The organism is Bradyrhizobium macuxiense, assembly GCF_001542415.1.
GTDB classification, from domain to species: Bacteria; Pseudomonadota; Alphaproteobacteria; order Rhizobiales; family Xanthobacteraceae; genus Bradyrhizobium; species Bradyrhizobium macuxiense.
On the sequence record NZ_LNCU01000120.1, the window covers coordinates 37,681 to 93,143 of the forward strand.

58 protein-coding genes and 2 pseudogenes (1 of these 60 running past the window's edge) are annotated in these 55,463 nt (G+C 64.2%); 30 read left to right on the forward strand and 30 right to left on the reverse strand.

Translation table 11 applies throughout. The features are described from left to right. A pseudogene (locus AS156_RS45405) lies at window positions 1–310 on the forward strand (sulfite exporter TauE/SafE family protein); the annotation flags it as partial. Between the two features lie 140 nt (window positions 311–450). Next, window positions 451–1,395, forward strand: a complete 945-nt coding sequence (locus tag AS156_RS36955; protein WP_066514808.1) for an MBL fold metallo-hydrolase — start codon at window positions 451–453, stop codon at window positions 1,393–1,395. Window positions 1,396–1,743: 348 nt separating this feature from the next. On the opposite strand, the gene AS156_RS36960 is transcribed toward AS156_RS36955, so the two are convergent. Continuing rightward, window positions 1,744–3,156: a flavin monoamine oxidase family protein gene (locus AS156_RS36960; RefSeq protein ID WP_066514810.1), complete on the reverse strand. Its 1,413-nt coding sequence runs from the start codon at window positions 3,154–3,156 to the stop codon at window positions 1,744–1,746. A gap of 199 nt (window positions 3,157–3,355) precedes the next feature. Between AS156_RS36960 and AS156_RS36965 the strand changes: the two genes are divergently transcribed. Further along, window positions 3,356–4,243: a YiiX/YebB-like N1pC/P60 family cysteine hydrolase gene (locus AS156_RS36965; RefSeq protein WP_066514814.1), complete on the forward strand. Its 888-nt coding sequence runs from the start codon at window positions 3,356–3,358 to the stop codon at window positions 4,241–4,243. A gap of 4 nt (window positions 4,244–4,247) precedes the next feature. On the opposite strand, the gene AS156_RS43170 is transcribed toward AS156_RS36965, so the two are convergent. Next, entirely contained in the window at window positions 4,248–4,385 is a 138-nt protein-coding gene (locus tag AS156_RS43170) for a hypothetical protein (protein ID WP_160331194.1), read from the reverse strand. 109 nt (window positions 4,386–4,494) lie between these two features. On the opposite strand from AS156_RS43170, the gene nikR reads away from it, so the two are divergent. Then, window positions 4,495–4,932 carry a nickel-responsive transcriptional regulator NikR gene (nikR, locus tag AS156_RS36970; RefSeq protein ID WP_066514815.1) on the forward strand — a complete coding sequence of 146 codons (438 nt, stop codon included), beginning with the start codon at window positions 4,495–4,497 and terminating at the stop codon, window positions 4,930–4,932. A gap of 41 nt (window positions 4,933–4,973) precedes the next feature. Here nikR and AS156_RS36975 read toward each other — a convergent pair whose 3' ends face one another. Continuing rightward, window positions 4,974–5,921 (reverse strand): hydroxymethylglutaryl-CoA lyase, encoded by a 948-nt coding sequence (locus tag AS156_RS36975; RefSeq protein ID WP_066514817.1) that lies wholly within the window; start codon window positions 5,919–5,921, stop codon window positions 4,974–4,976. An 8-nt stretch (window positions 5,922–5,929) separates the two neighbouring features. After that, window positions 5,930–7,099 (reverse strand): CaiB/BaiF CoA transferase family protein, encoded by a 1,170-nt coding sequence (locus tag AS156_RS36980; RefSeq protein ID WP_066514819.1) that lies wholly within the window; start codon window positions 7,097–7,099, stop codon window positions 5,930–5,932. Between the two features lie 109 nt (window positions 7,100–7,208). Here AS156_RS36980 and AS156_RS36985 point away from each other — a divergent pair, with 109 nt between their 5' ends. The 3 genes from AS156_RS36985 to AS156_RS36995 all read left to right on the forward strand — a co-directional run bounded on the left by AS156_RS36985 (window position 7,209) and on the right by AS156_RS36995 (window position 10,600). After that, the gene (locus tag AS156_RS36985) at window positions 7,209–8,135 is read left to right on the forward strand and encodes a LysR family transcriptional regulator (RefSeq protein WP_066514825.1); all 927 of its coding nucleotides are present in this window, start codon (window positions 7,209–7,211) and stop codon (window positions 8,133–8,135) included. A 133-nt stretch (window positions 8,136–8,268) separates the two neighbouring features. Next, window positions 8,269–9,684, forward strand: coding sequence for an MFS transporter (locus AS156_RS36990; RefSeq protein WP_066514828.1), 1,416 nt, complete (start codon window positions 8,269–8,271; stop codon window positions 9,682–9,684). Window positions 9,685–9,847: 163 nt separating this feature from the next. Then, window positions 9,848–10,600 (forward strand): sulfate transporter family protein, encoded by a 753-nt coding sequence (locus AS156_RS36995; RefSeq protein ID WP_066514831.1) that lies wholly within the window; start codon window positions 9,848–9,850, stop codon window positions 10,598–10,600. Between the two features lie 165 nt (window positions 10,601–10,765). Here AS156_RS36995 and nth read toward each other — a convergent pair whose 3' ends face one another. Next, window positions 10,766–11,527: an endonuclease III gene (gene nth / locus AS156_RS37000; RefSeq protein ID WP_066515191.1), complete on the reverse strand. Its 762-nt coding sequence runs from the start codon at window positions 11,525–11,527 to the stop codon at window positions 10,766–10,768. A gap of 22 nt (window positions 11,528–11,549) precedes the next feature. Here nth and AS156_RS37005 point away from each other — a divergent pair, with 22 nt between their 5' ends. After that, window positions 11,550–12,095: a DUF2244 domain-containing protein gene (locus AS156_RS37005; protein WP_066514833.1), complete on the forward strand. Its 546-nt coding sequence runs from the start codon at window positions 11,550–11,552 to the stop codon at window positions 12,093–12,095. Window positions 12,096–12,207: 112 nt separating this feature from the next. Next, on the forward strand, window positions 12,208–13,104 hold the full coding sequence (locus AS156_RS37010; protein WP_066514835.1) for a methylated-DNA--[protein]-cysteine S-methyltransferase: 897 nt from the start codon (window positions 12,208–12,210) through the stop codon (window positions 13,102–13,104). Between the two features lie 256 nt (window positions 13,105–13,360). Here AS156_RS37010 and AS156_RS37015 read toward each other — a convergent pair whose 3' ends face one another. From AS156_RS37015 to dnaK, 8 genes are all read right to left on the reverse strand, one after another. Further along, window positions 13,361–13,984 carry a 2,3-bisphosphoglycerate-dependent phosphoglycerate mutase gene (locus AS156_RS37015; protein WP_066514837.1) on the reverse strand — a complete coding sequence of 208 codons (624 nt, stop codon included), beginning with the start codon at window positions 13,982–13,984 and terminating at the stop codon, window positions 13,361–13,363. 28 nt (window positions 13,985–14,012) lie between these two features. Then, window positions 14,013–14,825 carry a 4-hydroxy-tetrahydrodipicolinate reductase gene (gene dapB, locus AS156_RS37020; RefSeq protein ID WP_066514839.1) on the reverse strand — a complete coding sequence of 271 codons (813 nt, stop codon included), beginning with the start codon at window positions 14,823–14,825 and terminating at the stop codon, window positions 14,013–14,015. 150 nt (window positions 14,826–14,975) lie between these two features. Beyond that, window positions 14,976–15,278, reverse strand: a complete 303-nt coding sequence (locus AS156_RS37025) for a DUF1330 domain-containing protein (protein ID WP_066514841.1) — start codon at window positions 15,276–15,278, stop codon at window positions 14,976–14,978. A 19-nt stretch (window positions 15,279–15,297) separates the two neighbouring features. Next, window positions 15,298–16,008, reverse strand: a complete 711-nt coding sequence (gene pyrF, locus AS156_RS37030) for an orotidine-5'-phosphate decarboxylase (protein WP_066514843.1) — start codon at window positions 16,006–16,008, stop codon at window positions 15,298–15,300. A 6-nt stretch (window positions 16,009–16,014) separates the two neighbouring features. Further along, window positions 16,015–16,593 (reverse strand): NADPH-dependent FMN reductase, encoded by a 579-nt coding sequence (locus tag AS156_RS37035; RefSeq protein WP_066514854.1) that lies wholly within the window; start codon window positions 16,591–16,593, stop codon window positions 16,015–16,017. Between the two features lie 46 nt (window positions 16,594–16,639). Then, on the reverse strand, window positions 16,640–17,242 hold the full coding sequence (locus AS156_RS37040) for a class I SAM-dependent methyltransferase (protein ID WP_066514857.1): 603 nt from the start codon (window positions 17,240–17,242) through the stop codon (window positions 16,640–16,642). A gap of 91 nt (window positions 17,243–17,333) precedes the next feature. Continuing rightward, entirely contained in the window at window positions 17,334–18,473 is a 1,140-nt protein-coding gene (gene dnaJ, locus AS156_RS37045) for a molecular chaperone DnaJ (RefSeq protein WP_066514858.1), read from the reverse strand. A gap of 146 nt (window positions 18,474–18,619) precedes the next feature. Next, complete coding sequence (dnaK, locus tag AS156_RS37050) at window positions 18,620–20,521, reverse strand: molecular chaperone DnaK (protein ID WP_066514859.1); 1,902 nt, start codon at window positions 20,519–20,521, stop codon at window positions 18,620–18,622. 581 nt (window positions 20,522–21,102) lie between these two features. On the opposite strand from dnaK, the gene AS156_RS37055 reads away from it, so the two are divergent. The 4 genes from AS156_RS37055 (at window position 21,103) to AS156_RS37070 (ending at window position 24,226) form a co-directional block, all read left to right on the forward strand. Continuing rightward, on the forward strand, window positions 21,103–22,041 hold the full coding sequence (locus AS156_RS37055; protein ID WP_066514868.1) for a hypothetical protein: 939 nt from the start codon (window positions 21,103–21,105) through the stop codon (window positions 22,039–22,041). Between the two features lie 99 nt (window positions 22,042–22,140). Beyond that, a complete protein-coding gene (pncA, locus tag AS156_RS37060; protein WP_066514870.1) occupies window positions 22,141–22,851 on the forward strand; it encodes a bifunctional nicotinamidase/pyrazinamidase in 711 nt (236 codons plus the stop codon). A 21-nt stretch (window positions 22,852–22,872) separates the two neighbouring features. After that, complete coding sequence (locus AS156_RS37065) at window positions 22,873–23,727, forward strand: AraC family transcriptional regulator (RefSeq protein WP_066514877.1); 855 nt, start codon at window positions 22,873–22,875, stop codon at window positions 23,725–23,727. Between the two features lie 76 nt (window positions 23,728–23,803). Then, window positions 23,804–24,226 (forward strand): VOC family protein, encoded by a 423-nt coding sequence (locus tag AS156_RS37070; RefSeq protein ID WP_066514879.1) that lies wholly within the window; start codon window positions 23,804–23,806, stop codon window positions 24,224–24,226. Between the two features lie 30 nt (window positions 24,227–24,256). Here AS156_RS37070 and grpE read toward each other — a convergent pair whose 3' ends face one another. Next, window positions 24,257–24,862 carry a nucleotide exchange factor GrpE gene (gene grpE, locus AS156_RS37075; RefSeq protein ID WP_066514882.1) on the reverse strand — a complete coding sequence of 202 codons (606 nt, stop codon included), beginning with the start codon at window positions 24,860–24,862 and terminating at the stop codon, window positions 24,257–24,259. Between the two features lie 103 nt (window positions 24,863–24,965). After that, window positions 24,966–26,054 carry a heat-inducible transcriptional repressor HrcA gene (gene hrcA / locus AS156_RS37080; RefSeq protein WP_066514885.1) on the reverse strand — a complete coding sequence of 363 codons (1,089 nt, stop codon included), beginning with the start codon at window positions 26,052–26,054 and terminating at the stop codon, window positions 24,966–24,968. A gap of 299 nt (window positions 26,055–26,353) precedes the next feature. Between hrcA and rph the strand changes: the two genes are divergently transcribed. The 3 genes from rph to hemW are packed head-to-tail and all read left to right on the forward strand — an operon-like array spanning window position 26,354 to window position 28,858. Next, window positions 26,354–27,067, forward strand: a complete 714-nt coding sequence (rph, locus tag AS156_RS37085; protein WP_066514887.1) for a ribonuclease PH — start codon at window positions 26,354–26,356, stop codon at window positions 27,065–27,067. A gap of 11 nt (window positions 27,068–27,078) precedes the next feature. Next, the gene (rdgB, locus tag AS156_RS37090) at window positions 27,079–27,714 is read left to right on the forward strand and encodes an RdgB/HAM1 family non-canonical purine NTP pyrophosphatase (protein ID WP_066514888.1); all 636 of its coding nucleotides are present in this window, start codon (window positions 27,079–27,081) and stop codon (window positions 27,712–27,714) included. After that, entirely contained in the window at window positions 27,701–28,858 is a 1,158-nt protein-coding gene (gene hemW, locus AS156_RS37095) for a radical SAM family heme chaperone HemW (protein WP_066514891.1), read from the forward strand. The genes rdgB and hemW overlap by 14 nt, the downstream gene beginning before the upstream one ends. Window positions 28,859–28,955: 97 nt before the next feature. Here the strand turns inward: hemW and AS156_RS37100 are convergent, their stop codons facing one another. Then, window positions 28,956–30,158, reverse strand: coding sequence for a penicillin-binding protein activator (locus AS156_RS37100; RefSeq protein ID WP_066514897.1), 1,203 nt, complete (start codon window positions 30,156–30,158; stop codon window positions 28,956–28,958). A 217-nt stretch (window positions 30,159–30,375) separates the two neighbouring features. Here AS156_RS37100 and rsmI point away from each other — a divergent pair, with 217 nt between their 5' ends. The 7 genes and pseudogenes from rsmI to AS156_RS37135 all read left to right on the forward strand — a co-directional run bounded on the left by rsmI (window position 30,376) and on the right by AS156_RS37135 (window position 37,815). Next, complete coding sequence (gene rsmI / locus AS156_RS37105; protein ID WP_066514898.1) at window positions 30,376–31,329, forward strand: 16S rRNA (cytidine(1402)-2'-O)-methyltransferase; 954 nt, start codon at window positions 30,376–30,378, stop codon at window positions 31,327–31,329. Beyond that, a complete protein-coding gene (locus AS156_RS37110) occupies window positions 31,316–31,699 on the forward strand; it encodes a YraN family protein (RefSeq protein WP_066514899.1) in 384 nt (127 codons plus the stop codon). Before rsmI ends, AS156_RS37110 begins: the two co-directional genes overlap by 14 nt. A gap of 31 nt (window positions 31,700–31,730) precedes the next feature. Further along, on the forward strand, window positions 31,731–32,678 hold the full coding sequence (gshB, locus tag AS156_RS37115; protein ID WP_066514900.1) for a glutathione synthase: 948 nt from the start codon (window positions 31,731–31,733) through the stop codon (window positions 32,676–32,678). A gap of 35 nt (window positions 32,679–32,713) precedes the next feature. After that, a pseudogene (locus AS156_RS37120) lies at window positions 32,714–33,013 on the forward strand (MBL fold metallo-hydrolase); the annotation flags it as partial. 171 nt (window positions 33,014–33,184) lie between these two features. Next, entirely contained in the window at window positions 33,185–34,723 is a 1,539-nt protein-coding gene (locus tag AS156_RS37125) for a YifB family Mg chelatase-like AAA ATPase (RefSeq protein ID WP_066514905.1), read from the forward strand. A gap of 220 nt (window positions 34,724–34,943) precedes the next feature. Next, on the forward strand, window positions 34,944–35,411 hold the full coding sequence (locus AS156_RS37130) for a hypothetical protein (RefSeq protein WP_066514908.1): 468 nt from the start codon (window positions 34,944–34,946) through the stop codon (window positions 35,409–35,411). A gap of 154 nt (window positions 35,412–35,565) precedes the next feature. Then, on the forward strand, window positions 35,566–37,815 hold the full coding sequence (locus tag AS156_RS37135; protein ID WP_066514915.1) for a PAS domain-containing hybrid sensor histidine kinase/response regulator: 2,250 nt from the start codon (window positions 35,566–35,568) through the stop codon (window positions 37,813–37,815). 179 nt (window positions 37,816–37,994) lie between these two features. On the opposite strand, the gene coaA is transcribed toward AS156_RS37135, so the two are convergent. The 7 genes from coaA to hisB all read right to left on the reverse strand — a co-directional run bounded on the left by coaA (window position 37,995) and on the right by hisB (window position 42,722). Next, window positions 37,995–38,951 (reverse strand): type I pantothenate kinase, encoded by a 957-nt coding sequence (gene coaA / locus AS156_RS37140; RefSeq protein WP_066514916.1) that lies wholly within the window; start codon window positions 38,949–38,951, stop codon window positions 37,995–37,997. 16 nt (window positions 38,952–38,967) lie between these two features. Beyond that, window positions 38,968–39,291 carry a phosphoribosyl-ATP diphosphatase gene (locus AS156_RS37145; RefSeq protein ID WP_066514918.1) on the reverse strand — a complete coding sequence of 108 codons (324 nt, stop codon included), beginning with the start codon at window positions 39,289–39,291 and terminating at the stop codon, window positions 38,968–38,970. 83 nt (window positions 39,292–39,374) lie between these two features. Beyond that, the gene (gene hisF, locus AS156_RS37150; RefSeq protein WP_066514920.1) at window positions 39,375–40,151 is read right to left on the reverse strand and encodes an imidazole glycerol phosphate synthase subunit HisF; all 777 of its coding nucleotides are present in this window, start codon (window positions 40,149–40,151) and stop codon (window positions 39,375–39,377) included. Between the two features lie 9 nt (window positions 40,152–40,160). Next, the gene (hisA, locus tag AS156_RS37155) at window positions 40,161–40,901 is read right to left on the reverse strand and encodes a 1-(5-phosphoribosyl)-5-[(5-phosphoribosylamino)methylideneamino]imidazole-4-carboxamide isomerase (RefSeq protein WP_066515195.1); all 741 of its coding nucleotides are present in this window, start codon (window positions 40,899–40,901) and stop codon (window positions 40,161–40,163) included. Next, on the reverse strand, window positions 40,898–41,548 hold the full coding sequence (hisH, locus tag AS156_RS37160; RefSeq protein WP_066514921.1) for an imidazole glycerol phosphate synthase subunit HisH: 651 nt from the start codon (window positions 41,546–41,548) through the stop codon (window positions 40,898–40,900). The genes hisA and hisH overlap by 4 nt, the downstream gene beginning before the upstream one ends. Further along, a complete protein-coding gene (locus AS156_RS37165) occupies window positions 41,545–42,075 on the reverse strand; it encodes a DUF2628 domain-containing protein (RefSeq protein WP_066514923.1) in 531 nt (176 codons plus the stop codon). The genes hisH and AS156_RS37165 overlap by 4 nt, the downstream gene beginning before the upstream one ends. A gap of 53 nt (window positions 42,076–42,128) precedes the next feature. After that, entirely contained in the window at window positions 42,129–42,722 is a 594-nt protein-coding gene (hisB, locus tag AS156_RS37170; RefSeq protein ID WP_066514926.1) for an imidazoleglycerol-phosphate dehydratase HisB, read from the reverse strand. A gap of 264 nt (window positions 42,723–42,986) precedes the next feature. Here hisB and hslV point away from each other — a divergent pair, with 264 nt between their 5' ends. From hslV to AS156_RS37190, 4 genes are all read left to right on the forward strand, one after another. Next, the gene (gene hslV, locus AS156_RS37175) at window positions 42,987–43,544 is read left to right on the forward strand and encodes an ATP-dependent protease subunit HslV (protein WP_066514929.1); all 558 of its coding nucleotides are present in this window, start codon (window positions 42,987–42,989) and stop codon (window positions 43,542–43,544) included. A 2-nt stretch (window positions 43,545–43,546) separates the two neighbouring features. Next, window positions 43,547–44,032, forward strand: a complete 486-nt coding sequence (locus AS156_RS37180; protein ID WP_066514931.1) for a GNAT family N-acetyltransferase — start codon at window positions 43,547–43,549, stop codon at window positions 44,030–44,032. A 63-nt stretch (window positions 44,033–44,095) separates the two neighbouring features. Then, the gene (gene hslU, locus AS156_RS37185) at window positions 44,096–45,400 is read left to right on the forward strand and encodes an ATP-dependent protease ATPase subunit HslU (RefSeq protein ID WP_066514932.1); all 1,305 of its coding nucleotides are present in this window, start codon (window positions 44,096–44,098) and stop codon (window positions 45,398–45,400) included. 150 nt (window positions 45,401–45,550) lie between these two features. After that, complete coding sequence (locus AS156_RS37190; RefSeq protein ID WP_066514933.1) at window positions 45,551–46,675, forward strand: hypothetical protein; 1,125 nt, start codon at window positions 45,551–45,553, stop codon at window positions 46,673–46,675. A 54-nt stretch (window positions 46,676–46,729) separates the two neighbouring features. On the opposite strand, the gene AS156_RS37195 is transcribed toward AS156_RS37190, so the two are convergent. From AS156_RS37195 to AS156_RS37205, 3 genes are all read right to left on the reverse strand, one after another. Further along, window positions 46,730–47,302, reverse strand: coding sequence for a Smr/MutS family protein (locus AS156_RS37195; RefSeq protein WP_066514935.1), 573 nt, complete (start codon window positions 47,300–47,302; stop codon window positions 46,730–46,732). After that, window positions 47,299–48,786, reverse strand: coding sequence for a murein transglycosylase A (gene mltA / locus AS156_RS37200; RefSeq protein WP_066515200.1), 1,488 nt, complete (start codon window positions 48,784–48,786; stop codon window positions 47,299–47,301). Before mltA ends, AS156_RS37195 begins: the two co-directional genes overlap by 4 nt. 148 nt (window positions 48,787–48,934) lie before the next feature. Next, the gene (locus tag AS156_RS37205) at window positions 48,935–49,636 is read right to left on the reverse strand and encodes a Tim44/TimA family putative adaptor protein (protein WP_066515198.1); all 702 of its coding nucleotides are present in this window, start codon (window positions 49,634–49,636) and stop codon (window positions 48,935–48,937) included. 418 nt (window positions 49,637–50,054) lie between these two features. On the opposite strand from AS156_RS37205, the gene secB reads away from it, so the two are divergent. Next, complete coding sequence (secB, locus tag AS156_RS37210) at window positions 50,055–50,543, forward strand: protein-export chaperone SecB (RefSeq protein WP_066514936.1); 489 nt, start codon at window positions 50,055–50,057, stop codon at window positions 50,541–50,543. Between the two features lie 67 nt (window positions 50,544–50,610). Here secB and dnaQ read toward each other — a convergent pair whose 3' ends face one another. From dnaQ to AS156_RS37230, 4 genes are read right to left on the reverse strand one after another with little or no spacing between them, the layout of a single operon-like run. Next, window positions 50,611–51,330, reverse strand: a complete 720-nt coding sequence (gene dnaQ / locus AS156_RS37215) for a DNA polymerase III subunit epsilon (RefSeq protein ID WP_066514938.1) — start codon at window positions 51,328–51,330, stop codon at window positions 50,611–50,613. Window positions 51,331–51,357: 27 nt separating this feature from the next. Next, a complete protein-coding gene (gene coaE / locus AS156_RS37220) occupies window positions 51,358–51,957 on the reverse strand; it encodes a dephospho-CoA kinase (protein ID WP_066514941.1) in 600 nt (199 codons plus the stop codon). A 41-nt stretch (window positions 51,958–51,998) separates the two neighbouring features. Beyond that, window positions 51,999–52,607, reverse strand: coding sequence for a Maf family protein (locus AS156_RS37225; RefSeq protein WP_066515202.1), 609 nt, complete (start codon window positions 52,605–52,607; stop codon window positions 51,999–52,001). A 10-nt stretch (window positions 52,608–52,617) separates the two neighbouring features. Then, the gene (locus AS156_RS37230) at window positions 52,618–53,454 is read right to left on the reverse strand and encodes a pyruvate, water dikinase regulatory protein (protein ID WP_066515206.1); all 837 of its coding nucleotides are present in this window, start codon (window positions 53,452–53,454) and stop codon (window positions 52,618–52,620) included. 444 nt (window positions 53,455–53,898) lie between these two features. Between AS156_RS37230 and hemJ the strand changes: the two genes are divergently transcribed. After that, window positions 53,899–54,321, forward strand: coding sequence for a protoporphyrinogen oxidase HemJ (gene hemJ, locus AS156_RS37235; RefSeq protein ID WP_066514944.1), 423 nt, complete (start codon window positions 53,899–53,901; stop codon window positions 54,319–54,321). A gap of 252 nt (window positions 54,322–54,573) precedes the next feature. Next, window positions 54,574–55,463, forward strand: the 5' portion of a protein-coding gene (gene rho, locus AS156_RS37240; protein WP_066514947.1) for a transcription termination factor Rho. Its footprint extends 376 nt past the window's final position; the window shows 890 of its 1,266 coding nt (coding positions 1–890); the start codon lies at window positions 54,574–54,576; its stop codon lies beyond the right edge, outside the window.

Consider the following 55,463-nt stretch of genomic DNA (forward strand, 5'->3'; position numbering starts at 1 on the left):
CCCGCCGATCGTCGGCTATTGGCTCGGCCGTCCGATCCCGTCGGTGATCTCTCGCGCCAACATCCTGCTGTTCTTCGGCGCCTCCGACTTCTTCTCGCTGGTCAGCTACTGGTTCACCGGACTGATCACCATCGACTCGGTAAAATTCTCGCTGATCGTCGGCCCGGTCTACGGTATCGGCGTCTGGTTCGGCGCGTCGCTGTTCGGCAAGGCGAGCGAAGCCATATTCCGAACGATCTGCTACGCGCTGATTGCCGCCGCCGTCATCGCCGGACTGCCGGCGCTTGATGGCATTTTGCGCGGCGGCTAGAGCGGTTTCGAGCGAAGTGGCCCCTGTTCGCGTGAAGAAAACGCGTCAAAACAAGAATCTAGAGCTTCGGTTCTGATTCAATCAGAACCGAAAGTGCTCTAGGCTTCGCTCGACCGAATATGAGATTCAGGGAGGAATTCATGATCGACCGCCGCAACGCAATGAAGCTGGCGCTCGGCAGCGCCGCGATGCTCGCCGCACCAGCCGTTCGCGCGCAAGGCGCGAAGCCGCGGACGCGCATCGTATTCCTCGGCACCAAGGGCGGGCCGCGCGTCGGCATCGGCGCCTCCAATCCCGCCAACCTCGTCGTCGTCAACGACACCCCGATCGTGATCGATTGCGGCATGGGCGTCAGCCGCCAGCTCGTGAGCGCCGGCGTGCCGATCCCCTCGGTGAAGTACATCTTCATCAGCCACCACCATTCCGATCACAATCTCGAATACGGCAACCTGTTCTACAACGCCTGGGCCGCCGGTCTCACGACGCCGATCCACTCGTTCGGCCCGAAGGGAATCGAGGAGATGACCAGGGACTATTGGGAGCTGAACAAGTTCGACGTCGAGACACGGATCGCGGACGAGGGCCGTCCCGATCCGCGCAAGCTCCTGATCGCGAAAGACATCACCGAGGATGGCGTGGTGCTGAAGACGCCTGATGTGACCGTCACCGCATTCCGCACGCCGCATCCGCCGATCACGGACAATTTCGCCTACAAGTTCGAGACGCCCGACGGCGTCATCGTGTTCTCGAGCGACACCAATTACAATCCGAAGCTCGCCGACTTCGCCAGGGGCGCCGACGTGCTGGTGCACGAATGCCTCTACATCCCGGCGGTCGATCGCCTGGTGGCCAAAACCAAGAACGGCGCGACGCTCCGGAAGCATCTGCTCGACAGCCACACCTCGACCGAAGACGTCGGCCGCATTGCCGCCGCCGCCAACGTGAAGGTGCTCGCGCTCAGCCACTTCGTCCCCGGCGACGATCCTGATGTCACCGACGACGACTGGACCAGAGACGTGAAGAAGCACTATTCGGGCCGCATCGTGGTGGCGAAGGACCTGATGGAGCTGAAGCTGCCGGTGTGAGGGGGACCGCGGAAATCGTGCAGGCCTGACGCTCTGGATCATGATGCGAATAAATGGAATCGCATCATGATCTTATGTCTTTGTTTGAGCATGATATCCGCGCAAAGCGAGAAAGCGTTCTTGCGTGGACGGTGACTACGTTCGGTGTCGTCCCTGCGAAAGCAGGGACCCATAACCACGAATGGTCGATGTTGATCGATGCTGGAACGACGAATCCCGTTCACAACACACGGAGTATGGGTCCCTGCTTTCGCAGGGACGACAGCTGTTATGCGGGGCACTCAACACCAGATCGCGATAGACCCCGCGGTCGCACGACTTGACCAACCGGTCTCCGCCATTGCGACATCAATCCAGCGGTGCAGCGCGGCGCGCCGGTGCACGGCGGCGGTGCTTAGCGGTCGGCGCCGGCGCTACCGGCGCCGCCTCCTTCAGTGCACCGATCCGCCTCAGCGCGGCATCGGCGGCGCGCTCGCCGCTCTCCCAGGCGCCATCGACGGTGCCCCACAGCGTCTCATGCGTAGCTTCACCTGCGAGATAGAGACAGCCAATCGGCTCGGTCAGGATTCGGCGCGAGAGCTGGCCGCCGGGTGCGGCTGCCGACATCGCGCCGAGGATGAAGGGCTGTGCGTTCCAGCGCGTGGCGCTCGTCTTCTTGACGGCGGCACCGATCTCGCTGCCGTAGAGCTTGGTCAGCCACTCCACCGCGAAGGCCGCCATGGCCTTCTCGCCCTCCCCGGACAAATCTCGGCCGAACGAACCCCCGACATCGATCGTGCACAGCGACGAGCCGCCGATATTGCCGTAGAGCAGCGCGGTCTTGGTCGAGTTGCTCTGCTCGATGATGACGTCATCGCGCGACAAGCCAAGCGGATTGCCGGGAATCTGCAGCGCGATGCGATCGTAGCTGCCGAGGCTGAGCTTTCCGGCGGCGTCCAGCGTACGCTTCGGGATCTCGGGCGCGAACTTGATCGTGCCGCTTGTCAGCACATTGCTCGATACCGTGATGATGGCGGCACGCGCGGTGATCCTGCCCGAGGGCGTCTCGACCACCACGTCGCGATTGCTCCACGAGATGCGCTGCGCCGGCGTCGACAACGCCAGCGGAAGCTGCGCGCCGAGCTTTGCGACCAGCGTGCCGAGCCCCTGCCGGCAGGCGATCGCGGAATTGCGGTCCTGCGCGCGGGCCTTGTCGACGACGGAGACGTCCTTCAGATCCTTGCCGCTGAAACCAGCGCCGAGCAGAAATTCCGCAGTGCCGGCCCAGTCACCAAGGTCCTTCGGCAGCGCCGCGGCGCAAGAGATATCGGCCCTGCGCGAGGCATCATCGATGGCGCGGTTGGTGCGAACCAGCGTCGCCAGAAACTCCTCCGTCTCGCCAGGACGGGCATAACGGCGGCCGATGCGGATCTTCTGGCCTGCGGGCGCGGTGACGATCTCGAGGCCGGCCGCACGCGCGAGCCGGACCATCGGATTTGTCTCGGGATTGTGCATCCAGCGCGCGCCACGATCGAACGGCACGTCGAAGCTCGACACATCGGTCTGGCAACGCCCCCCAATCTGGCCAGCCGCCTCCAGGACAATCACCTTGCGGTTCGCGGCAGCGATGCGCCGCGCCGCCGCGATACCTGCGGCCCCCGCGCCGATCACGATGACGTCGGCCTCGCGCGGCGGCGGCGCAGCGAAGACGCGGCCACCCAGCGCAGGCGCCAGCGCGAGACCTGCAGACGCCGACAGGAAATCGCGGCGGGTCATTGTCATGGCATAGCTTCTGGCATGGTTTCCGGGGACTTGCGGCAAATGGGAACGCTTCGCGAACTGTGCCGCATCTCGCGCATCGCAGCAACCGTCATGGTAAATCAATCATGATTGATCCACGTCGTGCATGAACTAAATTGAAACGGCTTGCGAGCATCATTAAGTCAACGGAAGCGGTCGTAGAACCGCTCGGGGGGATTCCATGGGCTTCATGCTCGATACCGTCGGCAAATGGATCGCGGGGTACCTGCAAAAGGAGATCCCGGGCTACGAACCGTTCACGCCGAGCGACCCGGATCATCTGCGCGGCATCATTCAACCCGGCGATGTTCTGCTGGTCGAAGGCAACAACCGGATTTCCGGCATCATCAAGTACCTCACGCAGTCGACCTGGTCGCATGCGGCGCTTTATGTCGGACCGATCGACGGTGCGTTCGAGCCTGACGGCGAACCGCATGTGCTGATCGAGGCCAATGTCGGCGAAGGCGTCACCTCCTCGCCGCTGTCGAAATATTTCACCTACCACACCCGCCTCTGCCGGCCGGTCGGGCTGTCCTACGAGGATCGCACCACGGTGTGCCGCTACGCGATCAATCGCATCGGCTTCGGCTACGACACCAAGAACATCGTCGACCTCGCGCGCTATTTGTTTCCGCTGCCGATCCCGCAACGCTGGCGGCGGCGCATGATCGCGTTCGGCTCCGGCGATCCGACCAAGATCATCTGCTCGGCGCTGATCGCGCAGGCCTTCGACGCGGTGCGCTATCCGATCCTGCCCAAGATCACGCGTGCCGCGAGCCGCAAGGCGCGCCGCGAGATCCTGCACATCCGCGACTCCTCGCTCTACATGCCGCGCGACTTCGACATCTCACCGTATTTCGAAATCGTCAAACCCACCATCGTGCACGGCTTCGACTACACCGCGCTGCACTGGGCCGACAAGCAGAAGCCGCTCCCGGAGGTAGCGGGCGAATTCAGTGTGTTTCCGGAAGGAAAGTCTCCGCCGCTCGTTCCTGAAGAGATTGACGAAGAGGCACCGCTTCCGGCTGCGGAAGTGACGACCTCCGCCGAGGCTCCGGCAGTCGCGTGAGGCGTCAGAACGTCGCCGCCAGCGTCAACCGCACGGCAAGCGGCTCGGCAGGATGCACATGGCGATCGGCGACACCGTCGATCGGTTCGCCGGGGAGACGCGACAGATAGTAGTATTCGATGCAGCGGAAAATATCCGCCATACAGTCCTGTGCAATGCCCCCGCATGATACCTGCTACAGTCATGCGACGACCGCATCAGTCCAACCAACCCGGCACGCGGCGCTAGCAAGCAGCCAACACGGACAATCCATGCAACGGATCACCATCACCATCGAGGATGATTTGCTCACGGAGATCGACGCTGCCGCCGAGGCGCGCGGCTACCAGAACCGCTCCGAGATCATCCGCGACCTCGCGCGCGCCGGGCTGCAGCAAAGCGCGGAGCAGGCACCCTCAGGGCAATGCGTGGCGGCGCTGGTCTATGTCTACGATCACACCGCCCGCGATCTGTCGAAGCGGCTGGTGCAGAACTTCCACGGCCATCATGATCTGTCGCTGGCGACGCTGCACGTTCATCTCGACGACGACAGCTGCATGGAAGTGACGGCGCTGAAAGGCGCAAGCAACGAGGTGCGGCATTTCGCCGACCACATCATCGCCGAGCGCGGCGTTCGCTACGGCAAGGTGGTGATGATCCCGACGGCGTCTGGGAAGAAGGGACGCAAGCGTGAACATCGCCACGATTGAGCTTCACCTCGCCCCGCTTGCGGAGCGAGGGAGAAGAAAGACTACGCCGCCTTGGCCTTCGTTCCGCACGGCAGGCCGGCGCGGGCGAGGCCGCCGTAGAGCTGTTCGTTCGGCATCTCCGACTTGAGGATCGAACGCACCGCGACCAGCCGGTCGAGGTCGATGCCGGTCGAAAATCCTTTGCTCTCGCAGAGGAACACAAGATCCTCGAACACGACATTGCCTGTCGCGCCTGGCGCGAACGGACAGCCGCCGAGACCGCCGAGCGAGCCGTCGAGCACGCGTGCGCCCTCATCGAGCGCGGCGGACGCGTTCGCGATGCCCATGCCGCGGGTGTCGTGCAGGTGAACGCAGACCGGCTTCGATCCCGCGATCCTGACCGCGCCCTTTGTTAGCTCGGCGACCTGCTTCGGCCCGGCATAACCGACGGTGTCGGCAATCGCGACCATGTCGACGCCGACCTCGTAGAGCTTCTCGGTGAGGCGCAGCACCTCCTTCGGATCGACGTCCCCCACGATCGAGCAGCCCAGCGCCATCGAGATCCCGACATTGACGAGTGGCTTGTGCGCGCTGGCGTCGCGCAATTCGCAGAGGCGCTTGACGTTCTCGATTGCGGATTCGCGCGAGCGGTTGGCGTTGGCCTGGCTGTGCTCCTCGGTCGCCGACACCACCGAGGCGATCTCGGCCACGCCCGAGGCCAGCGCCTCGTTGACGCCGCGTTCGTTCAGCGCCAGCGCGACGCCATGGGCACCGGGCAGCGCGGCGATGGTCGCGACGACATCACGGACGTCGACGAATTGCGGAAAGGTCTTGGCGGGCAGGAACGAGCCAACCTCGAAGTGCCGGACGCCGGCGGCATATTCATCGCGCACCCAACGCTGCTTCGCCGCGGTCGACGGGAACGTCCTCACCAGTTGCAGCCCGTCGCGCAGGCCGACTTCGCGCAGGCTCACTCGGTCGTTGGGATAAATATCGTGGACACGGGTCATGACAGCCCTCACGCAGCGTTTCCAGTTGACGGGAGTTTTTGTTGGTCGAGTTCGGCGCGAACTGCATCCGTATCGGCGCCGAGCACCGGCACTTTCAGGCCCTCGCCGATATTGCTGCCGTTCCATTCGAGCGGAAGCGCGGGCACGCGGAACGGGTTGCCGTCGGCATTGACGTTGTTGACGAGCCCGCCGGGCCGCAGCACGTGCGGATCCTGCAGCAGATCCTCGGGCCGGTTGATCGGAGAGAAGCAGATATTGAGCGCGTCGAGCCTGGCCGAGAGGTCCGCGACCTTCCAGCGTTTGATCTCCTCGGCGACGCGCGGAATGATCCGGTCGCGCGCCATGATGCGGTCGGTGGTGCTGCGCAGCGTGGGATCCGCGGCGAATTCCTTCAGACCGAACTCGCGGCAGAAGCTCTGCCAGTGACCTTCGGTGACGACGCCGATGAAGATGCGATCGCCGCCGGCGGCATCGAAGATGTCGTAGATCGGCCAGGCATGCTCGCGCTCCGGCATCGAGCGCGGCTTGCGCCCGGTCATCTCGTACTCGACCATGTGCTGGGCGACCAGGAACAGGCAGTTCTCGAACAGGCCGATGCGAATGTCTGCGCCATCCGTCTTGCCGCCGCGCTTCTGGTAGAGCGCGGCGAGGATCGAGATCACACCGAACATGCCGCCCATGATGTCGTTGGCGGAGGAGCCGACCCGCTGCGGCTTGTCCCGCGTACCGGTCATCGCAGCCAGCCCCGACATCATCTGCACGACTTCGTCCAGCGCCGGGCGATGGTCGTAGGGACCGGACAGGAAGCCCTTGTGGCCGGCGACAATCAGATGCGGATGCTTCTTGCGCAGCTCCTCGCCGCCAAGCCCCTGCTTCTCGAGTTGGCCATCACGGAAATTCTCCAGGAACACGTCGGCGCTCGCGAGCAGCCGGTGCATGGTCTCGCGATCTTCAGGCTTGGCAAAATCGAGGACGACGCTGCGCTTGCCGCGATTGAACAGCGGAAAGAACGAGACGCCCATGCCGCCAAGGATACGGGTCTTGTCGCCGGCCGGCGGCTCGACCTTGATCACCTCGGCGCCGAGTTGCGCCAGGATCATGCCGCAGGTCGGGCCCATCACCATGTGGGTCATCTCGACGACCCTCACGCCTTCCAGCGGCAGTCCGCTCCCCGTCATCGGTTGCTCCGTGCTCGTTTCGTTACCGCGGCAAACTAGGCTTCCGAACGCTATCTGAAAAATATAATCTGTCGAATAGTGTATTCGTGGTTCTAGAACGCTTGACCCCATGGACTCGCGCCAGCTTCGCTATTTCATCGCCGTTTACGAGCAGCGCAACCTGTCGCGGGCGGCGGATCAGGCCAATGTCGCGCAATCCGCGCTCAGTCATCATATCGCAAACCTCGAAGCCGAATTCGCCACCCCCCTGTTCGAACGCAAGCCGCGCGGCATGGAACCGACCGCGGCCGGCGAACGGCTCTACGAGCACGCCCGCATCATCCTGCGCGCGATGGCGGCGGCCGAGCGCGAGATCAAGGAAGGCGGCAGCGAGATCGCCGGCGACATCTCGATCGGCATGGCCAATTCCGGGATGAAGGCGATCGGGGTACCGCTGATGCGAACGGTGCTGACGAAATATCCGAACCTGAAGCTGTCGCTGACCGAAAGCCTCTCCGGCGCGACACTGCTGCACCTGATGAGTTCCGAGGTCGACCTCGCACTGGTCTACAATCCGCCGTCGGAAAAGGACCTGATCGCGGAACCGGTGCTGGAAGAGCAGATGTATTGCGTCGGCACCGAGAAGCTGATCGGCAAGAGCAAGGCGCCGATCAGCTTCGAAGAAGTCGCGCAGCTACCGTTGATCTTGTTGCGGCACGGGCTGTCGGCGCGCGCGCTGCTGGATGATCCCGTGCCGCTGAAGCGACTGGAGGCCAATGCAATCCTGCATCTCAACTCGACCAGTGGCATGATCGGCGCCCTCACCGCGGGATTGGGCTGCACGATCGCGACGACCCATTTCGTGAGCGAGCCATTGAAGGCAAAGGCGGTGGTCGCACGCGAGGTGATCGAACCAAGGCTGACCCGCACGCTCTATCTCTGTCGCCTGCGCAACCGTCCGATGACCTATGTGATGGAGGAAATGTGCCGGCTGATCCGCTCCCTGGTGGCCGAGCAGGTGGGGCGCGGTGCCTGGGAAGCGACGCTGCTGATCTGAAGCGCTATCGAAAATATCGAACGATTGCTTCGATATGTTCGTCTGGATTTCTGCCTTCCGGCTGCCAAACATGGCGCCAAGCAGCACGCCTCCATGAAGAAAGGCGGCCATTGGACCACCCGGGAGGACCCGCATGAGCGCCGTTGATGTCGGCTCAGTGATCGATCGTGCCAGCACGACAAGCGAGCCCGACGAGATCTCACGACGGCTCGAGGCACTGCCCGCCTCCGCCTGTGTCTGGCGGCTGGTGATCCTGCTCTCACTCGGCGGCTGTTTCGAAATCTACGATCTGTTCTTCACCGGCTATATCGCCCCCGGCCTCAGCCGCAGCGGGTTGATGACCACGACGACCCAGGCGTTCTTCGGCTTCTCCGGCATCGGCGCCTTCGTCGCCGCGACCTTCGCGGGCCTGTTCGTCGGCACCTTCTTCCTCGGCTTCCTCGCCGATCGCTTCGGACGCAAGGCGGTCTTCACCTATTCGCTGCTGTTCTACAGCGCAGCCTCGGTGATCATGGCGTGCCAGACCACGCCCGGCGGCCTCCTGCTCTGGCGCTTCATTGCCGGCATCGGGATCGGCATCGAGGTCATCACCATCGACGCCTACATCACCGAGCTGGTACCGAGCTGGATGCGCGGCCGTGCCTTTGCAATCAACCAGGCCGTGATGCTGTCGGCGGTGCCGATCGTCGCAGCGCTGTCGTGGTGGCTGGTGCCGCTATCGCCTCACGGTATCGACGGCTGGCGTTGGGTCATCCTGATCGGCGCCGCCGCGAGCATGGTGATCTGGGTACTGCGGCTCTACGTTCCCGAAAGTCCGCTCTGGCTCGCCCGCCACGGCCGCGCGAGTGAAGCCGACAAGATCATGCGGACACTCGAGGCCGCGGCCGGGACGATTGCCGCGCGACCGGCGGCGAGGGTTGCGATGACGCCGGCGCGCGCGCCGATCAGGCCGGCCGGCTTTGCCGAGCTGTTCCGGCCACCCTATGGCGGGCTGGTCGTGCTCTTCATGATCTTCAATCTCTGCCAGGCGTTCGGCGTCTACGGCTTCGCCAACTGGGTTCCAGCCTTGCTGGTCGAGAAGGGCATCAACGTCACCAAGAGCCTGCAATATTCCTTCATCATCGCGTTCGCCTATCCGCTCGCGCCGCTGCTTGCCGCGACCTTCGCCGATCGCTTCGAGCGCAAATGGATCATCTGCGGCGCCGCCGCGGCGATTTCGGTGTTCGGCCTCGCCTTCGCGCAATTCACCGCGCCGGCGCTGCTGATCGCAAGCGGCGTGCTGGTGACCGGCGCCAACATGACGCTGTCCTATGCCTATCACGCCTATCAGACCGAAGTGTTCCCGACCGCGATCCGCGCCCGTGCGGCCGGCCTCGTCTATTCGATGAGCCGGCTCAGCGCGACCTTCTCCGGTTTCATCGTGGCCTTCATGCTCCGCGAAGCCGGCGTCGGCGGGGTGTTCGGCCTGATCACAGCAGCGATGGTCATTGTGATCGTCGCAATCGGCGTTTGGGGACCCACCGTCCGCGGCAAGCCGCTCGACGCCTAGAGTTCTATTGGACGCGTTTTCTCCACGCGAACCGGCGTTCATCCCGGATCAAGTCCGGGACAGGCTTCGCTCGAAAACGCTCTAACCGCGACACAAGCGGCACTTGCCGAACCCATATTGGGTGGCTACCTCTCGCGAGAACTTTCCGAGAGGTAACCCAATCATGTTGGATGCCGCCGTCAAGGCGCTTTCGCAGATCCTGTCACTGCCGATGCGCTCGATCCTGTGGCGTTCGATCGGGCTTGCGCTCGTGCTCATTACGGTGCTGGCGGTTGGGCTGCAGCGGCTGCTCAGCTGGTTCGCCGACTATGGCGAGGTCTGGGCCGAGGGCATGCTGGGCCCGAACTTCCATACCACGCTGCACGTGCTGTCCTGGGTCATCTCGATCGCCGCAGGGCTTGGCGTCGTGCTTGGCGGCATCTTCCTAATGCCCGCGATCACCTCGCTGGCGGCGAGCCTTTTCGTCGACGACGTCGCCGACATCGTCGAGCGTGAGCATTATCCGGCCGAGCAGCCGGGCGCGGCGTTGCCGTTCACGCTTGCGATCACCGAAGGCAGCAAGACGGCGCTGCTGACCATACTGGTCTACCTCGTCGCGCTGCCCTTCGTGCTGTTCGCAGGCGTCGGCTTCATCGTGTTCTTCATCGCGACCGCGTGGCTGTTGGGACGGGAGTATTTCGAGCTCGCCGCGATGCGCTTCCGCTCGCCGGCTGAGGCCAAGGCGATGCGCCGGGACCATGCATCGACCATCTTCACCGCGGGCCTGTTCATCGCGGCCTTCGTCTCGATCCCGGTCGTCAATCTGGCGACGCCGCTGTTCGGCATGGCCTTCATGGTCCACATGCACAAGCGCCTGTCCGGTTCGCGCCCGGAGCTGATCGAACCGGCCCGACGCAGCAACGTGCCCACGGCCTAACTACGCATCAGGTTAAAGAGCCCGCTGGTGTCGGCCACCTCGGTGCGAGCGGCGCAACCGGAGCGGCGGGCGGCGGACTGGATTGAACTTGGTCGGTCACGACACCCCTCTCACCACACCCTGGAAGGCCGAAGGAAACTACAAGCAAGTGATGTCGATCATGCCTCACACGGTCTTTTCCGGCCACCCGCAAAGATCATTGATCAGGCATACCTCGCAACGTGGCGAGCGCGCGAGGCAGGTGTAACGGCCATGCAGGATCAGCCAGTGATGAGCGTGCAGCATGAACTCCGGCGGGATCACCTTCTCCAGCCCCAGCTCGACCTCGAGCGGCGTCTTGCCCGGCGCAAGCCCCGTGCGGTTTCCAACGCGAAACACATGGGTATCGACCGCCATCGTGTGCTCGCCGAAAGCCATGTTGAGCACGACATTCGCGGTCTTGCGGCCGGCGCCGGGCAGCGACTCGATCTCGGCACGGGTGCGCGGCACCTCACCACCGAATTCGGCGATCAGCTTCTCGGACAGCGCGATGACGTTCTTCGCCTTGTTGCGATAGAGCCCGACGGTCTTGATGTAGTCGCGCACCTTTTCCTCGCCGAGCGCGAGGATCTTCTCCGGCGTGTCGGCGACAGCAAACAACGCGCGCGTCGCCTTGTTGACGCCGGCATCGGTCGCCTGCGCCGACAGCACGACCGCGACCAGCAGCGTATAGGGGTTGAGATGTTCGAGTTCACCCTTGGGCTCGGGATTGGCTTTGCGGAACCGGCTGAAGGCCTCGTAGACTTCCGCCGCCGTCCATGGCTTCGGTTTCGCCGTCTTCTTCGCCGCGCGTTTGGGCAGCGGCTTTGCCGTTTTCGCGGGCTTCTTCTTCGGCGCGGACCGAACGCTTGGCGTCTTGGCGCGTTGAGAGCGGATGATTTTGGCCATGACCGGGATATACTGATACGTCATGACTGCAGGCAACGACTTTGATCCCAAGGACGAGCTTGAGACGATCGGCCCCGAGCTGGAGCCGACGCTGTTCTCGGCGTTGCTGACGCCGCATCGCTCACTCAACCGGACCGGTTTCGTGGTGCTGATGACAGCGGTCACCGCGATCAGCTTCATCGCCGGCGCGGTGTTCTGGTGGATGGGCGCCTGGCCGATCTTCGGATTCTTCGGCCTTGACGTGCTGGTGGTCTATTGGGCGTTCAAGGCCAATTTCCGCACCGCCAAGGCGAGCGAGGAGATCACCGTCACGCCGTCGGAATTGCGGGTGCGCCGGGTCAGCCATCGCGGCCATGTGGTGGAATGGGTGCTCAATCCGCTCTGGGTGCAGTTCGAGCAGAAGTCGCACGAGGAGTTCGGGATCGAGCGGATTTACCTGGTCTCCAGAGGCCGCCGGATCAGCGTCGGGAGCTTCCTCGGTCCGGACGAAAAGGCCAGCTTTTCCAAAGCCTTGATAGCGGCACTGAATGCCGCGAAACGCGGCCCGACCTACAATCCCATTCATTGATTTGGCGTTTTTTTGAGCATGATCTTTGCGGAAAATCGGTTTCCACTTTTCCGGATCATGCTTGTCAGAAATCGGGTGGTTTGGACGCGCCATGGCTCCTAAGTCAGACAGCATGATGACACTCGCCATACACGACCAGCGCCTGGCCAAGCCGGGCCCCCAGAACGCAGCGCTGCGCGACTACGACTCGGTGCGGCGCGCGATCGCCTTCATCTCGGAGCACTGGCGTGCGCAGCCGACCATCGAGGCGATGGCCGACTCCGCCGGTGTCACGCCGGATGAACTCCACCATCTGTTCCGCCGCTGGGCGGGGCTGACCCCGAAAGCCTTCATGCAGGCGCTGACGCTGGACCACGCCAAGGGCCTGCTGCGCGACTCCGCCAGCATCCTCGATGCGGCGCTCGACTCCGGCCTTTCCGGCCCGGGACGGCTGCACGACCTGTTCGTGACTCACGAGGCGATGTCGCCCGGCGAGTGGAAGAACGGCGGCGCCGGCATGACGCTGCGCTACGGCTTCCATCCCTCGCCATTCGGCACCGCGATCGTGATCGCGACGGGCCGCGGGCTGGCGGGTCTCGCCTTCGCCGATCCCGGTGACGAGCAGACCGCCTTCGCCGACATGAAACGGCGCTGGCCGAACGCGACCTATGTCGAGGATACCGACGGCACCACCGCGCTCGCCCAGCGCATCTTCGATACGCGGCTGTGGCGGTCGGACCAGCCGCTGCGCGTGGTCCTGATCGGCACCGATTTCGAGGTGCGGGTCTGGGAGACGCTGCTGAAGATCCCGATGGGCTGCGCGGTCAGCTATTCGGACATCGCCAACAAGATCATGAACCCGAAGGCCTCGCGCGCCGTCGGCGCCGCGGTCGGCCGCAACCCGGTGTCATTCGTGGTTCCGTGCCATCGCGCACTCGGCAAGAGCGGCGCGCTGACCGGCTATCACTGGGGCGTCACCCGCAAGCAGGCGATGCTCGGCTGGGAAGCCGGCCAGGTGGGATTGCACTAACTGAAGCGCGATGAGATCACGTTTAATCGTCATCGCGCTTTAGCTTCTTATTTGAGCATGATCTCCGCGCAAACGCGTTCCGCGTCTGTCGCGAGGGAATACCGCGCCGCACTTTTCCGGATCATGCTTTGGACAAAAACTTCGAAAACAACCCCATGCACAGTAGGGATTGGGCCACTAAGGCATGATCCGGCCGTGAAGCCTTCGAGACGCGCGCAAAGGTGCGGTCCTGAGAGGATGGCGGGCTGAGCGGTCTTCAAGCGGCCAGATCGACCTTCGACGCGACAGTCGAATCCGCATTGAGCCGGTAGACCACGGGCGCACCGGTAGCGAGCTCGCGCTTCAGGATCTGCTCGGGCGTCAGCTTCTCCAGCACCATGATCAGCGCGCGCAGCGAATTGCCGTGCGCGGCGATCAGCGTGCGCTGGCCGTGCAGCACGCCGGGCAGGATCTCCTGCACATAATAGGGCAGTGTACGCGCAAGCGTATCCTTCAGGCTTTCGCCGCCGGGCGGCGGCACGTCGTAGGAGCGGCGCCAGATCAGCACCTGGTCCTCACCCCATTTCTTGCGGGCGTCGTCCTTGTTGAGGCCGGAGAGATCGCCATAGTCGCGTTCGTTGAGCGCGAGATTCCTGGTCGTCGGCAGCCCGGTCTGGCCGATCTCGGCAAGCATCAGCTTCAGCGTGTGCTGGGCGCGCGTGAGGTCGGAGGTGAAGGCGACGTCGAACGACAAGCCCTGCGCCTTCAGCTTGCGGCCGGCTTCCTTGGCCTCGTTGATGCCTTGCTCAGTGAGATCAGGATCCTTCCATCCGGTGAAGAGATTCTTCAGGTTCCATTCGCTCTGGCCATGCCGTACGAGCACAAGAAGACGATCGCTCATTTCCAGGATTCCGTTTCAGCTTCAGGATTTATTCGCTCAGGCCGAGCACGTCAGCCATCGAGTACATGCCGGGCTTCTTGCCATGAGCCCACAGCGCCGCCTTCAGCGCACCTTGCGCGAACAGCGCGCGATCCTCGGCGTGATGCGACAGCGTCAGGCGCTCCGAGGGACCGGCAAAGATCACGCTGTGATCGCCGGCCGCGGTGCCGCCGCGCAAAGAGGCAAAGCCGATGTCACCGGCGCGCCGTGCGCCGGTCAGGCCGTCGCGGCCACGCGCCGAATGCTGCTCCAGCACGATCTTGCGTCCGGCGGCCGCAGCTTCGCCGAGCATCAATGCCGTGCCTGACGGCGCGTCGATCTTGGACTTGTGGTGCAGCTCGAGAATTTCGATGTCGAAGCTCTGGTCGAGCGATTGCGCGACGCGCTTGACCAGCGCGGCGAGGAGATTGACGCCGAGGCTCATATTGCCCGACTTCACCACGATCGCGCGATTGGTCACGCTCCTGATCACGGCATCATCCGATGGTGACAGACCGGTGGTGCCGATGACGTGAACTATGCCGCGCTCGGCTGCGATCGCGACATTGGCGATGGTTGCGGCCGGCACGGTGAAATCCAGGATGCCGTCGGCATTGGCCGACATCGACCACAGATCGGCCGACAGCACGACGCCGTTGGCGGGCAGACCGGCGAGCACTCCAGCGTCTTTGCCCAGGAGCTCAGAACCCGGTGCTTCGAGTGCGCCCACCAGGACCGCTCCCGGGGTTTCGGAAATTATGCGCGTCAGCGTGCGGCCCATCCGGCCGCCGGCTCCCGCAACAATCAAACGCATGTCAGCCATGGCTCACCTCTCAGGGCCGTATAAAGCATGATCCGGAAAAGTGGAAACCGGTTTTCGGGCGCGACAAATGCGGAACGCGTTTGCACGAGGATCATGCTCAAACGGAGGCCAGCGCAGGCTGTTCCCGTAACCCGATCGGCCAGCCCGGGATCAGGGCTGCGGACCGTCGTAACCCTCGATGATGATGAGATCGGCGATCGAATGGGGCTGCCGAACCTTGATGTTGGCCTGGTATTCCGGCGAATTGTAGCAGGCCATCGCGGTCGCATAGTCGGGGAATTCGATCACGACATTGCGCGAGCGGCTCTGGCCCTCGACACCATTGAACTGACCGCCGCGCACGACATAGCGGCCGCCGAACTTCTTGAAGATATCGAGGTTGGCCACCGCGTAGGGCTTGTAGCCTTCGTCATTGTGAACGTCGACGCGTCCGATCCAGTATCCCTTCGCCATGTTTTCTTCTCCCTTTTGTTCAGGCCAGCGCCTGCGCGATTTCGGTTTGAATGGCTTCGGCGGCGGCCCCGGGATCGGCAGCCTCCATGACCGGGCGCCCCACCACCAGATAGTCGGCGCCGGCGGCAATCGCACGAGCCGGTGTCATGATGCGTTTCTGGTCGCCGGTGGCAGACCCCGCGGGGCGAATGCCCGGCGTCACCAGGTGCATCTGGTGACCGACGATCCCGCGCAAGGCCGCCGCCTCTTCGGGCGAGCTCACGAGGCCATCGACGCCGAGCGCCTGCGCCTGCCTGGCGCGCGCCTCGACGAGATCGGAGACGTTCAGGCGATAGCCCGCTGCATGAAGGTCGCTGTCGTCATAGGAGGTCAGCACGGTGACCGCGAGGATCTTCAGGCCCGACCCGGCGCGCGCCTCGACTGCCGCCTTCATGGTCTGCGGGTAGGCATGCACGGTGAGGAAGGTCGCGCCGAGGCTCGCGATGCTTTCGACACCGCGCGCGACCGTGTTGCCGATGTCGTGCAGCTTGAGATCGACGAAGACCTTCTTGCCGCGGCTCGCAAGCTGCTTCGCCAGCGGCAAGCCGCCGGCATAGGCGAGCTGATAGCCGATCTTGTAGAAGGTGACGCTGTCGCCGAGCTTTTCGATCATCGCTTCCGCCGCGGCAACGGACGGTAGATCGAGCGCGACAATCAACCGGTCTCTCGGAGCGATCTTGGCTGGCTGCATGTCACCTCACATCATGCGTTGGGAATGGTCGATCAACTGCCGCACCAACGCTCGCATCGCCTCGATGTCGGCGGGATGCCTCAGACGGTTCATATCGTCATAGGCCTGCTCGGCGAATGACAGCGCGAGCTGGTTCGGGATCACCGTCGCGTGGCATGCCGAGAGGATCAACCGCAGCGCCGCCAGCGCGCGCGTGCCGCCGAGCCGGTTGCCCGAGGCCGCTGATATCGCAAAGACGCGATCGCGGAACACCTGGCCGCGCGCCTCGTGCGGATCCTGCACGCGGCTGACCCAGTCGATCGTGTTCTTCACCAGCGCCGGCACCGAGGAATTATACTCCGGCGTCACCACGAGCACGCCGTGGTGGGCGCCGATCATCCGCTTGAGGTTGACCGCATTCTGCGGCACGCCCGATTTGGCCTGGAGGTCACCGTCATAGATCGGCAGCGGAAAGTCGGCGAGCGAGATCCGGGTGACGTCGGCGCCCTGCTGCACCAGTTCCAGCGCGGCCACGGCCGCGAGCTTCGCGTTGAGCGAGCCGGTGCGAAGCGATCCGGGGATCACGAGGATTTTCAGCGCGGACATTTTGAAATCGCAGGCAGAGCGAGCTCCGCGCGACGGCGCAGAGCGATCAGCCCTTGCGATACACCCAGACCCGGGCGGGCGGAAGGTTCATCCAGATTCGCTCGGACGCCTCTGTGGACACGCCCGGCAACGATTTCGGAATCGGGGGCACGACCGAATAGGTGAACTGAATGAAGGGAGCGCCGGGCGCGAGCGCCACGAAGGCATCGCGGATCAGCTTCAGGCGCGTCAGCATCGGCTTGGTGACGAGCGGCAGGCCGGAGACCACGGCCGAGGCGGGAGATTTCAGGACCTCCCAGAGCGCATCGCGGAGCGCGTAGGCGTCACCCTGGACGACCTTGGCTTGCGGATAGCGTTCGCGCAGCAGCGCACAGAAGCCCGGATTGTATTCGACCAGCACGAGCCGCTTTTGATCGACGCCGTGCTCGATCAGCGCGTTGGTGATCGCACCGGTGCCGGGTCCAAGCTCGACGACCGGCCCTTCGGCATCCGCATCGACATATTGCGCCATGGTGCGGGCGAGCAGCCGTCCTGACGGCATCACCGCGCCCATATGCAGCGGCTTCTCAATCCATGAACGGAGAAAACGGACCTCGTCGTCGAGACGGAGGGGCTTCTTCAACGCACGCGCGGACGATTGCAAGGGCATGTCGCTACCAGGCGGGACCGCACAATCGAGCGGTGTCAGAAAACAGTCACAAAGACGTATAGGTCAGAACCGTTACGGTCAAGCACGACGACTACTGCTGAGCCGAGCGATTTCCGAAGAAGTCCTTGACCTTAGAGAAGAAACCCGCCGCCTCCGGCTGGGTTGCACCGGACGACAGCTTTTCGAACTCCGCCAGCAATTCTTGCTGTTTCTTGGTCAGATTCTGCGGCGTTTCGACTACGACCTGGACGTACATATCGCCGGTCTGGCGCGACCGCAGCACCGGCATACCCTTTGATGCGATGCGGAATCGCCGCCCAGATTGGGTGCCCGCCGGTACTTTCACCTTGGTCTTGTTCTTGTCGATGGTCGGCACCTCGAACTCGCCACCGAGCGCGGCGGTTACCATCGAAATCGGCACGCGGCAGTGCAGGTCGGCGCCGTCGCGCTGGAAGAACTGGTGCGAGGTGAGCGACAGGAAAATGTAGAGGTCTCCAGGCGGGCCGCCGCGGATGCCGGCCTCGCCTTCGCCGGCGAGACGAATGCGCGTGCCGTCCTCGACGCCCTGGGGAATGTTGACCGACAGCGTCCGCTCGCGCGTCACCCGGCCGGAGCCGGCGCAGGAGGCGCAAGCGTCCTCGATCATCTGGCCACGGCCCTGACAGCCCGGGCAGGTGCGCTCCAGCGTAAAGAAGCCCTGCGCCTGCCTGACGCGGCCGGCGCCGCCGCAGGTCGAGCAGGTCTTCGGCTTGGTGCCGGCCTTGGCGCCGGTGCCCGAGCAGGCTTCGCAGGTGACCGAAACCGGGATCTCGATCTGCGCGGTCTTGCCCTGGAAGGCTTCCTCGAGCGTGATCTCCATGTTGTAGCGCAGGTCGGCGCCGCGCTCGCGGCCGCCGCTGCGGCGCTGGCCGGCCATGCCGAACAGGTCTTCGAAGATGTCGGAGAAGGAGGAGGCAAAGCCCGCGCCGAAGCCGGGGCCAGCTCCGCCGCCGCCCATGCCCTGCTCGAAGGCGGCATGGCCGAAGCGGTCATAGGCGGCGCGCTTGTCGCCGTCCTTGAGCACCTCATAGGCTTCGTTGATTTCCTTGAACCGGACCTCGCTGCTGGCGTCGCCCGGATTCCTGTCCGGATGCCATTTCATCGCGAGCTTGCGGAAAGCTGCCTTGAGCTTGGTCTCATCCGCGTTCCGATCGACCTCGAGGGTCTCGTAATAGCAGCGCTTGGTGGACATCCTTCAATTCCGTCCGAAGTTCGTCGCGATCGCAGAGGATTGCGCCCGTCTGCAAGATGTAGCGATCGCCTTAAAGAAAAATGACCCCCACTCCATCGAGACGCGACGCGTGCTCTTTGGTGTGAGGGCCATGATCCAACCCGCGTTTAAGCAGATTTCTTGTTGTTCTTGTCGTCGTCGACCTCGGTGAACTCCGCGTCGACAACGTCATCCTTCGCAGCGTCCTTGGCCGCATCGGCCTCGGCCTGCTGCTTGTACATGGCCTCGCCGAGCTTCATCGAAGCCTGGGCGAGCGTGTTGGTCTTGGCCTTGATCGCCTCGGCGTCGTCGCCCTTCAGCGCTTCCTTCAGGTCGCTGACGGCATCCTCGATCGCGCGGCGCTCGGTGTCGGCGATCTTCGAGCCGTGCTCGGCCAAAGCCTTCTCGGTCGAGTGGACGAGACCGTCGGCGTGGTTCTTGGCGTCGACCGCCTCGCGGCGCTTCTTGTCCTCGGCCGCATTGGCCTCGGCGTCCTTGACCATCTTGTCGATGTCGGCCTCGGACAGACCGCCGGATGCCTGGATCCGGATCTGCTGTTCCTTGCCGGTCGCCTTGTCCTTGGCCGAGACGTTGACGATGCCGTTGGCGTCGATGTCGAAGGTCACCTCGATCTGCGGCATGCCGCGCGGAGCCGGCGGAATGCCCATCAGGTCGAACTGGCCGAGCATCTTGTTGTCGGCCGCCATCTCACGCTCACCCTGGAAGACCCGGATGGTGACGGCGCCCTGATTGTCTTCGGCCGTCGAGAACACCTGGCTCTTCTTGGTCGGGATCGTGGTGTTGCGGTCGATGATGCGGGTGAACACGCCGCCCAGCGTCTCGATGCCCAGCGACAGCGGGGTCACGTCGAGCAGCAGCACGTCCTTGACATCGCCCTGCAGCACGCCGGCCTGGATCGCAGCGCCGATCGCGACGACCTCATCCGGGTTGACGCCCTTGTGCGGCTCCTTGCCGAACAGCTGCTTCACGACTTCCTGGACCTTCGGCATGCGGGTCATGCCGCCGACCAGCACCACTTCACCGATCTCGCCGGCGGTGAGGCCGGCATCCTTCAGCGCCTTGCGGCACGGCTCGATGGTCTTCTGCACGAGATCATCCACCAGCGCCTCGAACTTGGCGCGGGTCAGCTTCATCGTCAGATGCTTCGGACCGGTCTGGTCGGCCGTGATGAAGGGCAGGTTGATCTCGGTCTGCGTCGTCGACGACAGCTCGATCTTGGCCTTCTCCGCAGCTTCCTTCAGACGCTGCAACGCGAGCTTGTCGTTGCGCAGGTTGATGCCCTGCTCCTTCTGGAACTCGTCAGCGAGATAGCCGACCAGGCGCATGTCGAAGTCTTCGCCGCCGAGGAAGGTGTCGCCGTTGGTCGACTTCACCTCGAACACGCCGTCGCCGATCTCGAGGATCGAAATATCGAACGTGCCGCCGCCGAGGTCGTACACCGCAATGGTGCCGGTCTTGGTCTTGTCGAGACCGTAGGCGAGCGCCGCCGCGGTCGGCTCGTTGATGATGCGCAGCACTTCGAGGCCGGCGATCTTGCCGGCGTCCTTGGTGGCTTGACGCTGCGCGTCATTGAAATAAGCAGGAACCGTGATGACGGCCTGATCGACCTTCTGGCCGAGATGCGCCTCAGCGGTCTCCTTCATCTTCTGCAGGATGAAGGCCGAAACCTGCGAGGGCGAATAGGTTTTGCCGTCGGCTTCGAGCCAGGCGTCGCCGTTCGATGCCTTGACGATCTTGTAGGGAACGAGCTTCTTGTCCTTCTCGACCATCGGGTCGTCGTAGCGGCGGCCGATGAGGCGCTTCACCGCAAAGAAGGTGCGCTCGGGGTTGGTCACCGCCTGGCGCTTCGCCGGCTGGCCGACAAGCCGCTCACCATCATCAGTGAAGGCAACGATCGACGGCGTCGTCCGCATGCCTTCCGCGTTCTCGATCACCTTGGCATTTTTGCCATCCATTACGGCGACGCACGAATTCGTGGTGCCGAGGTCGATCCCAATGACCTTACCCATGGTTTTCATATCCTCTTTGCTACGGCAGGTTGGTTGGGCCCTGACGGCGCTCCGTACCGAACCCCCAGACGTTCACATACTCGCGATATTGCGACGGTGAGCCTGATATAGGAGAGAGGGTCCTGCCCGCAAGGACTGGACGCAACGTTGAGGCCTGAAAAGACTGACGTTTGAAAGATTGTGTCAGCTCCGGGATCGCATGGGTCCACCCTCAAACATGTTAACAAATCGGCAATGTTCGCGACGCTTCCGACAGCGATCAGCCGCCGCGCCATCGACCCGGATTGTTGAGTGAACGCTCACAACGGTCCCGCGCCCCGCGCGCAAAGAGGCGCGCTATTTGGCCGCTGGCGACTGTGCCGGTCGCACGAGCCTCCCCCCGGAGAAATGCCGGGAAACACCGGAAAGTACCGCCCTACCAGGGGAAACGCCCCGGGAATCGGGGCGCCAAGGCCGGAACGAAGACACGGCGGCCCTGTTGCAGGGTCATCAAAACCGCTAAAAGCGGGCCGACTGAGTGCGGCCCACCCAGCCCTGCATCGGCCCGTCGAGCGGCCGCCGAGCAAACCGGTAGATCCTCCATGATGCCTTTTCGAGTTCTCGCTGCGGTCGCCTTGCTGATTGCCGCCACGTGTTCTGCCTACGCTGCCGACGTGGTGTTTCCGCCAGGCGCGCATGTCGGGATGAAGCCGCTGGTCGGCCTCTCGCGCGCGAAGACGTTCATCGGTTTCGAGACCGAAGACCAGAGCGTGAGGGTGCTGATCGCGGATCTGCCCGCCGATGCCTATGGCGAGGTCGTCAGCGCCTTCAAGGCCAATCCCGCCGGCAGCGGCGGCATCAAGCCGGAAAGCCTCGAGACCCCGGCCGGGCTCGGCTACTACACGATCGAGAGCGCGCGGGACGGCGCGACCAATGTCCGGCGCTATTCGATGATCCTGCCGGGCTCGACCTTCTCCGGCTATGTCGCGGTGCAGGTGCCCGAGAACGCCGCCAAGATCTACACCGATGACGCGGTGCGGCAGATGTTCGCCACCGCCGTGATCCGCAACGAGGTGCCGGTCGACGAGCAGCTCGGCATGATGCCGTTCAAAGTCACCCAGCTTGCCGATTTCAAGACCGTCCGCATGCTGGCACCCGGCGCGGCGCTGATCCTGGCCGATGGCGACGAGAGGACCGGCTTCGAGGCCAAGCCCTTCATGATCCTCGGCGTCATCACCTCGACCGCAGCCTCCCCCGACGATCGCGGCCGTTTAGCCCAGCAGGTCGCCACCACGATTCCCGGCGTGCGCGACGGACGCATCACCATGTCCGAGCCGATCCGGATCGACGGCCAGCCGGGTTACGAGACCCGGATCGACGCGACCAGCGGCAAGGACAACACGCCGGTGACCATCGTGCAGTGGCTGCGCTTCGGCTCGCAGTCGTCGGTCCGCATCATCGGCAGCTCGCCGCGCACCGATTGGGAGACGGCGTTCCCGCGCTTCCGCGCGGTGCGCGACGGCATCGAGCCGCGCGGCTGATCGGCCGTTTCGCAAGGCGCGCCAAAAAACGGACTTTCGCCGATACGCAGACGGAACTAGCCTCCTCGCGCGGTTTCACGCAAAGCGGGGAGAGGCACGATGTTGGATCGACGAGGGGTTGTTGCAGGTCTCGGCGCGGCGGCTGTGGCAGGCCTGGTTCCGAGCCGGCTTTGGGCAGCAGCAATCAAGCCTGACGACGCCTCGGCTCTTCTGGTGATCGACGTCCAGAACTGCTTCCTGCCCGGCGGCAGCCTCGCGGTGAAAGACGGCGAGCAGGTCGTGCCGGTCATCAACAAGATCGCCAAAAGCTTTGCCAATGTGGTGATGACTCAGGACTGGCACACGCCCGGACACGTCTCCTTCGCCTCAGCGCATTCCGGCAAGAAGCCGTTCGAGACGATCGACCTCGCCTACGGCAAGCAGGTGCTGTGGCCCGACCATTGCGTGCAGGGCACCGACGGTGCCGCGCTGTCGAAGGATCTTGCGATCCCGCAGGCCGAGCTGATCATCCGCAAGGGCTTCCACCAGGACGTCGACAGCTACTCGGCCTTCACCGAGGCCGACGGCAAGACCACGACCGGACTTGCCGCCTATCTGAAGGCGCGCAACGTCACGCGGCTGTTCGTCGCCGGGCTCGCCACCGATTTCTGCGTGGCCTGGACTGCGCTCGATGCCCGCAAGGCCGGCTTCGAGACCTATGTGGTGGAAGACGCCTGCCGCGGCATCGACACGCAGGGATCGCTCGCCAAGGCGTGGGCCGACATGGACAAGGCCGGCGTCAAGCGCATCAAGTCGTCCGATATCGCGTAAGGCTTTTCGCGCGGGGGCAGTATGGCCGGGATCGCGGCGCCTGTCGCATTCGACTTCGCCCAGCGCTCGCCGTCATCGCGCATGGCGGGCCTGATCGTCGGAATGACCGGCTATCGCGAGACGGCGGCGGGCTGGTTTTCGCAGCGCCAGACCGCCCCGCTCATCGCTCCGCTGATCGTCAGTTTCGGCACGCCCTTCCTGATTGCGCTCGCGCGTGAGCCTGGCGCATCCGACCGCCAGCTCAGCTTCGCCGCCGGCCTGCATGCGGGCCCCGTCTACATCAAGTCCGACGGGCGGGCGGAGTGCGTGCAGGTCGATTTCACGCCACTTGGCGCCTACCGCTTCTTCGGCGGCGCCGTCGCGGAGCTCGCCGGCCGCATGGTCGATATCGACGACGTGCTCGGCCGCGAGGGGCGGCGGCTGCGCGAACAGCTCGGAGGCGCCGCGAACTGGCACCGGCGCTTCGATCTGATCGAGGACTTCGTGCTTCGTCGCGTGGGCTACGTGCCATCGCCGGAGATCGTGTTCGCCTATCGCGGGCTGGCGCGATCGGCCGGCGCCGCCAGAATCGCGACACTTGCCGCGGACATCGGCTGGAGCCGCAAACACCTCGTCGACCGGTTTCGATCCGAAGTGGGACTCGCCCCCAAATCGGTGGCACGCATGATGCGCTTTCGTGAAGCTTGCCGGCTCGCACAGGGCGGAGCGGCCGGCGGCTGGGCGGGGATCGCGACGGAGAGCGGCTATGCCGACCAGGCGCATCTCGCCCGCGAATTTGTCGAGTTCGCCGGGGAGCCACCGACGGCCTGGGCCCGCCGGCTGGCGCTGACCGACAACCGCTTGGCGCGTTCCGGCAATCTGACGGCCGACTGGTAACAAACCTTCAAGCCATCGGCGCATTGCGCTGCGCATACTGGCGCCATCAGTCCAACAGTGACGGAGGCATACGACCATGAGCGACATCGAGCCACCGCGCATCTTCCCGACGATGCGCTGCCGGGATGCAGAGGCGATGATCAGCTGGCTGAAGGCCGTGTTCGGCTTCACCGAATATGTCGTCTACCGCACGGATGGCGCAGTCCAGCACGCCGAGCTCGCTTTCGGCTCGTCCTTGCTGATGCTCGGCCAGAGCCGCGACGACGCGTACGGCAAGCTGGTCGGCGACGACACCGGTCGCCGCACCGACTCGATCTATGTCGCCGTCAACGATCCCGATGCCCTGCACGCAAAGGCCAAGGCCGCCGGCGCGAAGATCGAAATGGACCTGCACGACACCGACTATGGCAGCCGCGATTTCGCCTGCCGCGATCCGGAAGGAAATCTCTGGAGCTTCGGCACATATTGGCCGAAGGCCCATGAGAAACCCCCGGCATGATGCCGCGCAACCCGCAAGCAGACTGGACGATCAGGCCGTGAAATCGGCAACCGGGGTGGCCTTGGCGCCGCCCTTGGAGACGCCGACCAGGGCCGGACGCAGGATGCGCTCGCCGATCATGTAACCGGCCTGCACGACCTGGACCACGGTGCCGGACGGCACCGACGGATCGGGCACCTCGAACATCGCCTGCTGGAAGTTCGGATCGAACTTCTCGCCGATCGGATCGAACTTCTTCACGCCGTTCTTTTCCAGCGCGTTGAGCAGCGAGCGCTCGGTCAACTCGACGCCTTCGATCAGCGCCTTCAGGCCGGGATCGGCGGCTTCCTTGGCCTCGGCCGGCACAGCATCGAGCGCGCGCTGCAGATTATCGGCGATATCGAGCACGTCGCGGGCAAAGCCGGTGATCCCGTAGGTCTTCGCGTCGGCCACCTCGCGGCGGGTGCGCTGACGGAGATTCTCCATCTCGGCCAGCGTGCGCAGCGTTCTGTCACGCGCCTCCGCCAGTTCCTTGGTCAGCGCCTCGGCCGATCCGACCTCGGGATCGTCGGGCATGATGTAAGGCTTGGAGACCACAGGCTCACCCGTCGGGTCCGGATTCTCGGTATTGTCATTGGTCCGGTTCGGATCGGTCATGGCTTGCCTTCTCGAAAACTCGCGTCGGTTCAAATCTTGGGGATTGGTTAGGCCGGATATCGTGCTTTGGGCTCCGAAAATCAAGCGCCCTTATGTCCTCCGGTCAGCCGCCCAGGATCTTGCTGACGATGCGCGCGGCGTAATCGACCGTCGGGATCACCCTGGCATAATTCAGCCGCGTCGGGCCGATCACGCCGAGGACACCGACGATCCGCCCCTGCGCGTCGCCATAGGGCGCAATGATGGTCGAGGAACCCGACAGCGAGAACAGCTTGTTCTCCGAGCCGATGAAAATCCGCACCCCCTCACCGCGCTCCGCGCGACCGAGCAAATCGATCACACCGCGCTTGGTTTCGAGGTCGTCGAACAACGACTTGATGCGCTCGAGATCGTCGAGCGCATGCAGATCCTCCAGCAGATTGGCGTGGCCGCGCACGATCAGCTGCCGATCCTCGTTCTCGCCGCCGGACCAGCTCGCGATGCCGGCCGCGACCACCTTTTGCGTGAGCTGATCGAGTTCCGCGCGGTTCTGCGCCAATGCGGTCTCGAGCTCGAGGCGGGCTTCGGCCAGCGTCCGGCCACGGATCCGCGCATTGAGGAAGTTGGTCGCTTCGATCAGCGCCGAAGACGGAACGCCCGGCGGCAGCGCCAGCACCCGGTTTTCGACCTGGCCGTCTTCGCCGACCAGCACGACCAGCGCCCTCTCCGGTTCCAGCCGCACGAACTCGATGTGCTTCAGCCGCGCATTCGACTTCGGCGTCAGCACCACCGCCGCGGCGCGGGTCAGGCCCGACAGCCGGGTCAGCGCCTCGCTGAGTGCGGCCTCGACCGTTTGCGCGCGGCCGACCGCGGCGAGTTGGGTCTGGATCGACTGCCGCTCGTCCTCGGTGAGATCGCCGATCTGCATCAGGGCATCGACGAAGAAGCGCAAGCCGAGTTCGGTGGGCAGCCGCCCGGCCGAGGTATGCGGCGCATAGATCAGGCCGAGCTGCTCGAGGTCCGACATCACGTTGCGTACGGAGGCCGGCGACAGCGGCAAGGCGATCAGGCGCGAAATGTTGCGCGAGCCCACCGGCTCGCCGGTCGCCAGATAACTTTCGACGATTTGACGAAAAATGTCGCGCGACCGTTCGTTGAGCTGGGCCAACCCGGCATGCGGCGCAATCAGGCTAATCGGATCGTGGTGAGCCACACTCTACTCCCTCACATTTCCCTAATCTGTCGATCCGGGAGGCCGGTGACAAGCATGCATTCGGCCCGGGAAATGGGAGGCGGACCAGGCGCATACACCGGGCCGAAAACCCTTGCCGCTGCCCGTTCCCGATCCTACAAGCACGGTGAGCGTGATCCGGACCGATACGCCCGCGTTAGCGGAAAATGGAAGCCGGTTTTCCGAAAGATCGTGCTCAAACAAAAAGATAGAACGCGAAGACGATCGACGATAAGTCATCGCGCTCTAGCCACTTCTTTCTCGGATTTTTGGAGGACTCCATGCGGCCAAGCCGCCGTGCGCCCGATGAACTGCGTCCCGTGTCGCTGGAACGCGGTGTCGTCAAATATGCCGAGGGTTCCTGCATGGTGAAGTTCGGCGACACCCATGTGCTGGTGACCGCCACGCTTGAAGAGCGGCTGCCCCCCTGGCTGAAGGGCCAGGGCCGCGGCTGGGTCACCGCCGAATACGGCATGCTGCCGCGCGCCACCCTGGAACGCACCCGCCGCGAGGCCTCCGCCGGCAAGCAGGGCGGCCGCACCGTCGAAATCCAGCGGCTGATCGGCCGCTCGCTGCGCGCCGCTATCGATCTCGAAGCATTGGGCGAACGCCAGATCACCGTCGATTGCGACGTGATCCAGGCCGATGGCGGCACCCGCACCGCCTCGATCACCGGAGCCTGGGTGGCGCTTGCCGACTGCCTCAACTGGATGAAGACCCGCAACATGCTGAAGGCCAACGTCTTGCGCGACAATGTCGCGGCGATCTCCTGCGGCATCTACCAGGGCACGCCGGTGCTCGATCTCGACTATGCCGAGGATTCCGAGGCCGAGACCGACGCCAATTTCGTCATGACCGGCGACGGTCGCATCATCGAGGTACAGGGCACCGCCGAGAAGACGCCGTTCTCGCAAGACGAATTTTTGGCACTGATGGCGCTGGCGCGCAAAGGTGTCGCGCGTCTGGTCGACTTGCAAAAGATCGCGGTGGCGTAGACACATTGGTCATGCACCGCCGAATCACCGGAAGGCTCGTGATCGCGACCCACAATCCCGGCAAGCTCGCCGAGATGCGGGAACTGCTGGCGCCGTACGGTGTCGAGGCGGTGTCGGCCGGTGAGCTCGGTCTCGCCGAGCCCGAGGAGACCGGCGACAATTTTCGCGCCAATGCGGCGATCAAGGCGATCGCTGCGTCCAAGGCAACAGGACTGCCGGCCTTTGCCGACGATTCCGGCCTCGCGGTCGATGCGCTTGACGGCGCACCCGGCATCTATTCGGCGCGCTGGGCCGGCGAGGGCAAGGACTTCATGGCGGCGATGACGCGCATCGAACGCCTGCTGCAGGAGCGCGGCGCCACCACGCCGGACCGGCGAAGTGCGCATTTCGTCTCCGCGCTGTGCGTGGCCTGGCCGGACGATCACCTCGAGGAGGTCGAGGCCCGCGCCGATGGAACCCTGGTCTGGCCGCCGCGCGGCACCGCCGGATTCGGCTATGATCCGGCCTTCCTGCCTGACGGACATGCGCGGACCTTCGGCGAGATGACGAGCATCGAGAAGCACGGCCTGCCGCCGCTCGGGCTTGGCCTGTCGCATCGCGCACGCGCCTTCGTGAAGCTCGCGGAGATCTGCCTTGAGCCACGCTGAACGAGAGGCCTTCGGCGTCTACGTGCACTGGCCGTTCTGCCTGTCGAAGTGCCCGTATTGCGATTTCAACAGCCATGTGCGGCATGCGCCCGTCGACGAGGAACGCTTCGTGCGCGCATTCGCCCGCGAGATCGAGACGACCGCCGCGCGCGTGCCCGGACGTGAAGTCTCCTCGATCTTCCTCGGCGGCGGGACGCCTTCGCTGATGCAGCCGCAGACCGTCGGCGCAGTGCTCGACGCGATCGGCAAGCACTGGTCGGTGGCGCGCGACGTCGAGGTCACGCTCGAGGCGAATCCGACCAGCGTCGAGGCGACACGCTTCCGATGCTATCGCGCCGCCGGCGTCAACCGCGTCTCGCTCGGCGTGCAGGCGCTGGACGATGCATCGCTGAAGGCGCTCGGCCGCCTGCACACGGCGCGCGAGGCGCTCGATGCGGTCGCGATCGCGCGCAGCGCCTTCGACCGCTATTCCTTCGACCTGATCTACGCCCGTCCCGACCAGACGCCGGAGATGTGGGCCAGCGAATTGAAGCAGGCGATCTCGGAAGCGGCCGAGCATTTGTCGCTCTATCAGCTCACGATCGAGGAAGGCACGCCGTTCTTCGGGCTGCACGCCGCCGGCAAGCTGAAGACACCGGATGAAGCGACCGCACGCGCGCTCTACGACGTGACGCAGGAGGTCTGTGCGCGCGAGGGATTGCCGGCCTACGAGATCTCCAACCACGCGCGCGCCGGCGCCGAATGCAAGCACAATCTCGTCTACTGGCGCGGCGAGGAATATGCCGGCATCGGCCCCGGCGCGCACGGCCGCCTCGACATCGATGGCGTCAGGCACGCGACCGCGACCGAGCGGCGCCCCGAGGCATGGCTGCTGAACGTCGAGGAACGCGGGCACGGCGTCGTCACTGACGATAGCCTCAACAGCGAAGAGCGCGCCGACGAATTCCTGCTGATGGGACTGCGGCTCGTTGAGGGCATCGATCCCAAACGCTACGCGGCGCTGTCGGGTCGCCGGCTCGATCCCCATCGGATCGCCATGCTGCGCGAGGAGGGCGCGATCGCGGTCGGTGCCGACGGACGGCTGCGGGTGACGAAGTCGGGCTTCCCTGTGCTCGACGCCGTCGTTGCGGACCTCGCGGCTTAGAGCATGATCCGGAAAAGTGTGAAGCGGTTTTCCGAAAAGATCATGCTCAAATAACAAGCTAAAGCGCGATGACGATTCAATGTGATCTCAGCGCGCTTTAGGCGCCAAAGCTCTTCGGCGAGCCGGCAACCGCCGTGCTGCCGCCCGACGCCACCTTCATGACGGCGAGGCCGCGTTCGTTGGTTCCGTCTGAGCGGAAGCGGAACAGGCCGTCGATGCCAGCAAAGCCTGACGGATTGGTCAACGTCTCCGGCGCAAAGCGCTGCGCGCCCTGCGTGCGCGCCAGCGCCGCGACCAGCGCGACGGCATCATAGGCAAGGGTTGCGGTGCGCACCGGCTCACCGCCGAACTTGGTGCGGTAGCGGCCGGCGAAGCTGCGGAAACCGGCCGGATCGGGCGCGGCATAGAGGCCGCCCTGCAAAACCGGACTCGCTGACACGCGCGGATTGTCCCACAGCCCGGTGCCGAGCAGCTGGATGTTGCGCAGATTAGCGCCCGCCGCGGTCAGTGCATCAGCGGTGGCGACAACCGAATCGCCGTCATCGGCAATCAGAAGCGCATCAGCCTGGCCGAGTGCCTGCGCCACGTTCCGCGCCGGCGTCGCGCGATCCGCGCCGTATTTCTCGAATGCGACGACGCGGCCGTTCTTGCGGCTCACCGCCTGCTTGAACGCGGCCTCGACCACGTTGCCGTAGGCATTCTCAGGCACCATCGCCGCAAAGGAGTGCTTTCCGATGCCGGACGCGTAGTCGACGATGCGATTGATGTCGGACTCCGGCAGGAAGCTCAGAAGATAGACGCCGCGCCCGGCGACGCTCGAATCTGTCGAGAACGCGATCATGGAGGTGCCGCGTGGGCGCGTCAGTTGCGCGGCGGCCGGCACCGAGCCCGCAAACAGCGGCCCCAGAATGATCTCGGCCCCTTCGGACAGCGCCTGCTGGGTTCCCTGCGACGCGCCTTGGGGGCTGCCGGCATCATCCTTGATCAGCAGCTGGATGTTCGGATTCTGAAACTCCGCCAACGCCATCTCGGCGGCGTTCCGCATCGATTGCGCGGCAACCCCGGCATTGCCGGACGCCGACAGCGGCAGAATCAGCCCAACCTTGACCTGCCCCGTCCCAATCGCCTGCGGCTGTTGCTGCGGCCCAGCGGAAGGCCCGGCCTCCGGGGTGGAATACTGGTTGAGAGTTTGCTGCACGCCCGAGCAGGCCGACAGCAGCGGCGCGCCCATGATAAGGCCAAGCGCGGTCCGCCGGGTCGTGCCCGACGGCGGGGACTTGCGGTTATGCGGGCCTGCCATCGTCTCTCTTCTCTTGACCGACCATCATCGGCCAGGACTCCATCCAGCCTGATGAGGCCGGTGGATTCAGGCATATTGTCGGCGAATAGTTAACTAAAACAAAAGGATTATGGCCTCCCCGCGCCGTTGCGGGGGCTTCCGTTTCCTGGTTCGGCGGCGCTTAGCCAACGCCTTGGCCGGTGTAGCGCAAGCACTGCCGTCCCTCTAGATTGTCGTTATGCGCGCAAAAGCTGGTTCCCTGTACGGCTCTGAGACCACAACGGGTTCTTCCGACAGAACCTTTTCCATCGGTGGCCAGATACTGGCAGCCCCCAAGGCGGCTCCGGGACTGCATCTTGTCGCGACCCCGATCGGCAATCTCGCCGATATCACCCTGCGCGCGCTGGAAACGCTTGCGGGTGTCGACATCATCGCCTGCGAGGACACAAGGATTACGCGCCGCCTGACCGAGCGTTACGCGATCGCGGCCGAACTGCAACCCTATCACGAGCACAATGCCGCGCAGGCGCGGCCAAGAATCCTGGCGCAGCTGGCGCAGGGCGCCTCGATCGCGCTGGTCTCGGATGCCGGCACGCCGTTGATCTCCGATCCCGGCTTCAAGCTGGTGCGCGAGGTCTCCGCCGCCGGGCATCGGGTGATCGCGGTCCCCGGCCCGTCGTCGGTGCTGACCGCCCTGTCGGTCGCGGCGCTGCCGACCGACCGCTTCTTCTTCGAGGGATTCCTGCCGGCGAAGGAGCACGCCCGCCGGACGCGGCTCAACGAGCTCGCCAGGATCGATTCGACGCTGGTGATGTTCGAATCCGGCAATCGTGTGCAGGAGACATTGCAAGACCTCGCCGCGATCATGGCCGGGCGCGACGCCGCGATTTGCCGCGAGCTCACCAAGCTGCATGAGGACATCAAGCGCGCGTCCGTCGCCGACCTTGCCGCGGCCGCGGACACGCTGGAAACCCGCGGCGAGTTCGTGCTGGTGGTCGGACCGCCACCCGACGATGCCGGGGTGATGGACGAGGACGCACTGGACGAGCTGCTGCGCGGGCAGCTCGCGCAAGGCAGCGTCAAGGACGCCGTGGCCCATGCCGTCGAACTGTCGGGACGGCCGCGCCGCGAGGTCTATGCCCGCGCCCTCGAACTGGCCAAGACGACCAGGGGCGACGATGGCGAAGACTGAGAGCGCCTCCCCCGAACGCGTCGCGGCATTCCGCACCGGCATATCGGCCGAAAGCCGCGCTGCCGCCTATCTGATGGCCAAGGGCTATCGCATCCTCGCCAAGCGCTTCCGCACCCCCTATGGCGAGATCGACCTTGTGGCGCGCCGGCGCGACCTGCTCGTCTTTGTCGAGGTCAAGGCCCGCGCCAGCCTCGATGAGGCCGCCTATGCAGTGACGCCGCGCCAGCAGCAGCGCGTCATCAATGCCGCCCAGGCCTGGCTCATGGCGCATCCCGAACATGCGGAATTTGATCTCAGATTCGATGCCGTCCTGATTGCGCCGAGGAGCTTGCCGCGCCATCTGTTAGCTGCATTCGACGCAAGCCCGTAGAATTTCCTCCAGCCCTCGCGGAACACGCCCCATGAAATTGAACGTCGCCGTCCAGATGGATCCCATCGCGCGCATCAACATCCGCGGCGATTCCACCTTTGCGCTGCTGCTCGAGGCGCAGAAGCGCGGCCACGGCATTTCCTATTACACGCCGGACAAGCTGTCGCTGCGCGGCGACGAGCTGGTGGCGCCGCTGCAGCTTCTCACCGTGCGCGACGAGGTCGACAACCACTTCACGCTGGGCGAGCCGAAGCGCGAGCCGCTGAACGCCTTCGACGTCGTACTGCTGCGGCAAGACCCGCCCTTCGACCTCGCCTACATCACCTCGACCCATCTGCTCGAACGCATCCATCCGAAGACCCTGGTCGTCAACGACCCGGCCGCCGTGCGCAACGCACCGGAGAAGCTGTTCGTGATGAATTTCCCGCAGCTGATGCCGCCGACCCTGATCTCGCGTGACCTCGACGAGATCAACGCATTCCGCGACCAGCACGGCCCCGTCGTCATGAAACCGCTGCACGGCCATGGCGGCGCCGCGGTGTTCCGCGTGATGCCGCAGGACATGAATTTCGGCTCGCTGTTCGACATGTTCTCGGTCACCTTCAAGGAGCCGTGGGTGATCCAGCGCTTCCTCCCCGAGGTGAAGCATGGCGACAAGCGCATCATCTTGGTCGACGGCGAATTCGCGGGTGCCGTCAACCGCGTGCCGGCAGCGGACGATCTGCGCTCCAACATGGTGCGCGGCGGTGCCGCCAAGGCGACCGAGCTCTCGGACCGCGAACGCGAAATCTGCACCACGCTCGGGCCTGCGCTGCGCAAGCATGGGCTGCTGTTCGTCGGCATCGACGTGATCGACGGCAGCCTCACCGAGATCAACGTCACGTCCCCGACCGGCATCCGTGCGATCCAGCGGCTCAACGGCACGGATATCGCCGCGAAGATCTGGGATACCATCGAGGCCAGGCGGGCCGCGAAATAAGCTTCCCTTATGCGGCGCATAGCCTGGTTGCATTCTCGCCCGGCCACACCGTGGGCCACACCATCTTCATGGTGAGCTCGGGCGGCAAATCCTTCGCCTTCCTCGGCGACCTCTCGCATCATGCGGTGCTCCTGCTCGAGAAGCCGCTGCTGGAGTTCTCCTACGACACCGATCCGAAGCAGGCCGCGCAATCGCGCGTGAGGCTTCTGGAGATGCTGGCGGCGAACAAGACGCCGGTGATGTCCTATCACTTCGCTTGCCCCGGCTATGGCCACGTGGCCAAGGCCGGGGACGGCTTCCGGTACTATCCGGAGCCGACGCAGATGCTGTTGTAACCAGCCTATCGAAGGTGCCTTCGGGGGCGGCGGCTGTCGCTCCCGAATGATCCCGTCGCCTGCGACGAATTGGCACCGGGCGCCGGCAGAGGGGCGCCGCAGATGTTCCCGTAATGTTCTTGCACTCAGCGCCAGGTTCCGCTACCCTCGATTGCGGAAGACAGGGGCAGCATGGTCCAGCGCGTTTCTACCGTTGCTTTCGAGGGGATCGAGGCTCGTGCAGTCGACGTGCAGGTGCAGGTCGCACCCGGCCTGCCGGCCTTTGCGATCGTCGGCCTGCCGGACAAGGCAGTGTCGGAGGCACGCGAGCGGGTGCGCTCGGCGCTGATCGCCTCAGGCCTGGCGTTGCCGGCACGCCGGATCACCGTCAATCTCGCGCCGGCCGACCTGCCCAAGGAAGGCAGTCACTACGACCTGCCGATCGCGCTCGGGCTGATGGCTGCAATCGGGGCAATCCCACCGGACGCGCTGAACGGCTTCACCGTGCTTGGCGAACTCGGGCTCGATGGTTCGATCGCGCCGGTCGCAGGCGTGCTGCCCGCCGCGATCGGCGCCAATTCACGCGACGAGGGCCTGATCTGCCCGGCGGCCTGCGGTTCGGAGGCCGCATGGGCCAGCCCGGACATCCAGATCATCGCGGCGCATTCGCTGATCCAGATCGCCAACCACTTCAAGGGCACGCAGGTCCTGTCACGCCCCTCACCGAAGGTGCATGAGCGCGAGGAGGCGCTCCTCGACCTGCGCGACATCAAGGGCCAGGAGAGCGCCAAGCGCGCGCTCGAGATCGCCGCAGCCGGCGGACATCATCTGCTGATGATCGGCTCGCCCGGCGCCGGCAAGTCGATGCTGGCGGCGCGGCTGCCCTCGATCCTGCCGCCGCTGTCGCCATCGGAATTGCTCGAGGTCTCGATGATCGCCTCGGTTGCTGGCGAGATCCGCGACGGCGCGCTGACCGCACAGCGGCCGTTCCGCAGTCCGCATCATTCCGCCAGCATGGCCGCGCTGACGGGCGGCGGCATGCGCGCCAAGCCCGGCGAGATCTCGCTCGCCCATCAGGGCGTGCTGTTCCTCGACGAGTTGCCGGAGTTCGATCCGCGCGTGCTGGATTCGCTGCGCCAGCCGATCGAGAACGGCGAGGTCTCGGTGAGCAGAGCCAATCATCGTGTCACCTACCCGGCGCGCTTCATGCTGGTTGCGGCGATGAACCCCTGCCGTTGCGGCCATGCCTATGAGCCCGGCTATTCCTGCAAGCGCGGCCGGCTCGACCGCTGCACCGCGGACTACCAGATGCGGATCTCCGGTCCGCTGATGGATCGGATCGACCTGCGGATCGAGGTGCCAGCCGTGACCGCGGCGGACCTGATCCTGCCGCCGCCGTCGGAGGGATCGGCCGAGGTCGCAGCCCGCGTCGCAGCCGCGCGCGACATTCAGCTCGCGCGCTATGCGGCGGCCGGCTTGCCGCATGTCCGCACCAACGCGGAAGCCCCGAGCTCACTGCTCGACACCATCGCGCAGCCTGATGCACACGGGCAGAAGCTGCTGCGCGAGGCGGCCGACACCATGCATCTCACCGCACGCGGCTATCACCGGGTGTTACGCGTGGCGCGCACGCTCGCCGATCTCGACGGTGCCGAGACGATCGGCAGGCTGCATCTCGCCGAAGCGCTGTCCTATCGTGCGCTCGCCGACGATCTTCGCCGCGCCGCCTGATGAGGGCGTTTTCCAGCGACGTGAACACCGGTTCGCGTAAAGAAAAACGCGTCACAGGAAAATCGAGAGTTTCGGTTCTGAAGTCAGTCAAAACCGAAACCCTGTCCCGTTTCGTGCCGGAGATCGCGCAGCGTCAACGCGATGGTAACGAGTTTTGTTTACGCTCCGCAAACCATAAGCCCCGCGATCTGTGGGTAGCTCGGGTCGAGCGAGTAGCGTCATGTTGCGTTTCAAGATTCTGGCCTCGGTGGTCCCCCTTGCCGTCGCCGCGGTGTTTGCCCGCGGCGAGTTCCTGCCGGGGCCCCGGCCTTGTATCGAGGTCGGCGATGCGGCTCTGCAGATCGCCTCGATCCCCTGGTTCGCTCCGCTTCATGTCAGCTTCACCGACGATCCCCGCCTTGCCACTGTCCGGGTCCAGGTCACCGACAGCGCCGACGCCGCCGACTTCACCGTGATCGACGACGTCGACGACAGCGAGACCGGCGCCTGCGAGAGCAACGCCGTGCCGCAGCTGATCGCGATTTCCAGCGACCCGTCGACGACCGATCCGGTCATCTATCTCTCCCATGACGGCCCGTCCGACTACCGCGTCTTCGTGCAGTCGAAAACATTCTCCGCACGCGAGGCGGCTGCCCTGATCGTCAGCGCCCGTCGCGGACAAAGTCGCCTCGAAGCCGCGTCGCTCTAGCCTGGCGCGGCGCTTCGTAGCCCGAGCATGCCGGAATTAACGTTTCGCTAACCCCGTTCTCAGGGCGGCATGAAACGGTCGTCAGCTTCAAGCACTTTGCAAGGTCGCCGACGCATCGTCCTCAACGGATCAAGCTATCTCAGGGCCACCATTGATGGGGCGTTTCTACAGGATCAAGTTGCGCCTTCGTCGTTTCCTGCGGCGTCATTCCTGGATCGCATTCATCGTCCGCTCCTTCATGATCTTTTCCGCCGCGTTCGGCGGCGCGTTCGGATTCATCACGGGCACCCTCTCTGAAAAGAGCGGCTACGACCCGAATCTTTTCGCGATCGGCGTCAGCTTCCTGTTTGCGCTCGCCTGCCTCTGGATCGTCACGCTGGGCATCCGGCTGCGGCTCATGCGCAAGAAGCTGCGTATGATCGCCACGCACAACGAAGCGATGGCCGACCGCAACTGGGAACTGCAGGAGGCCGCGCAGCGGGTCAGCCATCTGTTCGAAGCCCAAGGCGACCTGATCGCACTACGCGACCCCGAAGGCCGCATCACCTACGCCAACGACGCCTATTGCGAACTGGCGCAGGTTCCGCGCGATGACCTGATCGGCAGCACCGCCACCCTGAAGGTGCTCGAACAGGGCGACACCGCGCTCGAAGCCAACGGCACCCGCGTCTATGACCAGAGGATCGAGGGGCCGCTCGGTCCGCGCTGGATCGCCTGGCGCGAGGGCCTCGTCCGCAACGACGCCGGCGGACCGGCCGAGATGCAGAGCGTCGGCCGCGACGTCACCGATCGCACCGAGAGCGAACGCGTGCTGGCTGAAGCGCGCGATCAGGCCGATGCCGCCAACCGCGCCAAGTCGCGATTCCTGGCGATGGCGAGCCACGAGATCCGCACGCCGCTGAACGGCATCATCGGCATGAGCGGATTGTTGATGGACACGTCGCTGACGCCGGAACAGGCCAACTACGTCAAGGCGGTCAAGACATCGGGCGATGCGCTCCTCGCGCTGATCGAGGAGCTACTCGACTATTCCAAGATCGAGGCCGGCAAGATCGATCTCGAGCACCGGCCGTTCGCGCTCTCCGGCCTGATCGAGGACATCACCGAGTTGCTGGCGCCGCGTGCGCAGGGCAAAGGCATCGAGATCGCGGCCTATGTCGACGAGCGCTTGCCGTTGCGGGTGATCGGCGACGCGGCGCGACTGCGGCAGGTGCTGCTCAATCTCGCCGGCAACGCCATCAAGTTCACCGGGAATGGCGGAGTAGCGCTGATCGTCGAGCCCGGTCTCTTGCCGCACGAAACCAGCTTCCTGGTCCGCGACACCGGGATCGGCATCGCACCGGAAGCACAGCAACGAATTTTCCGCGAGTTCGAGCAGGCCGACGAGCGCATAGCGCGCAGCTATGGCGGCACCGGCCTCGGCCTCTCGATCAGCGATCGCATCGTCAAGCGCATGGGCGGGCGGATCGCGCTCGCGAGCACGCCCGGCGCCGGCTCGACATTCGAGGTGTCGATCCCGCTCGCCGCCGCCGAGACCGGTGAGGCCAACGCCTTCACCGCACCTGACCTCTCCAGCCAGTCGATCATGCTGGTCGCGCCGCAGAGCATCGAGGTCTCGCTGATCTCGCGGCGGCTGCAGCGCTGGGGTGCGCAGACCTGCATCGTGTCGGATGCCGAAGTGGCCGAGGCGCTGTTGCCGGAGCGAAGCTGGCACGCGATCCTGATCGACCACGCGTTCGGTACGTCAGCGATGGAAGCGCTTGCCAGCGCCGCACGCACCCATGCGACACATCGAATCGTGATGTTCACGCCGACGACGCGGCAGGAGCTGTTGGCCTCCTCGACGCCCACCTTCACCCGATATCTGGTCAAGCCGTTGCGCGCGTCGTCACTCGCCGCGCGCCTGACCGCGGCACCCGAAATCGCGGCACCCAGCCTCGCGATCGAGGCGCTCGCCGAGCCCGCGCCCGCAGCAGTTCCGGCCACCGCGTCTGACAAGCGGCTCTCGATCCTGGTCGCCGAGGACAACGAGATCAATGCGCTGTTGATGCGCTCGCTGCTCGGCCGGCTCGGCCACAACGCTGTCATCACCACCAATGGCGAGCAGGCGATGGAATCCTGGCTGTCGGCGAAATCCGCCGGCACGCCCTACGATCTCGTGCTGATGGACATCCAGATGCCGCTTCTCAACGGCATCGAAGCCACCAAGCGCATCCGCGCGCATGAGGCGGACCAGCCGGGACGCCGGACGCCGATCCTGGCGCTGACCGCCAACACGCTGGTGGAGGATCGCTATGCCTGCTTCGAGGCCGGCATGGATGGCTTCCTGGTCAAGCCGCTCGATCACGAGAAGCTGGAAGAAGCGCTGGCGGGGCTGGCCGCGTCACGGCATCTCGCGGCGTAGACTCCAAATTCTCCGCTGTCGTCCCTGCGGAAGCAGGGACCTATAACCACCGAGTATGATTTTGCGACGTGCTGCGGCCACAGCCCTGTAGATGACGGGCGCCTGTGGTTGGGTCCCCGCTCCCGTGCGCAATAGGCGGGGACGACATCGGTGATGTGGTTAGTTTGGGCGAGCCATGCTCACAGCCGGCGCAGCGCGACCGATTGCACGACGTGATCGGCGCCCTTCTTCAGGATCAAAGTCGCGCGCGGTCGTGTCGGCAGGATGTTGTCCTCGAGATTGGCGAGGTTGGTGCGCTCCCAGATCGCGATCGCAGTCGCGGTCGCCTCCTCGTCGGACAACGGCGCATAGCGGTGGAAGTAGGACCTGGGATCGGTGAACGCGGTGTCGCGCAGCGCCAGGAAGCGCGTGATGTACCACTGCCGCAGCGCCGATTCATCGGCATCGATATAAACCGAGAAATCGAAGAAGTCAGACACGAAAGGCACCGCCTTGCCGTCACGTGGCAGCCTTCCGGTCTGCAGCACATTGACGCCCTCGACGATCAGGATGTCGGGCTGGTCGATCTCGACCCACTTGTTCGGCACGATGTCGTAGGTCAGATGCGAATAAACCGGCGCGCGCACGCGACGCCGCCCCGCCTTGATGTCGCTGAGGAACGACAGCAGCGTCGGCAGATCGTAGCTTTCCGGAAAACCCTTCTTCTGCATGATCCCCTGCCGCTCGAGCACGGCGTTTGGGTACAGGAAGCCGTCCGTCGTGATCAGGTCGACCTTCGGCCGCGGTGACCAGCGGGCCAACAACGCCTGCAGCACGCGCGCGGTGGTCGACTTGCCGACAGCGACCGAACCGGCGACACCGATGATGTAAGGCATCTTGCGATCGCGGATGGCGAGGAACTGGCGCTGCGAATAATACAGCCGCTGCGTGGCATCGACATAGATCGAGAGCAACCGCGACAGCGGCAGATAGATGTCCTCGACCTCCTGCAAGTCCAAGCGGTCGTGCATAGACCGCAGGCGATCGAACTCGCCCGGCTCCAGCGTCATCGGCGTGTCGTCGCGCAGATGCGACCACTGCGCGCGCGTGAAGACGCGATAGGGATTGTACTGCTGATCTGGTGCCCGGATGTCCATGAGACCGTCCCCTTGATCAGTCGCGCTTGCGCGACGCCTTCTCTTCCAATCCGGACATCGACGTGCGCTTCTCCAGCGCCGCCTCGACGTCCTCCAATTTCACGCCACGCGATTTCAGCAGAACCAGCAGGTGAAAAACCAGATCAGCGCTTTCGGAGATGAGGTGATCGCGATCATTCTCGACCGCGGCGATCACAGTCTCGATCGCTTCCTCACCCAGCTTCTTGGCGCAATGCTCCGCACCCTTGTCGAGCAGCTTGCGGGTATAGGACGCCTCACCGCCCGTTGCAGCGCGGGCATCGATGGTGGCAGCCAGATCGTGGACCGTGAAATGCGACATCGACTCAACTCAACCGTGAGCACTGGCACTGTCCCAGTGCCGTCTCCCTAAATGGAGACTTAGCATTTTTGTGACAAGGAGTCCTAGGGATCGAGACGCATCGGCAGCCCGGCGCGCACCATGTGATCCTTGGCTTGGCGGATGGTAAATTCGCCGAAGTGGAATATCGACGCGGCGAGCACGCCGGTGGCGTGACCCTCGCGGACGCCGTCGACGAGGTGATCGAGGTTGCCAACGCCGCCGGACGCGATGACCGGTACCGAAACACTGTCGGCGATCGCGCGGGTGATCGGCAGGTCAAAGCCCTGCCGCGTGCCGTCCCGGTCCATTGACGTCAGCAGGATCTCGCCGGCGCCGAGCGCGACCACTTCCTGGGCATATTCGATGGCGTCGATCCCGGTGGCATTACGTCCACCATGGGTGAAGATCTCCCAACGATCAGACCCACCGGCGCGCTTGACCCGCTTGGCGTCGATCGCAACGACGATGCACTGCTCGCCGAACTTCTCGGCCGCTTCCTTCACGAACTCACGACGGCTGACGGCCGCCGAATTGATCGAGACCTTGTCGGCGCCTGACCGCAGCAGCGTCTTGATGTCGTCGACGGTGCGCACGCCGCCACCGACCGTCAGAGGCATGAAGCAGGCTTCCGCAGTCCGCCGCACCACGTCGAGCATGATACCGCGGTTTTCATGGGTCGCGGTGATGTCGAGAAAAGTGAGTTCATCGGCGCCGGCGGCATCATAGGCGATCGCGGCTTCCACCGGATCGCCGGCGTCGCGCAGATCGACGAAATTGACGCCCTTGACCACGCGCCCGTCCTTCACGTCGAGACAGGGGATCACGCGAACCTTGAACATATTTTTCTCCTAGGCCGCGGTCCGAGCGTTCTTGATCAGCGTGAGCGCGGCGGCGGGATCGAGCCGTCCGTCGTAGAGCGCACGGCCGACGATGGCGCCGGCGAGCTTGCCGGCACGCGGCTCCAGCAGCGCCTTGACGTCGTCGATCGAGGCAAAGCCCCCTGAGGCGATCACCGGAATGGAAATGCGATCGGCGAGCGCGATCGTGGCATCGAGGTTGAGCCCCTTGAGCAGGCCGTCACGGGAGATGTCGGTGAAGATGATCGCGGCGACGCCGGCATCCTCGAAACGCTGCGCGATCTCGAGCGCCGTCACGTGCGACGTCTCCGCCCAGCCTTCGACCGCGACCTTGCCGTCGCGCGCATCGAGGCCGACGGCCACGCGCCCGGGAAATTTCTTCGCTGCGTTTTTCACCAGATCGGGATCACGTACCGCCGCAGTACCGATGATCACGCGCGTGATGCCCTTGTCGAGCCAGGCCTCGATCGTCTTGAAGTCCCGGATGCCGCCGCCGAGCTGCACCGGCATGGTGACGGCCTTGAGCATCGCCTCCACCGCATGCGCATTCATCGGCTTGCCGGCAAAGGCGCCATCGAGATCGACGACGTGCAGATATTCGAATCCCTGCGCGGCGAAAGCGCGGGCCTGCGCCGCCGGATCGAGATTGAATACCGTGGCGCGTGCCATGTCGCCCTGCTCCAGGCGCACGCACTGGCCGTTCTTCAGATCAACCGCAGGAAAGAGAATCACGGCTTCCACTTCAAGAAATTCGAGATCAGGGCGAGGCCGAAGCGCTGGCTCTTCTCGGGGTGAAACTGGGTGCCAACAGCGGTGTCCTTGCCTACGATCGCGGTAACCGGCCCGCCATACTCGGCACGCGCCAGCACGTCCGCCTCGTTGGCGGGGGCGAGGTGGTAGGAGTGCACGAAATAGGCGTGACGGCCCTTCGGGCCGAGCGGCAGCCGCTCCAGCACCGGGTGCTCGCGGACGAGGTCGAGCGTGTTCCAGCCCATGTGCGGGACCTTGAGGTTCTCGTCGCGCGGCTCGATCTTCACGACGTCGCCGGCGATCCAGTCAAAACCCTCGGTCGTGACATGCTCCTTGCCGCGCGTCGCCATCAGCTGCATGCCGACGCAGATGCCGAAGAACGGCCGCGCCTTGACCCGCACCGCCTCGGTGAGCGCCTCCAACATGCCGTCGACCGCATCGACGCCACGGCGGCAATCGGCAAAGGCGCCGACACCGGGCAGCACGATGCGATCGGCGCGATACACCGCGTCGGGATCGCGCGTCACCTTGATTGCTTCCGGATCATCCATGCTGCGGGCGGCGCGCTCGAATGCTTTCGCCGCGGAATGCAGATTGCCGGAGCCGTAATCGATGATTGCAACGGTCATCGCGATCCTCCTGGCTCTGGAAACAATCCGATAATGCCGCCTTGCGGCAGCGGCGGCGCCTTCGAGAACGGTTGACCCGGAACATTCCGGGTCGGAGGCGGTCCGCCGCGATCGACCGACCATTGGTCGTTGACGGCACCACCATGCCGCGCCGTCCAGCGATCGAAGAAGCGCCGCTCGGCGGCCTCCGCGCTATCGGCCACGACGATATCGAGCTGGCGCCATTTGCCCCGCGACAGCGTCCAGCGTTGCAGGTTGGCGGCCTCGAATCCAAGCAGCAGCATCAGCACCAGGTCGACCAGAGAGATCGCGCCGCGGCCGACGCCGAGCTTGGCCAGCCCGAAATCAATGACAGTGGTGACCAGAAGCCAACCGATCAGCGCCAGCCAGAGCCGATGCCAGGCAAGCCAGATCACGCCCGCAACGGCGGCCCAGAAATGGAAGCCGTCGCGCACGAAGGTGAACTTGTCGGTCGCCGCAAGATCGACGCCATCAGCCACGGGGGCATGCACTGTGTAGACCGGCATCGGAAACTCCGCCGAGGATAGACTCTCTGTCTTGGAGCATCTTGCTCCTTGGGTCAGCCGCCGAGCTGACCTTTCGTCGAGGGCACTTCGCCCGCAGTCCGCGGATCGATCGCAACCGCCGTACGCAGCGCCCGGGCCAAACCCTTGAAACAGGATTCGGCGATGTGATGGCTGTTCTCGCCATATAGGGTCTCGACGTGGAGAGTCACGCCGGCGTTCATCGCGAACGCGTTGAACCACTCGCGCACCAGCTCGGTATCGAACTCGCCGATCTTGTCGCGCGGGAATTCGGTCCGGAACACCAGCATCGGGCGGCCGGACACGTCGATCACGACGCGGGACAGCGTCTCGTCCATCGGCATGTGGATCGAGGCATAGCGGGTGATGCCGGCCATGTCGCCGAGCGCCTGCTTCACGGCCTGCCCGAGCGCGATCCCGACGTCTTCGGTGGTGTGGTGGTAATCGACATGGAGATCGCCATCCGCCTTGACCGTAATGTCGATGCGCGAATGCCGGGCGAGGAGATCGAGCATATGGTCGAAGAAGCCGATCCCGGTCGAAACCGTGGATATGCCCGTTCCGTCGAGGTTGACCGTCACCTCGATGTCGGTCTCCTTGGTCTTGCGCTTGATGGTTGCCGTGCGCATGAAAATGAGCTTTCCCGTGTCGAAAACGCCGGTCTTTTAACAGGCGGATGTCACCTTCGCTACTGCGGGATGACGCCGAAATGCCCCGACTTCGGGCCATGGTGACCGGAATTTCTTGCCCGTCCCCTCTGGCGCGTTTTCTTCACGCGAACCGGTTCCCATCCCGGATCAAGTCCGGGACAGGCTTCGCTCGAAAACGCGCTAAATCGCCCGATTGTAACCCCCTGTCCGACCGCCTAAATCTGCCACCGAGAGAGGTAATCTATGCAAGCATCCCAAAATGAGTTGCCGGTCTGGCATGGCACCACGATTTGCACGGTCCGCAAGGGCGGCAAGGTGGTGATCGGCGGCGATGGGCAGGTCTCGATCGGCCAGACCGTGATCAAGGCCAACGCCAAGAAGGTCCGCCGGATCGGCAAGGGCGATGTGATCGGCGGCTTTGCCGGCGCCACCGCCGACGCTTTCACCCTGTTCGAGCGGCTTGAGAGCAAATTGGAACAATATCCGGGCCAGCTGACCCGGGCAGCCGTCGAGCTCGCCAAGGACTGGCGCACCGACCGCTATCTGCGGCGCCTCGAGGCCATGATGATCGTGGCCGACAAGGACGTCACCCTGGTGCTCACCGGCACCGGCGACGTGCTGGAGCCCGAGGCTGGGGTCATGGCGATCGGCTCGGGCGGAAATTATGCGCTCGCCGCGGCACGCGCGCTTGTCGACACCGACAAGGACGCCGAGACCATCGTCCGTCGTGCGCTCGATATTGCTGCCGACATCTGTGTCTACACCAACCGGAACGTGACGATCGAATCCGTGGGCGGCTGAGCATGGCCGGTCCGTACCGCTTCCGCCCGATGACATCGGCCGACCTGCCGCGGATCAAGCAGTGGCTCGGATTGCCGCATGTCCGGGAGTGGTGGGGCGATCCGGCCGAGCAGTACGCTCTCGTCGCCGGCGACCTCGAGGAGCCGGCCATGGACCAGTTCATCGTGTCGGCCGAGGACGGCGATTTGGGTTACATCCAGTGCTACGACCCGACGGCGTGGAATTCCGGCTTCGGCGCGCAGCCGCAGGGCACGCGCGGCATCGATCTCTTCATCGGCGAAGCCGGCATGATCGCGCGCGGCCACGGCGCCGCGCTGATCCGCAGCTTTGTCGAGGAGCGTCTGGCGCAGGGCGTGCCGCGGATGGTGACCGACCCCGATCCAACCAACGCGCGCGCGGTGCGTGCCTACGAAAAGGCGGGTTTCCGCAAGACGCATGTAGTTGACACGCCTGACGGGCCGGCGCTGCTGATGATCCACGACAGATGACGTCGAGGTCGCAGGTCCGGAACAGTGCTTGCCGACAGAGTTCTTTCAACCTAGCTAGAGCCAATGACCGACTTCTCCCCCCGTGAAATTGTTTCTGAACTTGATCGCTTCATCGTCGGCCAGGCCGATGCCAAACGCGCGGTATCGATCGCGCTGCGCAACCGTTGGCGTCGGCTGCAGCTCGCCGGTTCCCTGCGCGAGGAGGTTCTGCCCAAGAACATCCTGATGATCGGGCCGACCGGCGTCGGCAAGACCGAGATCGCGCGGCGGCTCGCCAAGCTCGCGGGCGCACCGTTCCTGAAGGTCGAAGCCACCAAGTTCACCGAGGTCGGCTATGTCGGCCGCGATGTCGAGCAGATCGTCCGCGACCTCGTCGAGGTTGCGATCGCGCAAACCCGCGAGCGCAAGCGCAAGGACGTCCACGCCCGTGCCCAGCTCGCCGCCGAGGAGCGCGTGCTGGATGCGCTGGTGGGGCCGGCCGCCAGCGCCGGAACGCGCGAATCGTTCCGCAAGAAGCTGCGCGCCGGCGAGCTCAACGATAAGGAAATCGAGATCGAGACCCAGTCGTCCGGCAGCGGCATGCCGATGTTCGAGATTCCCGGCATGCCGGGCGCCCAAATGGGCGCGATCTCGCTCGGCGACATCTTCGGCAAGATGGGCGGACGCAGCAAGACGCGCCGCCTGACGGTGGAAGGCTCGCACGAGATCCTGGTCAACGAGGAATCCGACAAGCTGCTCGACACCGACCAGCTGGTGCAGGAATCGATCAGCGTCGTCGAGAACAACGGCATCGTCTTCCTCGACGAGATCGACAAGATCTGCGTGCGCGAGAACCGCCAGGGCGGTGATGTCTCCCGCGAAGGCGTGCAGCGCGATTTGCTGCCGCTGATCGAAGGCACCACGGTTTCGACCAAGCACGGCGCGGTCAAGACGGATCACATCCTGTTCATCGCCTCCGGCGCGTTCCATATCGCCAAGCCGTCGGATCTGCTGCCGGAGCTGCAGGGCCGCCTGCCGATCCGCGTCGAGCTGCAGGCGCTCACCCGCGACGACATGCGCCGCATCCTGACCGAGCCCGAGGCATCGCTGATCAAGCAGTATGTCGCGCTGATGAAGACCGAGGGCGTGACGCTCGATGTCACCGACGGCGCGATCGACGCGTTGGCCGACGTCGCGGTCGCGGTCAACTCGACGGTCGAGAATATCGGCGCGCGGCGGCTGCAAACCGTGATGGAGCGGGTGCTGGACGAGATCTCCTTCACCGCGCCCGACCGCCACGGCGAGACCATTCAGGTCGACGCGGACTATGTCACCCGGCACGTCGGCGACCTCGCCAAGAACGCGGATCTGAGCCGGTTTATTTTGTAACGTGTCAATCTCCACCGTCGTCCCGGCGCAGGCCGGGACCCATAACCACCGCCGCCCGTATTGAGCCAAGACTCGGGCCTGCATCCCGTTTACAAACTGACAGTCGTGGATATGGGTCCCGGCCTGCGCCGGGACGACATAGGTGGGCGAATGAATCTGCGGGTCTGGCAAAACCCTTGGCGCGTGATGCTTGCCGTCAACGCCGCCATGATGATCGGGCTGTTCTTCTACAAGATCACGCTGCGGCCCTTCGTCCCCTACATCCACCTGCTGGTCGACTATCATTACGGCTTCACCAAGCGTGCGCTGATCGGCGCGATCGTCTCGCTGTTCACCGACAAGGTGCCGGTGTGGCTGGTGTTTGCCTTGGGCGGCGCGATCTGGCTGGTGACGCTCGGCCTGTTCATCGAGCTCTTCCGCCGCACCTTCAGGTTCGACGACACGCATTGGCCGCTGTTCGTCTTCATCGCGGGATCGCCGTTCTTCCTGAAGAATTTCATCTTCTCGCTCGGTCATTTCGACATCTATGGCTGCGCGCTCACGATCGTGCTGCTGCTCATCCCGGCGCGCTCGGTCGCCTATGTGCTGCTGGCTGCGCTGTTCTCGATCGTGCTGATCCTGATCCACCACATCTTCATCCTGATGTATGTGCCGACCATCGCAGCCATCGTGGTGCTGCGCTTCTATCTGGTGCAGGGCGTGACATCGCGGAATGTGGCGGCGGGGGTCGCGGCACTCGCCACGGTCGGCATCCTGTTCCTGGCCGCGCAATTCCTTGGCACCGTCGACGTGCCCTATGACGAATTCCTCCGTCATCTGCGGAGCCGGATGGCCGATCCGTCACGGACGGATCTGCTTGAGTTCGGCTACATCTGGTACCAGCCGCTGTCGAAGGAGATCACCGACACCTGGGCGCGCATGCCCTCGAACATCCTGGGCGTCCCGGTGTTCGCGCTGCTGATCTGGCTGCACGCGCCGCTCTGGCAGTATTTCGCGCGCCTGATCGACGCGCTCGCAAGCGAGCTGCACCGCCGTCTTGTGATCGCCGCGCTCGTCATGATCAGCGCCGGCTTCTTCATCATGTTCGTGATCGTGTTCGACTATTCGCGCTGGATCTCGAACTGGGCGGTCTGCATGTTCCTGATACTGCATGCGGTGAAGAAGCTGCCGGCCTCGAAGGAGGTGCCGGTGATCCCGTCAGACGATCGCAGGACGACGACGTTCGGCTGGATTCTCACGCTGATCCCGCGCGTCGGGATCGTCAGACCATTTTAGAATCGTTGATTGTGAGCTTGATCTGTCCGGAAAACCGCTTCTCACTTTTCCGGATCATGCTCTCGCGCGCCGCACGCGCACATAAAGCGCGCCCTCGCCGCCATGGCCGATATGAGCCTCCTCGAATCCCACGATCAGGGAACGAAATTCCGGCAGGCTAAGCCATTCCGGCACCTGGCGCCGCAGCACGCCGCGTTCGCTTTCCAGGCCGCCGACCTTGCCCTTGCCGGTGATGACGAGCACGAAGGTCAGCCCGTCGTGATGGGCGCGTTGCAGGAAGGCGAACAGCACCCGATGCGCGCGCATTTGCGTCATGCCGTGCAGATCGAGCCGCGCATCGATCTCCTGCCTGCCGCGTGACAGTTTTGCGCGATCGCGGCGGCCGATCGGCGCCAATGGCGGGACTTGCGGCCGCGGCGCAGGCGCCTTGACCGGTACCTGCTTTGCCGCGACGTGATGGGTGACCGGATCAGAGGTTGTTACGGGCGCTTTCGCGGCAGCCGCCCTCTTGCGCAGCGGCTTGACCTGCTTTGCGACGCTCTCCCAGAGCGCACGCTCCTCCTCGCTCAGCGCACGCCTGCGCCGCGACGGAGCGGAAAGGTCGGGGATCGACGCGGGACGTTTCATTGATCGTCGCGATGGCGATAGCGCCGAGAGCGCCGCTTCTCCTGAGATTGCGGAATGTCGGGCCGGACTGCCGGCAGCGGCACCGCTTTTGCCACAGTTGCGTCCTGCGCGACAGGGGCTGTTGCACCTGTCTGTGCGGGAGCCGCCGTGCCCTTCGCGGCCGGACCCTTGGTTGCATTGCCGGTCGTATTCTTTGCCGGATCCTTGGCGGTACCCTTCGCAACATCCTTCCCGGCATCCTTGGCGATCGGCGCAACGGGCGCGTCCGCCGGCTTTGCGGCCGGCTTGTCCTTCTGCGGATCGGTCTGCGGATACAGCTTTGCTATCTTTGCCGACGGCCGCTCATCCGGGATCGGCAGCTTGCGGCCGCGGGCGACAGGATCGAGCTCCTTCGGAACCAGCATGACGAACTGCATGCTGTTTTTTAGCCGGCCCGACACTTTTCCCGCATCGGCGCCGGCGCCGAAATAGAGGTCGGCCCGCGCAGGACCCACGATCGCAGACCCCGTGTCCTGCGCGATCATCAGCCGGTGGAACGGTGTCTTCGACGTTTCGGATTCGATCGGCAACTCGCCCTGGATGAAGAACGGCGTGCCGTAGACATGAAGCGCCTTGTCGACCGCAATCGAGCGGCCCGGCGTCAGCGGCACGCCTTGCGCGCCGACGGCTTCGTCCTTGTCGGATAGCGGAACTTCACGGAAGAAGATGTAGGAGCGGTTCTGCCGGCGCAACTCGTTCGCGCCATCCGGATTCTGCTCCATCCACTCCCTGATCTTCTGCATCGACATCTGATCCTTCGGGATGATGCCGCGGTCGATCAGGATGCGTCCGACCGGCGTATAGGGATAGCCGTTGTGCGCATCATAATTGATGCGCAGCGTGGTGCCGTCCGTCAGCTTGATCCGCGCCGAGCCCTGGATCTGCGCGAACAGCAAATCGGTCTGGTTCTTCAGCCAGCAGATCTCCAGCCCACGGCCGGCGATCGCGCCGTCCTCTATCTGGGCGCGGTCGTAATAGGGCACGAGCTTGCGCCGGCCGATCTTGCGATACACCGGACCGCTGTTGGGCAGGCCGACCGAATCCTGCGTCTTGCCGCGCACGAACAGGTTGGACGGGCGGCGATAGACCGGAACGTTGTAGACGTCGGTCTGCGTCCGCGAGCCGTCGAGCACCGGCTCGTAATAGCCGGTGACGAAGCCTGCATCTTCGCCGAGCCGCGAGATGCGCAAGGGTACGAAGTTCTGCTCGAAGAAATCCTTCGCTTTCGTGCTGTCGGTGAGATCGAGCCGCTTGGCGATCCGGCAGGGATCGCGCAGCGAGCCTCCGAGCGCCTTCGATTCCGGTGCCAACCCCTGTTGGGCGGCGATCGGCTTGCAGCTCGTCCGGAATGCCTTGTAGGCGGCGAGATGATCGTCGTCGTTCCAGCCCGGGATATTCGTCCAGGTAAGCGGCTCATACTGGCTGCCGCTGATGTGCAGCGGCAGTTCCAGATTGGGGTAGGGAAGCGCACGGGCAGGGACGTGCCGCTGCACTGCGTGCCGGCTGTATCTGTAGTGAGCAGCTATCGCCGCAGTGGAACACAGAACCGCGAGCGCGCAACTCGCAACGGCAAGGCGCCCGTAGCTGATATGTTTAGTGAGCGCTTCCAGTGCCAACCAGCTTCCAGTTCGGATCGCGGGACGCCGAGTCACGGGCGAACGTCCAGACATCGGTGATGTCGGCCACCTTGTCCGGGCTGCCGTCGACGATCGTGCCTGCCTTGTCGCGTGTGACCGAAATCATCTGCGACACGAAGCGGACGGTCAGTTGCGCCGTGCGATCGCGCGTCTCCGCATTGACGATCTCGGCCTTGTCGATAGACACGAACCGCGTTTCGGTCTTCTGCTCGTGGTTCTCGCGGTCCTTGATCGCGGCCTCGAAGCTCTCATAGACCTCAGTCGATAACAAATCCTTCAGGGCGCGGCGGTCGCCATTGGCGAAGGCCAGCACGATCATCTCGTAGGCGGAGCGGGCGCCCGACAGGAAATGCTTCGGATCGAAAGTGGAGTCCTGGAGCGCCACCGCATCGAGGCCCTGGGCCAGCGGCGTACCCGGCTCGGCGACACCCTTCCAGCGGTCGGTCGGCTCCGCGGGCTCGGCGCGCGGGGCCGCCGGCTGGTCGATCACCGATCCCGGGATCGGAACGACATTGTTGTCCTGCGTCCGTTGCACGACGTTGGGTGCGGCCCGATCATAGGGCGGCCGCTCGCTTCCGGTGCGCTGTCCGAGAACGCTGCGCAGGCGCAGGAAGATGAACACCGCCAGCGCCAGGAAGATGATGGTATAGATATCCACGTCGAATTCGCTTTCTGCTCTGCCGGCAACGGGCCGGCCGTACAAGCGTTCCCGGTTGGGGAACGGCGGAGATTACATCACCTATTGAGTCCGCAGCATGTAGGCATGAAACTATGCCCGGCCAATGGCGCTTTTTGGCACGGGCAATTGTAGCGCGATTTACCGGCGGGGGGAAACCCGTTCCTGCCCAGAAATCGCGCATCTTCAATTATTTAGGAAGCCGTTAAGAGATTGGTCAGGTCTCCTCCACCGGCTGCGGCGCGGGAATCGGTCGCGCCCTGATGCGTCCTCGGCTCGTCGTCCTTGTCGACTGCGCCGGGCCTATGATAGCCACTCGCGCGGCATCGGCATTCTCAACACCCGTAAAGGCTGCCGTCGGACATCCTGTCCATCGAGCGCCACTTCAGGAGACATTTTCATGACCAATGGCAACGGCGCACCCATCGAACAGGCTCCTCCCCAGCTCAACGTGCTGGCGCAATACACCAAGGATCTCTCGTTCGAGAATCCGAACGCACCGGCTTCGCTCGGCCCGCAGCAGCAGCAGCCGGCGATCAACATTCAGATCAATGTCTCCGCCAACAATCTCGCCGACAGCGAATTCGAGGTGATCCTGTCGATCGAGGGCAAGGCTGAAAGCGCCGGCAAGGTGATGTTCAGCTTCGACCTGGCCTATGCCGGCGTGTTCCGGATCGTGAACGTTCCGCAGGAAAATCTGCACCCGCTGGTCATGATCGAGTGCCCGCGACTGCTGTTCCCGTTCGCGCGCGAGATCGTCGCGACCTCGGTCCGCGACGGCGGCTTCCCGCCCTTGATGCTCGATCCCGTCGACTTCGTCGGCCTCTACCGCCAGAACATGGAACGGCAGGCTGCCGCCCAGGCCGCGTCCGGCGTCAAGCCGAGCTGATCCGGCACATTCCTAGAACTGACGGTAAGCTTGAGGTCCGGCTCTGATTCCATCAGAGCCGGATTTTCTATGCGGCCGGTGCTGCCACGGCTACCGGCGGCAAGTAATCGTTCCAGATCGGCTTGTCGCCCAGGGTGGCGACGAAGGCGCGGTGCGCCTCGCGATCGGCGTCGCTGACCCGGGCCGCCAGCGGAATTTCGCGCTGCCGCCGCGGCGTGTCGCCATGGCCGCCGACGCGGGTGTCCGTCGTCTCCGAGGCCAGGATGAGCTGCGACTGTCGCGCACCGATCAGGTCGATATAGACCTCGGCCAGGAGCTCGGCGTCGAGCAACGCGCCGTGCTTGGTCCGGTGCGAATTGTCGATCGAATAACGCGAGCAGAGATCGTCCAGCCGGTTCGACACACCGGGATGCTTGCGCCGAGCCAGCAGCAAGGTATCGACAAGGCGGTCCTTCGAAATGATCTCGCGCTTGATCCGATCGAGCTCGGCATTGATGAAGCTGACGTCGAAGGACGCGTTGTGGATCACCAGCGGCGTGTCGCCGATGAAGGCCAGGAAGTCGTCGACCACCTCGTGAAACAGCGGCTTGCTGGCCAGGAACTCGGTCGACAGGCCGTGCACGGCGAATGCTTCCGCCGGCATGTCGCGCTCGGGGTTGATGTAGACGTGGTAGGTCTGCCCCGTCGGCATGCGATTGAAGATCTCGACACAGCCGATCTCGACCAGCCGGTCGCCGCGCAGCGGATCAAGGCCGGTGGTTTCGGTATCGAGAACGATTTCGCGCATGACGTTGAGGTATCCAGAAGCAGCGAATCAGGCACGCCGCTTCGGCATCTTAACAACCTCGGCCAGAATGTCGCGGATGCGCGCCCGCACCGGGTCCAGTCCATGCGAGGTATCCACGATGAAATCGGCACGCTTCCGCTTCTCGGCATCCGGCACCTGCTTGGCGATGATGGCATCGAGCTTCGCGGCATCCATCGTGCCGCGTGCCAGCACGCGCTCGCGCTGAAGTTCCGCCGAGGTGGTGACCACTACCACAGCATCGACGCGCTTCTCGCCACCGGTCTCGTACAGCAGCGGAATGTCGACGACAACAATCGGCGCGCCGGCGGCCTCCGCGTCTGCGAAGAATTTCGCCCGTGACGCGCCGAGCATCGGATGCACGATCTGCTCGAGCTGCTTCATCGCCGCGGCATCGTGCACCACGCGCGCGGAGAGTTTTGCGCGATCGACCTTGCCATCGACGGTGGTGCCGGGAAACGCGGCCTCGATCGCGGGTGCCGCTTCTCCTTCGTACAATTGATGCACGGACGCATCGGCGTCGTACACGGGAACGCCGGCTTCCATGAACAGTTTCGCGGTGGTGGATTTTCCCATCCCGATCGAGCCGGTCAGTCCAAGAATCAACATCTGATCAGCATCTTTCCGTCGCTATACCTTTCAACAGCACTTCAGACCGCGAGCAGCTTCTCACTGCGCAGGAATGCGAGCAGCGACAATAGCGGCAGGCCGAGAATGGTGAAATGGTCGCCCTCGATGCGCTCGAACAAATGCACGCCCAAGCCCTCGAGCTGGTAGGCGCCGACACTTGTCGTCACTCTATCGCCGGCCTGGTCGAGATAGGCGCCGATCTCGCGGTCGCCAAGCCGCCGCATCGTCATCCGCGCGACGCTCACATCCGCGAACAGGGTTTTCCCGTCGCGCACCACCGAAACCGCTGAGTGCAATTCATGGACGTGGCCGGCGAGGAGGCTCAACTGCTCCGCGGCCTGCGCGCGGCCGGCCGGCTTGCTGAACAACCGGTGTCCCAGCGCCAGCGTCTGGTCGGCACCGACGACATATTGACCCGGCCTCTGCCTGGAAATGAACAGTGCTTTCTCACCCGCCAGCAGCGAGGCGATTTCGCCCGGCGCCGACCGGCCGGAGTCATTCTGCACCGCACGCTCGTCGAGATCGGCCGGCAGCGCCTCGAAATCGAGGCCGGCGTTTTCGAGCAGCATTTTCCGCGCGCGGCTCTGCGACGCAAGAATCAGCTTCTGCTGTCCGCGCCAGATGCTCATGACGCCGCGATCATTCCGACGGCCGCGCGCGCTGGCGATCGGCATAGAGCTTCATCACCGCGGCCGCGGTTTCCTCGATCGAGCGGCGCGTCACGTCGAGCAGGGGCCAGTTGAACTTCGCGCTCAAGCGGCGCGCAAAGGCAACCTCATCGGCCACCGCCTGCTTGTCGATGTAGGTCTCGTTGTCGCGGTCACCCAAGGTGAGCAGGCGGTTCTGCCGAACCTGGATCAATCGCTCCGGCGTTGCATGCAGACTGACCACCAGCGGCTTCTTCAGAGTTCCGAGCTGATGCGGCAGCGGAATGCCGGGCACCAGCGGTACGTTTGCCGCGCGAATGCCGCGGTTGGCAAGATAGATCGAGGTCGGCGTCTTCGACGTGCGGGATACACCGACCAGGACGACGTCGGCTTCCTCGAGACCATCGACGTGCTGACCGTCGTCATGCATCATCGTGTAGTTCAGCGCATCGATCCGTCGGAAATATTCCGCGTTGAGCACGTGCTGCGCGCCAACACGCCCGGTGGTCGCGGCACCCAGATAAGCCTCGAACAATTGCATCACCGGCCCGATGATCGACAGGCTCGGAACGTTGATCTCCTTGCACTTGCCTTCGAGCCGGCCGACGAGATCTTTTTCCAGAAGCGTGAACAGCACGATACCAGGCGATTCCTCGATCTCGTCAAGCACACGATCGAGCTGCTTCTGGCTACGCACCAGGGGGTAGACATGCTCAACAGCAGTCACGTTGGCGTATTGCGCGGCAACTGCGCGCGCGACCGTGATCAGCGTCTCGCCGGTCGAGTCCGACACCAGGTGCAGATGGAAATAGTTGGAGTTCGTGGGCACCAAAACCCCTGTCTATCGTGTGAATCCCTGTGGAGACCGAGGACGAGAATCCGGGGCCGCCGGCCGGCCACGGGATATCTCATCCTTTTCTTCACAGCACCTCGCAAAAGGATAAGTCGAGGTCATGGAGACGATGATAGTGGGTAGGTGTGGATTTGTCTCTGCATAAGCTGACCACAGAGGAGCGCAAGCAATTGAGTCAGGGCAACGAATCCGCGCGACCATGCCCTCTCGCAAGAATGTTGAGGGATGTGAACAAGCCTGCGACAACGGCTGGATCGCCTTGCATGAGTCAAATCCACCGTCATTCAGACTCAAACCTTAGAATCTAAAATTAATAGGTTTAGGAGAGCCGAGCTTGCGGATATGTATCCGTCCCTCGCTTGGAGAGCTTTGCTCGTAACGCTGAGACCGCCCGAGCCGTTCCCTGAAAGGCACCCCACGATGTATGAGTGGATCAAGGCCCTGCACATCATTGCCGTCATCTCGTGGATGGCGGGCATGCTCTATCTGCCGCGGCTGTTCGTTTATCACTGCGAGGCCGAGCCCGGGTCGAAGCAGTCCGAGACGTTCAAGGTGATGGAACGGCGCCTTTTGAAGGCGATCATCAATCCGGCGATGATTGTGACCTGGCTCGCGGGGCTCTATTTGGCCTGGGCCGGACACTGGTACCTTTCGGGTTGGTTTCACGTCAAATTTACGCTGGTGCTCATCATGTCCGGCGTCCACGGCTTTTTGTCCCGCTGCGTGAAGGATTTCGCGGCGGACCGGAATTGGCGCAGCCAGAAATTCTATCGTATTATCAATGAAGTACCGACTTTTCTGATGATTCTTATCGTCATCATGGTGGTCGTGAAGCCGTTCTAACCGCAACAATGCACAAGAAGCGGGCTTCAGTCCTTCTTGCGGAGTACGAAGCGATTTTCTATATAGGCAATATCCCACCCCACGCAGGCGGATGTGGTCGCGTTTCGGTTCGTTTTTGGACCGGCGCCGCATCAGGTTTGAAGCCCTAACGGCACTTTCCTGGCTGAGACCTGCGGACCTTCCTTTGGCGTCCGCTTTTTCCAAAGCCACCTCGCACCCCTTCCCTACTTACTCCCTCACAGGACTACCCCAATGCGGGAAATCAAACTCCAGGACCTCAAATCGAAAACGCCGGCTGAGCTCGTCTCGTTTGCGGAAGAGAATGGGGTCGAAAATGCCAGCACCATGCGCAAGCAGGAGCTGATGTTCGCCATCCTCAAGCAACTCGCGGCTGCCGAGACCGACATCGTTGGAGAGGGCGTCGTCGAGGTTCTGTCCGACGGCTTCGGCTTTCTTCGCTCGCCCGATGCCAACTATCTGCCCGGCCCGGACGACATCTATGTCTCGCCTTCGCAGATCCGCCGTTTCGGCCTGCGCACCGGCGACACTATCGAAGGCCACATTCGCAGCCCGAAGGAAGGCGAACGCTATTTCGCGCTGCTGAAGGTCAACACGCTTAATTTCGAGGACCCGGAAAAGTCCAGGCACAAGGTCAATTTCGACAATTTGACGCCGCTGTTTCCCAATCAGCGTTTCCGGATGGAGCTCGAAGACTCAACCAAGAAAGACCTTTCCGCCCGCGTCATCGACATCGTCGCGCCGATCGGCAAAGGTCAGCGCGCGCTGATCGTCGCGCCGCCGCGCACCGGCAAAACGGTGCTGATGCAGAACATCGCGCACTCCATCACCGCCAATCATCCTGACTGCTATCTGATCGTGCTGCTGATCGACGAGCGTCCGGAAGAAGTCACCGATATGCAGCGCTCGGTGAAGGGCGAGGTCGTGTCGTCTACTTTCGACGAGCCGGCCGTGCGTCACGTTCAGGTCGCCGAGATGGTGATCGAGAAGGCCAAGCGTCTCGTCGAGCACGGCCGCGACGTCGTGATCCTGCTCGATTCGATCACGCGCCTCGGCCGCGCCTACAACACGGTGGTGCCGTCATCCGGCAAGGTGCTGACCGGCGGCGTCGACGCCAACGCGTT

Coding starts and splice junctions, on each gene's coding strand:
- dnaJ (WP_066514858.1), bottom strand. CDS start 18,473: ATGTCCACCAAGCGCTGCTATTACGAGACCCTCGAGGTCGATCGGAAC.
- AS156_RS36980 (WP_066514819.1), bottom strand. CDS start 7,099: ATGACGGGGAGCGGACTGCCGCTGGAAGGCGTGAGGGTCGTCGAGATG.
- AS156_RS37070 (WP_066514879.1), top strand. CDS start 23,804: ATGAGCGACATCGAGCCACCGCGCATCTTCCCGACGATGCGCTGCCGG.
- AS156_RS36995 (WP_066514831.1), top strand. CDS start 9,848: ATGTTGGATGCCGCCGTCAAGGCGCTTTCGCAGATCCTGTCACTGCCG.
- AS156_RS36960 (WP_066514810.1), bottom strand. CDS start 3,156: ATGACAATGACCCGCCGCGATTTCCTGTCGGCGTCTGCAGGTCTCGCG.
- gshB (WP_066514900.1), top strand. CDS start 31,731: ATGAAATTGAACGTCGCCGTCCAGATGGATCCCATCGCGCGCATCAAC.
- AS156_RS37065 (WP_066514877.1), top strand. CDS start 22,873: ATGGCCGGGATCGCGGCGCCTGTCGCATTCGACTTCGCCCAGCGCTCG.
- AS156_RS36990 (WP_066514828.1), top strand. CDS start 8,269: ATGAGCGCCGTTGATGTCGGCTCAGTGATCGATCGTGCCAGCACGACA.
- coaE (WP_066514941.1), bottom strand. CDS start 51,957: ATGTTGATTCTTGGACTGACCGGCTCGATCGGGATGGGAAAATCCACC.
- AS156_RS37015 (WP_066514837.1), bottom strand. CDS start 13,984: ATGAGCGATCGTCTTCTTGTGCTCGTACGGCATGGCCAGAGCGAATGG.
- hisH (WP_066514921.1), bottom strand. CDS start 41,548: ATGACCGTTGCAATCATCGATTACGGCTCCGGCAATCTGCATTCCGCG.
- hemJ (WP_066514944.1), top strand. CDS start 53,899: ATGTATGAGTGGATCAAGGCCCTGCACATCATTGCCGTCATCTCGTGG.
- hisF (WP_066514920.1), bottom strand. CDS start 40,151: ATGTTCAAGGTTCGCGTGATCCCCTGTCTCGACGTGAAGGACGGGCGC.
- nikR (WP_066514815.1), top strand. CDS start 4,495: ATGCAACGGATCACCATCACCATCGAGGATGATTTGCTCACGGAGATC.
- AS156_RS37040 (WP_066514857.1), bottom strand. CDS start 17,242: ATGCCCTTGCAATCGTCCGCGCGTGCGTTGAAGAAGCCCCTCCGTCTC.
- AS156_RS37180 (WP_066514931.1), top strand. CDS start 43,547: ATGGCCGGTCCGTACCGCTTCCGCCCGATGACATCGGCCGACCTGCCG.
- pyrF (WP_066514843.1), bottom strand. CDS start 16,008: ATGCAGCCAGCCAAGATCGCTCCGAGAGACCGGTTGATTGTCGCGCTC.
- hslV (WP_066514929.1), top strand. CDS start 42,987: ATGCAAGCATCCCAAAATGAGTTGCCGGTCTGGCATGGCACCACGATT.
- AS156_RS37145 (WP_066514918.1), bottom strand. CDS start 39,291: ATGTCGCATTTCACGGTCCACGATCTGGCTGCCACCATCGATGCCCGC.
- AS156_RS37025 (WP_066514841.1), bottom strand. CDS start 15,278: ATGGCGAAGGGATACTGGATCGGACGCGTCGACGTTCACAATGACGAA.
- hslU (WP_066514932.1), top strand. CDS start 44,096: ATGACCGACTTCTCCCCCCGTGAAATTGTTTCTGAACTTGATCGCTTC.
- rph (WP_066514887.1), top strand. CDS start 26,354: ATGCGGCCAAGCCGCCGTGCGCCCGATGAACTGCGTCCCGTGTCGCTG.
- rsmI (WP_066514898.1), top strand. CDS start 30,376: ATGCGCGCAAAAGCTGGTTCCCTGTACGGCTCTGAGACCACAACGGGT.
- AS156_RS37100 (WP_066514897.1), bottom strand. CDS start 30,158: ATGGCAGGCCCGCATAACCGCAAGTCCCCGCCGTCGGGCACGACCCGG.
- pncA (WP_066514870.1), top strand. CDS start 22,141: ATGTTGGATCGACGAGGGGTTGTTGCAGGTCTCGGCGCGGCGGCTGTG.
- nth (WP_066515191.1), bottom strand. CDS start 11,527: ATGGCCAAAATCATCCGCTCTCAACGCGCCAAGACGCCAAGCGTTCGG.
- AS156_RS37195 (WP_066514935.1), bottom strand. CDS start 47,302: ATGAAACGTCCCGCGTCGATCCCCGACCTTTCCGCTCCGTCGCGGCGC.
- AS156_RS37005 (WP_066514833.1), top strand. CDS start 11,550: ATGACTGCAGGCAACGACTTTGATCCCAAGGACGAGCTTGAGACGATC.
- dnaK (WP_066514859.1), bottom strand. CDS start 20,521: ATGGGTAAGGTCATTGGGATCGACCTCGGCACCACGAATTCGTGCGTC.
- AS156_RS37035 (WP_066514854.1), bottom strand. CDS start 16,593: ATGTCCGCGCTGAAAATCCTCGTGATCCCCGGATCGCTTCGCACCGGC.
- AS156_RS36975 (WP_066514817.1), bottom strand. CDS start 5,921: ATGACCCGTGTCCACGATATTTATCCCAACGACCGAGTGAGCCTGCGC.
- hisB (WP_066514926.1), bottom strand. CDS start 42,722: ATGCGCACGGCAACCATCAAGCGCAAGACCAAGGAGACCGACATCGAG.
- AS156_RS37225 (WP_066515202.1), bottom strand. CDS start 52,607: ATGAGCATCTGGCGCGGACAGCAGAAGCTGATTCTTGCGTCGCAGAGC.
- AS156_RS36955 (WP_066514808.1), top strand. CDS start 451: ATGATCGACCGCCGCAACGCAATGAAGCTGGCGCTCGGCAGCGCCGCG.
- AS156_RS37125 (WP_066514905.1), top strand. CDS start 33,185: ATGGTCCAGCGCGTTTCTACCGTTGCTTTCGAGGGGATCGAGGCTCGT.
- AS156_RS37190 (WP_066514933.1), top strand. CDS start 45,551: ATGAATCTGCGGGTCTGGCAAAACCCTTGGCGCGTGATGCTTGCCGTC.
- dnaQ (WP_066514938.1), bottom strand. CDS start 51,330: ATGCGCGAAATCGTTCTCGATACCGAAACCACCGGCCTTGATCCGCTG.
- grpE (WP_066514882.1), bottom strand. CDS start 24,862: ATGACCGATCCGAACCGGACCAATGACAATACCGAGAATCCGGACCCG.
- AS156_RS37130 (WP_066514908.1), top strand. CDS start 34,944: ATGTTGCGTTTCAAGATTCTGGCCTCGGTGGTCCCCCTTGCCGTCGCC.
- rdgB (WP_066514888.1), top strand. CDS start 27,079: ATGCACCGCCGAATCACCGGAAGGCTCGTGATCGCGACCCACAATCCC.
- AS156_RS37110 (WP_066514899.1), top strand. CDS start 31,316: ATGGCGAAGACTGAGAGCGCCTCCCCCGAACGCGTCGCGGCATTCCGC.
- AS156_RS43170 (WP_160331194.1), bottom strand. CDS start 4,385: ATGGCGGATATTTTCCGCTGCATCGAATACTACTATCTGTCGCGTCTC.
- AS156_RS36965 (WP_066514814.1), top strand. CDS start 3,356: ATGGGCTTCATGCTCGATACCGTCGGCAAATGGATCGCGGGGTACCTG.
- coaA (WP_066514916.1), bottom strand. CDS start 38,951: ATGGACATCCGGGCACCAGATCAGCAGTACAATCCCTATCGCGTCTTC.
- AS156_RS37135 (WP_066514915.1), top strand. CDS start 35,566: ATGGGGCGTTTCTACAGGATCAAGTTGCGCCTTCGTCGTTTCCTGCGG.
- AS156_RS37010 (WP_066514835.1), top strand. CDS start 12,208: ATGATGACACTCGCCATACACGACCAGCGCCTGGCCAAGCCGGGCCCC.
- secB (WP_066514936.1), top strand. CDS start 50,055: ATGACCAATGGCAACGGCGCACCCATCGAACAGGCTCCTCCCCAGCTC.
- AS156_RS37055 (WP_066514868.1), top strand. CDS start 21,103: ATGATGCCTTTTCGAGTTCTCGCTGCGGTCGCCTTGCTGATTGCCGCC.
- AS156_RS36985 (WP_066514825.1), top strand. CDS start 7,209: ATGGACTCGCGCCAGCTTCGCTATTTCATCGCCGTTTACGAGCAGCGC.
- AS156_RS37165 (WP_066514923.1), bottom strand. CDS start 42,075: ATGCCGGTCTACACAGTGCATGCCCCCGTGGCTGATGGCGTCGATCTT.
- dapB (WP_066514839.1), bottom strand. CDS start 14,825: ATGGCTGACATGCGTTTGATTGTTGCGGGAGCCGGCGGCCGGATGGGC.